The organism is Afipia clevelandensis ATCC 49720 (assembly GCF_000336555.1).
Lineage (GTDB): Bacteria > Pseudomonadota > Alphaproteobacteria > Rhizobiales > Xanthobacteraceae > Afipia > Afipia clevelandensis.
Genome location: NZ_KB375281.1, coordinates 398117 through 455787 on the forward strand (window position 1 = coordinate 398117; position 57671 = coordinate 455787).

At 61.3% G+C, this 57671-nt stretch carries 41 protein-coding genes and 1 pseudogene (2 of these 42 running past the window's edge); 27 read left to right on the top strand and 15 right to left on the bottom strand.

Annotated elements, in window-relative coordinates; genetic code table 11:
• The 5 genes and pseudogenes from HMPREF9696_RS01755 to HMPREF9696_RS21110 form a co-directional block, all read left to right on the top strand.
• Window positions 1-288, top strand: partial view of a cytochrome c-type biogenesis protein gene (locus HMPREF9696_RS01755; RefSeq protein WP_002711221.1) — the 3' portion only. Its footprint begins 213 nt before the window's first position; the window shows 288 of its 501 coding nt (coding positions 214-501); its start codon lies beyond the left edge, outside the window; its stop codon occupies window positions 286-288.
• 198 nt (window positions 289-486) lie between these two features.
• Window positions 487-2076, top strand: a complete 1590-nt coding sequence (locus tag HMPREF9696_RS01760; RefSeq protein WP_002711222.1) for a Do family serine endopeptidase — start codon at window positions 487-489, stop codon at window positions 2074-2076.
• Between the two features lie 340 nt (window positions 2077-2416).
• A complete protein-coding gene (locus HMPREF9696_RS01765) occupies window positions 2417-3142 on the top strand; it encodes a response regulator transcription factor (RefSeq protein WP_002711223.1) in 726 nt (241 codons plus the stop codon).
• A complete protein-coding gene (locus HMPREF9696_RS01770) occupies window positions 3126-4544 on the top strand; it encodes a sensor histidine kinase (RefSeq protein WP_002711224.1) in 1419 nt (472 codons plus the stop codon). The genes HMPREF9696_RS01765 and HMPREF9696_RS01770 overlap by 17 nt, the downstream gene beginning before the upstream one ends.
• Before the next feature lie 11 nt (window positions 4545-4555).
• A pseudogene (locus HMPREF9696_RS21110) lies at window positions 4556-7438 on the top strand (bifunctional [glutamine synthetase] adenylyltransferase/[glutamine synthetase]-adenylyl-L-tyrosine phosphorylase); the annotation flags it as partial.
• Here HMPREF9696_RS21110 and HMPREF9696_RS01775 read toward each other — a convergent pair.
• The 3 genes from HMPREF9696_RS01775 to HMPREF9696_RS01785 form a co-directional block, all read right to left on the bottom strand.
• Complete coding sequence (locus HMPREF9696_RS01775) at window positions 7359-9815, bottom strand: PAS domain-containing sensor histidine kinase (RefSeq protein ID WP_002711226.1); 2457 nt, start codon at window positions 9813-9815, stop codon at window positions 7359-7361. The pseudogene HMPREF9696_RS21110 and the gene HMPREF9696_RS01775 sit on opposite strands and share 80 nt — an antisense overlap.
• 377 nt (window positions 9816-10192) lie before the next feature.
• A complete protein-coding gene (locus HMPREF9696_RS01780) occupies window positions 10193-11560 on the bottom strand; it encodes a cation diffusion facilitator family transporter (RefSeq protein WP_002711227.1) in 1368 nt (455 codons plus the stop codon).
• Window positions 11561-11658: 98 nt separating this feature from the next.
• Complete coding sequence (locus HMPREF9696_RS01785; protein ID WP_002711228.1) at window positions 11659-12627, bottom strand: zinc-binding dehydrogenase; 969 nt, start codon at window positions 12625-12627, stop codon at window positions 11659-11661.
• Window positions 12628-12854: 227 nt separating this feature from the next.
• Between HMPREF9696_RS01785 and HMPREF9696_RS01790 the strand changes: the two genes are divergently transcribed.
• The 3 genes from HMPREF9696_RS01790 (at window position 12855) to HMPREF9696_RS01800 (ending at window position 16315) form a co-directional block, all read left to right on the top strand.
• Window positions 12855-13955 carry a transporter substrate-binding domain-containing protein gene (locus tag HMPREF9696_RS01790; RefSeq protein ID WP_002711229.1) on the top strand — a complete coding sequence of 367 codons (1101 nt, stop codon included), beginning with the start codon at window positions 12855-12857 and terminating at the stop codon, window positions 13953-13955.
• 140 nt (window positions 13956-14095) lie between these two features.
• Window positions 14096-15469, top strand: coding sequence for an MFS transporter (locus HMPREF9696_RS01795; protein ID WP_002711230.1), 1374 nt, complete (start codon window positions 14096-14098; stop codon window positions 15467-15469).
• A gap of 57 nt (window positions 15470-15526) precedes the next feature.
• Entirely contained in the window at window positions 15527-16315 is a 789-nt protein-coding gene (locus tag HMPREF9696_RS01800) for an enoyl-CoA hydratase/isomerase family protein (protein WP_002711231.1), read from the top strand.
• Window positions 16316-16338: 23 nt separating this feature from the next.
• Here HMPREF9696_RS01800 and HMPREF9696_RS01805 read toward each other — a convergent pair whose 3' ends face one another.
• Together HMPREF9696_RS01805 and HMPREF9696_RS01810 are read right to left on the bottom strand one after the other, a co-directional pair.
• On the bottom strand, window positions 16339-17463 hold the full coding sequence (locus HMPREF9696_RS01805; protein WP_002711232.1) for an acyltransferase family protein: 1125 nt from the start codon (window positions 17461-17463) through the stop codon (window positions 16339-16341).
• 79 nt (window positions 17464-17542) lie between these two features.
• Window positions 17543-18337, bottom strand: a complete 795-nt coding sequence (locus tag HMPREF9696_RS01810) for a GntR family transcriptional regulator (RefSeq protein ID WP_040301079.1) — start codon at window positions 18335-18337, stop codon at window positions 17543-17545.
• 323 nt (window positions 18338-18660) lie between these two features.
• Here HMPREF9696_RS01810 and HMPREF9696_RS01815 point away from each other — a divergent pair, with 323 nt between their 5' ends.
• From HMPREF9696_RS01815 to HMPREF9696_RS01845, 7 genes are all read left to right on the top strand, one after another.
• Entirely contained in the window at window positions 18661-19698 is a 1038-nt protein-coding gene (locus tag HMPREF9696_RS01815; RefSeq protein ID WP_002711234.1) for an ABC transporter ATP-binding protein, read from the top strand.
• The gene (locus HMPREF9696_RS01820) at window positions 19698-20753 is read left to right on the top strand and encodes an ABC transporter ATP-binding protein (RefSeq protein WP_002711235.1); all 1056 of its coding nucleotides are present in this window, start codon (window positions 19698-19700) and stop codon (window positions 20751-20753) included. The genes HMPREF9696_RS01815 and HMPREF9696_RS01820 overlap by 1 nt, the downstream gene beginning before the upstream one ends.
• The gene (locus HMPREF9696_RS01825; RefSeq protein ID WP_002711236.1) at window positions 20740-22293 is read left to right on the top strand and encodes an ABC transporter substrate-binding protein; all 1554 of its coding nucleotides are present in this window, start codon (window positions 20740-20742) and stop codon (window positions 22291-22293) included. The genes HMPREF9696_RS01820 and HMPREF9696_RS01825 overlap by 14 nt, the downstream gene beginning before the upstream one ends.
• A gap of 67 nt (window positions 22294-22360) precedes the next feature.
• Window positions 22361-23314, top strand: a complete 954-nt coding sequence (locus HMPREF9696_RS01830) for an ABC transporter permease (RefSeq protein WP_002711237.1) — start codon at window positions 22361-22363, stop codon at window positions 23312-23314.
• Between the two features lie 2 nt (window positions 23315-23316).
• Window positions 23317-24192 carry an ABC transporter permease gene (locus HMPREF9696_RS01835; protein ID WP_002711238.1) on the top strand — a complete coding sequence of 292 codons (876 nt, stop codon included), beginning with the start codon at window positions 23317-23319 and terminating at the stop codon, window positions 24190-24192.
• 32 nt (window positions 24193-24224) lie between these two features.
• The gene (locus HMPREF9696_RS01840; RefSeq protein ID WP_002711239.1) at window positions 24225-25931 is read left to right on the top strand and encodes an AMP-binding protein; all 1707 of its coding nucleotides are present in this window, start codon (window positions 24225-24227) and stop codon (window positions 25929-25931) included.
• Between the two features lie 77 nt (window positions 25932-26008).
• A complete protein-coding gene (locus tag HMPREF9696_RS01845) occupies window positions 26009-29326 on the top strand; it encodes a carboxyl transferase domain-containing protein (protein ID WP_002711240.1) in 3318 nt (1105 codons plus the stop codon).
• A 24-nt stretch (window positions 29327-29350) separates the two neighbouring features.
• On the opposite strand, the gene HMPREF9696_RS01850 is transcribed toward HMPREF9696_RS01845, so the two are convergent.
• Together HMPREF9696_RS01850 and HMPREF9696_RS01855 are read right to left on the bottom strand one after the other, a co-directional pair.
• Entirely contained in the window at window positions 29351-30370 is a 1020-nt protein-coding gene (locus HMPREF9696_RS01850) for a LuxR C-terminal-related transcriptional regulator (RefSeq protein ID WP_002711241.1), read from the bottom strand.
• Between the two features lie 185 nt (window positions 30371-30555).
• Entirely contained in the window at window positions 30556-31074 is a 519-nt protein-coding gene (locus HMPREF9696_RS01855; RefSeq protein WP_002711242.1) for a hypothetical protein, read from the bottom strand.
• Window positions 31075-31202: 128 nt separating this feature from the next.
• Here HMPREF9696_RS01855 and HMPREF9696_RS01860 point away from each other — a divergent pair, with 128 nt between their 5' ends.
• The 8 genes from HMPREF9696_RS01860 to HMPREF9696_RS01895 all read left to right on the top strand — a co-directional run bounded on the left by HMPREF9696_RS01860 (window position 31203) and on the right by HMPREF9696_RS01895 (window position 44671).
• The gene (locus HMPREF9696_RS01860) at window positions 31203-31781 is read left to right on the top strand and encodes a hypothetical protein (protein WP_002711243.1); all 579 of its coding nucleotides are present in this window, start codon (window positions 31203-31205) and stop codon (window positions 31779-31781) included.
• 443 nt (window positions 31782-32224) lie between these two features.
• Window positions 32225-33034: a hypothetical protein gene (locus HMPREF9696_RS01865; RefSeq protein WP_002711244.1), complete on the top strand. Its 810-nt coding sequence runs from the start codon at window positions 32225-32227 to the stop codon at window positions 33032-33034.
• A 129-nt stretch (window positions 33035-33163) separates the two neighbouring features.
• Entirely contained in the window at window positions 33164-35122 is a 1959-nt protein-coding gene (locus HMPREF9696_RS01870; RefSeq protein WP_002711245.1) for a hypothetical protein, read from the top strand.
• Between the two features lie 58 nt (window positions 35123-35180).
• Window positions 35181-37328, top strand: coding sequence for a type I secretion system permease/ATPase (locus HMPREF9696_RS01875; protein ID WP_002711246.1), 2148 nt, complete (start codon window positions 35181-35183; stop codon window positions 37326-37328).
• Window positions 37329-37376: 48 nt separating this feature from the next.
• Window positions 37377-38738 (top strand): HlyD family type I secretion periplasmic adaptor subunit, encoded by a 1362-nt coding sequence (locus HMPREF9696_RS01880; RefSeq protein ID WP_002711247.1) that lies wholly within the window; start codon window positions 37377-37379, stop codon window positions 38736-38738.
• A gap of 75 nt (window positions 38739-38813) precedes the next feature.
• On the top strand, window positions 38814-40379 hold the full coding sequence (locus HMPREF9696_RS01885; protein WP_002711248.1) for a GNAT family N-acetyltransferase: 1566 nt from the start codon (window positions 38814-38816) through the stop codon (window positions 40377-40379).
• A 24-nt stretch (window positions 40380-40403) separates the two neighbouring features.
• Window positions 40404-42947, top strand: coding sequence for a putative Ig domain-containing protein (locus HMPREF9696_RS01890; RefSeq protein WP_002711249.1), 2544 nt, complete (start codon window positions 40404-40406; stop codon window positions 42945-42947).
• Between the two features lie 101 nt (window positions 42948-43048).
• Window positions 43049-44671, top strand: coding sequence for an ABC-F family ATP-binding cassette domain-containing protein (locus HMPREF9696_RS01895; RefSeq protein WP_002711250.1), 1623 nt, complete (start codon window positions 43049-43051; stop codon window positions 44669-44671).
• Window positions 44672-44690: 19 nt separating this feature from the next.
• Here the strand turns inward: HMPREF9696_RS01895 and HMPREF9696_RS01900 are convergent, their stop codons facing one another.
• Window positions 44691-45926 (bottom strand): MFS transporter, encoded by a 1236-nt coding sequence (locus tag HMPREF9696_RS01900; protein ID WP_002711251.1) that lies wholly within the window; start codon window positions 45924-45926, stop codon window positions 44691-44693.
• 274 nt (window positions 45927-46200) lie between these two features.
• Between HMPREF9696_RS01900 and dusA the strand changes: the two genes are divergently transcribed.
• Entirely contained in the window at window positions 46201-47193 is a 993-nt protein-coding gene (gene dusA / locus HMPREF9696_RS01905; RefSeq protein ID WP_081602377.1) for a tRNA dihydrouridine(20/20a) synthase DusA, read from the top strand.
• A gap of 6 nt (window positions 47194-47199) precedes the next feature.
• On the opposite strand, the gene HMPREF9696_RS01910 is transcribed toward dusA, so the two are convergent.
• The 4 genes from HMPREF9696_RS01910 to HMPREF9696_RS01925 all read right to left on the bottom strand — a co-directional run bounded on the left by HMPREF9696_RS01910 (window position 47200) and on the right by HMPREF9696_RS01925 (window position 50712).
• Window positions 47200-47715, bottom strand: a complete 516-nt coding sequence (locus tag HMPREF9696_RS01910) for a TIGR02281 family clan AA aspartic protease (RefSeq protein ID WP_002711253.1) — start codon at window positions 47713-47715, stop codon at window positions 47200-47202.
• Between the two features lie 34 nt (window positions 47716-47749).
• Window positions 47750-47968: a DUF1289 domain-containing protein gene (locus HMPREF9696_RS01915; RefSeq protein WP_002711254.1), complete on the bottom strand. Its 219-nt coding sequence runs from the start codon at window positions 47966-47968 to the stop codon at window positions 47750-47752.
• 42 nt (window positions 47969-48010) lie between these two features.
• Complete coding sequence (locus tag HMPREF9696_RS01920; protein WP_002711255.1) at window positions 48011-49606, bottom strand: sensor histidine kinase; 1596 nt, start codon at window positions 49604-49606, stop codon at window positions 48011-48013.
• A gap of 236 nt (window positions 49607-49842) precedes the next feature.
• A complete protein-coding gene (locus tag HMPREF9696_RS01925; protein ID WP_002711256.1) occupies window positions 49843-50712 on the bottom strand; it encodes an NAD(P)-dependent oxidoreductase in 870 nt (289 codons plus the stop codon).
• Between the two features lie 168 nt (window positions 50713-50880).
• On the opposite strand from HMPREF9696_RS01925, the gene apbC reads away from it, so the two are divergent.
• The 3 genes from apbC (at window position 50881) to HMPREF9696_RS01940 (ending at window position 54519) form a co-directional block, all read left to right on the top strand.
• Window positions 50881-52008, top strand: coding sequence for an iron-sulfur cluster carrier protein ApbC (gene apbC, locus HMPREF9696_RS01930; protein ID WP_002711257.1), 1128 nt, complete (start codon window positions 50881-50883; stop codon window positions 52006-52008).
• A gap of 161 nt (window positions 52009-52169) precedes the next feature.
• A complete protein-coding gene (locus tag HMPREF9696_RS01935; RefSeq protein ID WP_002711258.1) occupies window positions 52170-53258 on the top strand; it encodes a TRAP transporter substrate-binding protein in 1089 nt (362 codons plus the stop codon).
• Window positions 53259-53430: 172 nt separating this feature from the next.
• Window positions 53431-54519 carry a TRAP transporter substrate-binding protein gene (locus HMPREF9696_RS01940; protein WP_002711259.1) on the top strand — a complete coding sequence of 363 codons (1089 nt, stop codon included), beginning with the start codon at window positions 53431-53433 and terminating at the stop codon, window positions 54517-54519.
• Between the two features lie 72 nt (window positions 54520-54591).
• Here the strand turns inward: HMPREF9696_RS01940 and HMPREF9696_RS01945 are convergent, their stop codons facing one another.
• From HMPREF9696_RS01945 to moaA, 3 genes are all read right to left on the bottom strand, one after another.
• On the bottom strand, window positions 54592-56439 hold the full coding sequence (locus HMPREF9696_RS01945; RefSeq protein ID WP_002711261.1) for a TRAP transporter large permease: 1848 nt from the start codon (window positions 56437-56439) through the stop codon (window positions 54592-54594).
• Between the two features lie 43 nt (window positions 56440-56482).
• Window positions 56483-57079, bottom strand: a complete 597-nt coding sequence (locus tag HMPREF9696_RS01950) for a TRAP transporter small permease subunit (protein WP_002711262.1) — start codon at window positions 57077-57079, stop codon at window positions 56483-56485.
• A gap of 222 nt (window positions 57080-57301) precedes the next feature.
• Window positions 57302-57671 carry the 3' end of a GTP 3',8-cyclase MoaA gene (gene moaA, locus HMPREF9696_RS01955; RefSeq protein ID WP_002711263.1) on the bottom strand. It continues 668 nt past the right edge of the window, so only the last 370 of its 1038 coding nucleotides appear in the window; its start codon lies off the right edge, out of view — the gene reads right to left on this strand; the stop codon is at window positions 57302-57304.

The window sequence follows — 57671 nt, forward strand, 5'->3', positions numbered from 1 at the left end:
GAGCGGATCGCGGCCGGCAACACCGACGCGCAGGTGATGGATTTTCTCGTCGCGCGCTACGGTGAGTTCGTGCTGCTCAAGCCGCGCGTGGAAGGTCATACGCTGTTGCTCTGGCTCGTCCCGCCGCTGGTATTGGCTGGCGGCGCGCTGGCCTTGTGGCTCGGCAATCGCCGCCGCAACCGCGCGGGAGCAGGCGAGGAGGGTGCGTCATTCCAACTCACCCCCGAGGAAGAAGCGCGGCTGGAAAAGCTGATCGCGAACGAGGAATCTGCGGAAAAGCAGGTTTAACGGGCTCTTTTTTGAACCGATTCCGGCGGACTGCCAGGCGCGGGGCAAAACCGTTTTTGAGCCTTGTTTTTATTACAAAACATTAATTCCTCCGTCAGTGCGCGGTAAGGCTGCGCGCCCCATCTTCCAGAACACAGGTGCACACACGCACCGCGAGATTCAAAACCGCTTCGCTTCTTCCTTTCCTGGAGATTGTCTATGACCGACCGCCCCACCGATCTTTCCAAACTGCCGTCCTACGTCGCCCCGCGCCATTCCATTTTTTCCGCGCGCAAGTTTGCGCTGATGGCGTCGGTCGTCGCGGGCCTTGGCGTTGCCGCCTACGGCCTCAGCCCGGCGAACAACTTCGACGTTCTGACCACGACCGCGCATGCGCAGGTCAACAAGGATGTCCGTCAGGTTCAGCAGCCTGTCGGCTTCGCCGATATCGTCGAGCGCGTGAAGCCTTCCGTGATTTCGGTTCGCGTCCGGATCGGCGAGAAGGCGACCACCGGCGAAAACGTCAGCCCTGAAGATAACCCGTTCCCGCCGAACTCGCCGATGGAGCGCTTCTTCCGTCGCTTCGGCGGTCCGGATGGATTCCCCGGCGGCCGTGGCCGCGGCGGCCGCGGTGGCGGCCAGATGACCGGGCAAGGCTCCGGCTTCTTCATCTCGGCTGACGGTTATGCCGTGACCAACAACCATGTCGTCGATGGCGCCGACAAGGTCGAGGTGACGACTGACGATGGCAAGGTTCACACCGCGAAGGTGATCGGCACCGATCCGCGTACCGACCTCGCGCTCATCAAGGTCGATGGCATCAGCAACTTCCCTTACGCAAAGCTCTCCGAAGGCACGCCGCGCATCGGCGACTGGGTGCTCGCGGTCGGCAATCCGTTCGGCCTCGGCGGCACCGTGACGGCGGGCATCGTCTCGGCGCGCGGCCGCGACATCGGCAACGGTCCGTATGACGACTTCATCCAGATTGACGCGCCGGTGAACAAGGGCAACTCCGGTGGCCCGACCTTCGACACCGAGGGCAATGTGGTCGGCGTGAACACCGCGATCTACTCGCCGTCGGGCGGAAGCGTCGGCATCGCCTTCGCGATCCCCGCATCGACCGTCAAGAGCGTTGTCCAGCAGCTCAAGGACAAGGGCTCGGTCAGCCGCGGCTGGATCGGTGTCCAGATCCAGCAGGTCACGCCTGAAATCGCCGACAGCCTCGGCCTGAAGAAGACGGAAGGCGCGCTGGTCGCCGAGCCGCAGCCCAATGGTCCGGCGGCAAAGGCGGGCGTGCAGTCCGGTGACGTGATTACCCGGGTGAACGACCAGCCGGTGAAGGATGCGCGCGAACTCGCCCGCACCATCGGCGGCATGGCGCCCGGTCAGACGGTCAAGCTGGTCGTGCTCCACAAGGGCCAGGACAAGATCCTCAGCATGACGCTGGGCGAGCTGCCGAACACCAAGGCTGCGAATGCCGATGGCGATCGCAATGACAGCGGCAAGTCCGGGCGCGGCAACGTCACCGTGCCGAACCTCGGCTTGACCCTGGCTCCGGCCAACAGCGTGGCCGGTGCGGGCAAGGAAGGCGTGGTCGTGACCGACGTCGATCCGAACAGCCCGTCGGCCGATCGCGGCTTCAAGGAAGGCGATGTCATTCTCGAAGTCGCGGGCAAGCTGGTGTCGAACCCGGCTGAAGTCCGCGAGGCGATCACCACCGCGCGCAACGAGAACAAGAACAGCGTTCTGGTTCGCGTGAAGTCCGGCGACTCGTCGCGCTTCGTGGCGCTGCCGGTGGCCAAGGGCTGAGGCATGGTCCCGAAAAGTGGGTACCCGGCTTTCGGATCGGATCATGCCCACTTTGAATCGGACGCCCGCACAAGCGGGTGAGGAATGGGGAGTTGTCGCCGGCTCGTAGCCCCCGCCGACGGCTCCTCCCCGGGGACGGGCCAAAAGCCCGTCCCTTGAATTGCCTTCGATGGAAAACGCCCCCCTCCGTCGAAGGTGGCGCGATCGCACTCCAGTCGGTCGTGCAATGGCGGGCGGCGAGGTCTCCCCAGCTTCGCCGCCCGTTTTCTTCCGTTCGATCGCAGGGGCTGGCGGCCGGGGCACGTCATTCGCTGCCTTGCAAGAGGACGATCATCGCGCCATGGTGACACAAAGCGCCGCTGCCCAGACCCAGACTGAATCGAAAATGCGACTGCTCATCGTTGAAGACGACCGCGAGTCGGCGGACTATCTTGTGAAAGCGTTTCGCGAGGTCGGACATGTTGCCGACCATGCGAGCGACGGCGAGGAGGGCCTCGCGCTGGCGGAGTCCGGCGAATACGACGTGCTCGTGATCGACCGCATGCTGCCCAAGCGCGACGGGCTGTCGATCATCGGTACCCTGCGGGCCAAGGGTAATCACACCCCGGCGCTGATCCTGTCCGCGCTCGGGCAGGTCGATGACCGCATCAAGGGGCTGCGCGCGGGCGGCGACGATTATCTGCCGAAACCCTATTCCTTCGCCGAACTGCTGGCGCGCGTCGAGGTGCTGTCGCGCCGGCACGGCGGCCCGTCCGAGGAAACGACCTATCGCGTCGGCGATCTCGAACTCGACCGGCTCTCGCATCAGGTCAAGCGCGGCGCGACGGAGATTACCCTGCAGCCGCGCGAATTCCGGCTGCTCGAATACCTGATGAAGCATGCCGGGCAGGTTGTGACGCGCACGATGCTGCTCGAGAATGTGTGGGACTATCACTTCGATCCGCAGACCAACGTGATCGACGTGCATATTTCGCGCCTGCGCTCCAAGATCGACAAGGGGCAGGACAGGCCGCTGCTGCACACCATTCGCGGCGCCGGATACATGATTCGTGACGGCATTCGGTAAACTGATCCGCACCACGGCGTTCCGGTTGACGCTGGTCTACCTGTTCCTGTTTGCGCTGTTTGCTGCATCGCTGCTTGGTTATTTCGCGTGGAATACCCGGCGGATGATTACCGAGCAGATCACCGAAACAGTCAATTCCGAACTCGGTGAACTGTCCGGGCAATATGCCAAGACCGGCCTGCGCGGACTTGTCGCCACGATCGAGGGACGTGCGCTGCGTCCGGGCGCTAATCTTTACCTTGTCACCACACCGCAGGGGCAGGGTGTCGCCGGCAATGTCGCGTCCCTTGAACCCGGCGTGATGGATCATCCCGGCTGGGCCGAGACATTCTACAAGCGGCTTGAGGAAACCGACACCAAGAGCCACTACGCGCTGGTAAAGGTCGCGCAACTGTCCGGCGGTTTCCGGATTCTGGTCGGCCGCGATCTTGAAGAGCGGCGGCGGATATTCGGCATCGTCGCCAAGGCGGCGCAATGGTCGGTGATCATCGTGGTCGTGCTCGGTCTCGGCGGCGGCGTGTTCGTGGCGCGGCGCGTGCTGCGCCGGATCGACGCCATGACCGGTACCACACAGCGGATCATGGCGGGCGATCTGTCCGGGCGATTGCCGGTGGGCCGCAGCGGTGACGAGATCGACCGGCTGGCGGAAAATCTCAACGCCATGCTGGAGCGCATCGAGGCGCTGATGGCGGGCCTGAAGGAAGTGTCCGACAACATCGCCCACGACCTCAAGACGCCGCTGACGCGGTTGCGCAACCGCGCCGAAGAGGCGCTGGCAAAGTCCAGCAACGAGGGCGAATACCGCGCGGCGCTGGAGCGGACCATCGACGAATCCGACGGGCTGATCCGGACCTTCAATGCGCTGCTGATGATCGCGCGCGCGGAATCCGGTCAGGCCCGCGACAACATGACCGACTTCGATGCTGCCGAAGTGGCCCACGGCATCCATGAACTTTATGAGCCGCTGGCCGAGGACAAGGGCCTGACGCTGGAGGTGGCGGCAGATGCTGCGACTGTTCACGGCAACCGCGAACTGATCAGCCAGGCGCTGGCCAATCTGGTTGAGAACGCCATCAAATATGGCCAGCCGGTGGTTCCCAGCCCGGATGGTGCGGCAAAATCCGCCGATATTCTGATCGAAGCCCATCGGGATGGGGACAGCGTTCTTCTCAGTGTCACGGATCATGGACCCGGCATCCCTGAGGCGGATCGCCAGCGCGCGGTCGAACGCTTTGTCCGCCTGGAGGCCAGCCGGACGCAGCCAGGGTCCGGACTCGGTTTGAGTCTGGCATCGGCCGTCGCGACGTTGCATGGTGGCAGCCTGCGACTCGCGGACAGCCAGCCGGGGCTGCGCGTGACGCTTGTGATCCCGAGCCGGGGCGTGGAACAAAAGGCAGTATGAGTTTAGCTGAGATGGGCGGTGCGGACCGGCCCACCCTGGCGGCCCGTTTCGTGGCCGGACCGAAGCTGTTTGCGCCCGAAGACGCGCAGCGGCGTCTCGCGGACTGGCTGGGCGATATCGCGCCCGAAGATGCCGCCGCGCTCAAGGCCGTTTCCGATTCCTCGCCACAGGCGAAAGCGATCCTCGAAGGAATCGCGGAGGCTTCTCCCTATCTGTTCGACCTGATGCGCGCGGACGCAGGCCGCGCCGTGCGCCTGCTGCAGTCCGATCCTGACAGCCATCTCGCAGCGCTGATCGACAAGACGGTCGCCGACGTTGCCGCCGCATCCGACGAATCCGAAGTCATGTCGGCGCTGCGGCGCATGAAATCCGAAGCGGCGCTTCTGATCGCCCTGTGCGACATCGGCGGCGTCTGGCCGGTGATGAGGGTGACGCGCGGTCTGACCGATATTGCGGTCACCTCCGTTCAGTGCGCCATCCGTTTCCTGCTCAAGCAGGAAGCGGCGCGTGGACGGCTATTGCCGCCGGATGCGGAACATCCCGAAGTCGGCAGCGGTCTCGTCGTGCTGGCCATGGGCAAGATGGGCGCGGGCGAACTGAACTATTCCAGCGATATCGACCTGATCGTCTTTTATGAGCTGGAGGCGCCGACACTGGCGGAGGGCATCGAGCCATCGCCGTTCTTCGTCAAGATCGCGCAGGGCCTGTCGCGGCTGCTGCAGTCGCGCACGGTCGATGGCTATGTGTTCCGCGTCGACCTGCGGCTGCGGCCCGATCCGGCGTCCACGCCGGTGGCGATCTCGATCGCGGCAGCTCTGCATTACTATGAGCGCGAGGGCCGGACCTGGGAACGCGCCGCCATGATCAAGGCCTTGCCGTGCGCAGGCGATTTAAAGGCAGGCGAGGGACTGCTTGCCGAGATCGCGCCCTTCGTCTGGCGCAAGCATCTGGATTTCGCTGCGCTCACCGACGTCCATGACATGAAGCGGCAGATGCAGACCTACCGAGGCCAGAACGAGATTTCCGTCGAAGGCCATAACGTCAAGGTCGGCCGCGGCGGTATTCGCGAAATCGAGTTCTTCGCACAAACCCAGCAGTTGATCGCGGGCGGGCGGCATCCCGAACTGCGCGTGCGGCCGACGCTCGAAGCTCTCAACATTCTGGCGAGCAACAACTGGATCACGTTCGAGGCGCGCGACGAACTGACATCGGCTTACGAATTCCTGCGCAGGGTGGAGCACCGGCTGCAGATGGTCGCCGACGAGCAGACCCATGCGCTGCCGGACGATATCGAGGCTGTCGAGCGTTTCGCGCGCTTCTTCGGATATGATGACCGTGCCTCGTTCGCCAAGGATCTGCTGGCGCATCTCAACTGCGTGCAGAATCACTACGGCCGCCTGTTCGAGGGCGATCCGACCGGCACCGAGAAACTTCCCGACATTGATTATGGCAAGGGGCCGGACGACAACCGGCTGCTGGAGCACCTTCTGACGCTCGGCTTCAAGAAGCCGAAAATGGTGGCGGAGACCGTCCAGCGCTGGTTGAGCGGCGAGTACCGTGTGTTCCGCGTGGAGGCGACCCATCAGGCATTCAAGGAGTTCGTGCCGGACCTGATCCGGGGTCTGTCACGCGCGGAGGAGCCGGATGACGCCGTGATGGCGTTCGACCGCTTCCTGCAGGCGCTGCAGCGGGGCGGGCGGCTGATCTCGCTTCTCAGCCAGAACAAGGATCTGGTGGCGCTGGTCGCGCTCGTCCTCGGCGCGGCACCGCGCCTGAGTGACATGCTTGCACGGCAGCCGCAGATCATGGACGGCCTGATCGATCCGCGTTTCTTCGGCGCGATGCCCGATCAGGACGAGTTGTCCGCACGCCTTGCGGCGACTTTGGCGGATGCAAACTCATATGAAGAGTTTCTCGATCGCCTGCGGCTGTTCGGACAGGAGAGCCTGTTTTTGATCGGCACGCGCATCCTGTCCGGCACGGTATCGGCACAGCATGCAAGCGTCGCGTTCGCGGATGTGGCGGAGGGCATCGCGCACACCGTGCATGGCCTGGTGATGGACCAGTTCGCGGAGCAGCACGGCCGGATCAAGGATCAGGAAACCGCCATCGTCGCGATGGGCAAGCTCGGCAGCCGCGAGATGACGGCGTCGTCCGATCTGGATCTGATCCTGATTTATGATTTCGATCACGACGCGCCGGACTCCGATGGCGAACGCTCGCTCCATGGCTCGCAGTATTTCGCGCGGCTGACCCAGCGGCTCATCAGCGCCTTTACCACCCGCACCAACTACGGCGTGCTCTATGACGTCGATATGCGGCTGCGCCCGTCGGGACGCGCGGGTCCGCTGGCCTCGCGCATCGATTCCTTTGCCGAATACCAGGAACACGAGGCGTGGACCTGGGAACACATGGCGCTGACCCGCGCGCGCGTGATTTCAGCGTCTCCCGCCTTCAAGGCGCGGATCGAAGCGGTCGTCCGCGAGGTTCTGACGCGCAGGCGCGAAACCACGATCATTGCCAACGATGTGCTCGAAATGCGCCGCGCCATCGCAGAGGAAAAGGGCGAGAGCGATATCTGGGACATCAAGAACGCCGCCGGCGGCATGGTCGATATCGAGTTCGTCGCGCAGTATCTGCAACTCATTTACGCTGCGGAGAAGCCGGACATTCTCGATGTCAGCACAGGGCAGGTGCTGGATAATGCCGCGCGGCTCGGGGTGTTGTCGCAGTCCGACGCGGACATTCTTCGCGCGGCGTCACGCCTCTATCACGACCTGACCCAGATTATCCGGCTGTGCGTGACCGAGAAGTTCAAGCCGGAAACAGCCGGGGAGGATCTGCTGCGGGTGCTGACGCGGGCTGGCGACGCGCCCGATTTCTCGTCGCTTGAGGCGCGTGTCCGGGAGACGCAGAACGACGTGCGCGAGGTTTTCCTGCGGCTGCTTGAAGGGGCAGCTCGGCAATAATGCTGGGCGCGGGCTGCTCGCTGTGTCCGCACGGCAGCGTCACGCAGACAATGGTGCCGACGCCGAGCTTCGAGCGCAGTTTCATCGAGCCCCCATGCAGGTTGGCCAGCGATTTGGCGATAGCGAGGCCGAGCCCCGATCCGTGATAGCTCTTGGTCAACTGGCTTTCGACCTGCTCGAACGGCCTCCCGAGTTTCGCCAGCGATTGCGGCGCGATGCCGATGCCGCTGTCCACGATGGTGAGCATCACCGAGCCGTTCAGTACGCGGCTGCGCACGGTGATCCTGCCGCCATCGGGCGTGAACTTCACCGCGTTCGAGAGCAAGTTCACAGCGATCTGCTTCATCGCGCGGCGGTCCGCGACGATCGGGATCGCGCCGCGAATGTCCGCGATGACGGTTAGAGCCTTGTTCTCGGCGCGGCCTGACACGACGCGCAGGGATTCGGTGAGGGTCTGGGACAGATCGAGCGGCTCATAGTCGAGCTTCATGCGCCCGGCCTCGATCTTCGACATGTCGAGGATGTCGTTGATGACGTCCAGCAGGTAATTCCCGCTGGTCATGATGTCGTGGCAATACTCTTGGTACTTTTCGGAGCCGAGTGCGCCGAACATTCCGCTGCCCATCACCTCGGAGAATCCGATGATTGCGTTGAGCGGGGTGCGCAGCTCGTGGCTCATGTTGGCGAGGAACTTCGACTTGGTCTGGTTGGCTTCCTCGGCGCGATTTTTCTCGTCTGCGTACTTTTGAGCAAGTTCGGCGAGCAGTTGCGCCTGACGTTCGAGTTCGGCCTGTGAGCGCTTGAGGTCGATAACGTTGGCGGTGAGACGCAGGTCGTTATCGACCAGCTTCTGTTCGTGCAGCTTGATCTGGGTGATGTCGGTGCCGACCGACACATAGCCGCCGTCCTTGGTGCGGCGTTCGCTGATATTGAGCCAGCTTCCGTCCTCGAGTTGCGCCTCAAAGGTGCGGGCGCCGGGCTCTTCCGAGTTCGGGAGCCGGGTGCGGATTTCCGGCATGCTGCCGACCTTGATGACAGTCTCATACGGGGTGCCGGGTTTGACGGCGGTGTCGGGGAGCTTGTGCAGGCGTTTGAAGTGCGAATTGCAGAGCACCAGCCGGTTGTCGGCATCCCACAGCACAAAGGCTTCCGGGATGGTCTCGATGGCGTCGCGCAGCCGCAGATCGGCTTCGGCGCTGCGCTCGGCGAGATTCTTCTGTTCGGTCATGTCCACCGCAATGCCGATCAGATGCGCGCCGCCGCCTTTCTGGCCCTGGCTGAGTTCGCAGCGCACCCGTAGCCAGATCCAGTGGCCGTTGGCGTGACGCATCCGGAACGTCTGGTCGATATGATCGAGTTTCCCGGAGACGAGATGGTCCGCGATGGCAAACAGGTCGATATCGTCCGACATCACCAGCGCGTTGACCTCGCCGAAGGTCAGAAGGTCGCTGCGGCTTTCCAGCCCCAGCAGTTCAAACATCGACTGCGACCAGAAAATGCGGCCGCGCGAAAGGTCCCAATCCCACAGTCCGCAGCGGCCGCGATTGAGCGCCGTGTCGATCCGCGCGCGAACCGCATCGTTGATGAGATCGCCTTCGCGGGCGCGGGTGGATTGCCAATGAAATGCGAAACCGAGAATCAGCACCACAAATCCGGTGGTGGCTGACAGCGTGATCTGCAGTGCTGCGTCGGATCGCCAGGGCGATTCCGTCTGCTCCTGAACCACGATGACCTGGCCCGGCAAGGATTTCAGCGAGCGCTGGGTGGCGAGCGCGCGCGGGCCGCCCGGCAGATCGACCTCGATGACATTGGTCTGGCCGAGAGAGCCCAGTTGCGTCGTCGCGCTGAGGACGTCGAGGATGCGGCTTGCATGATCGACCGGCGCGTCGATGGGGGCGTGCGCGATGATGCGCTGTTCGGGGTTGGTCACGATGATATGGCGGCCGGCGGCGGCGCCCCAGGCGGGGACCAAGCCGGGCAACAGGCTCTGAAGCCGCTCGGCCGACGCCGCGCGATCCTGACGGGCAGGGGGAGCGCGGTCGAGACGTTCCGCCAGCAGGTCAGCCAGCGCTGAAAGGTCGCGTTTCATCGAGGCGTGCTTCTGCCGGGTCTGGTCGATGACCTGAACGAAAGCGCCGATGCAGATGGTAATCAGGAAGGCGATGATCAGGGTGGGAACGGCGCGCCGCAACGCTGGCTCCGCAATCAGCAGCCGGTGATAAGCCGGCTTCGCGATCGACTGTGCCATTCCTTTGATAGAATCGGATTGGACACACGTGGTCGCTGCGTGCGAACGCGCCATTCCTTGCCCCTCGAACTTTATTATCTGCACCCCGTTCGGGAGGTTTTCCCCAACCCTCCGAATCAATGTGATTTGAATCCACTTTTCGCAGCGTGTCGAGAGTCAACGAATCGTTAATGCGAAATAAATGTTGTCCCAAGGAAGTTTTGACTCGTTTTTGTGCGCGACGCTGAGTCCGAAACGAGAACGATGTGCGCTTGGTGAGTTGCGAACGAATTTTCTCGTCGTTCCCGCGAAAGCGGGACCCATAACCACCACGGTGTATATGGTGAAGTTGTTGGTCTGCTATTTTCGTCGAAACATTCACGTCAGGGAGTATGGGTCCCCGCTTTCGCGGGGACGACGTCCGATGTTTGGACGCCGATTATGCCCAGTACTTAACGCTCAGGTTCGGCGTGGCTGATCACGCGCTTGACGGTCGGAAACGCGCGGCGCAGGGCGCGCTCGATCTCGTCCACCTTGTGATGAACCTCGATCACGCTCATCGACGGCATGGCACGGCAGTGGAAATTGACGATTTCGCCGGCCTCGGTGTCGCGGACGCGCACATTGTGGACGTCGTGAATCGCCCCGCCATTCGCTGCATATTGCGCCAGCGCCTGCTGGATCGCCTCGACGCGCGCCGGAGCGGCGTCGGTGCCTTGCGGCAATTCCGGTTCGAGCGGTTCGATATGGGTATCGACTTCGACGTCCGCGCCGAATTCGTCGCGAATGGCGTGTTCGAGGCCGTGCGCGATGTCATGGGCTTGGTTCAACTGCATATCGCCATCGACCTCAAGATCAATGCTCACGGTCAGCTTGTCGCCAAGATCGTGAACCGTCACATGATGGATGGCGAGGGCGGAGTTGCGGGCGATCACCATGATCCGGTCGCGCACGCTCTCGTTGCTCCGTGCCACGGGCACCGCCGTGAAGGTCAGATCAGCGTCGTGAAGCACATTCAGCACGGCGTCCTGCGCCTTTCGCTTGATGCCGTCGATCCGGTCGATGGGGTAGGTGCGGGGCACCTGTACCGTGGCGTCGACGAAATGCCGCGCACCGACCATGCGCACCCGCAGCCGTTCGACATCGACCACGCCGGGAATGGCGCGGATCGCGTCCTCGGCCTTCTCGGCTGCGCCGTCCGGCGCGCGGTCCAGCAACGTTTCGATGGTCGACTTGCCGAGCCGCAATCCCAGAATTGAAATCAGCACAGCGACGGCGATGGCCGCCGCGGAATCGCCCCAGGTATAGCCGAACGCCGCAAGCCCGAGGCCGATGATGACGGCGAACGAGCCCAGCACGTCGGATGCGAAATGCAAGGCATCGGCTTCCAGCGCCTGGCTCCTGGTTTCCATCGCGGTTTTATGGAGCGCCCGTGCGCGCCAGAAATTCACCGCGATGTCCACGATCAGCACCACGAAGGGCAATGCGGTCAGCGTCGGCGGAGCGGCGCCTTCGCGCAGCCGGCTGTAGGATTCGACGACGATGCCTCCGGCGAGGATATAGAGCAGGGCGATGACGCCGAGCGCCGACAGGCTTTCGAGCTTGCCGTGACCATAGTGGTGTTCGGCGTCGGCGGGCTTGTCGGACACGCGCACCACGATCCATGTGACGATGGTGGCAATCAGGTCAATTGACGAGTGCAGCGCTTCGGAGATCAGCGCGATACTGCCGATGGCCACGCCCACGGCGAACTTGACCGCAGCCATGCTTGCGCTGGCGGCAATCGAAATGGCGGCGACCTGTTGCTTGACTGCGCTCATGGATCCTCGATGCGCGGGTCTTGTCATGGCCGTGCCGCGAACGTCAATGGATGAGTTCGCGACTTAAAATGCGTGTCATTCGCAAGATGCGAGTAACATTATAATTTGAGGACAATCTTGCCGAAGTGGCTGTTCGCGGTCATGTGGTCCACAGCCTGCGCGATGTCGTCGAACGCAAATACGCGATCAATCGGCAGCTTCAGCTTCCCGGCTTCCACCGCCGGCCAGAGATCCTGACGGACCTTCGCGAAGATGTCGCGGATTTCCTCGATCGAGCGGGTGCGGAACGTGACCCCGATATACTGGATGCGCCGCGCCGCATGCAGGTCGAAATCGAAATCGCCATGGGTGCCGCCGAGGCGGCCGACATTGACGATGCGGCCAAGCACTTTGGTTGCAGCCAGGTTCTGGCTGGCGAGCTTTCCCGATACCTGATCAATGATGACATCTGCGCCAGCGCCACCGGTTGCCTGCAGGACTTCATCGACCCATGCTGGATTGTTGGAATCTATCGCCAGGTCCGCGCCATAGGCCGTGAGTTGTGCACGGCGCTTCGGATTGGTTGACGATCCGATGACCAGTTTCGCTCCCTTCAGCTTGGCGATTTGCTGGGCCATCAGCCCGACGCCGGAACTTGCTCCCTGCACGAGAAGGCTTTGTCCGGATTGCAGGCCGCCGACGGTAACGACAGCGTTGTGCATGGTCGTGAGCGCCAGCGTCAGCGATGCAGCCTGCTCGTAGTCCATGGAAGCGGGAATTGGCAGCGCTCGGCCGTAGTCGGTCACCGCATATTCGGCGTAGCCCCCGCCGCCCGAACCCATCACGCGGTCGCCGATGGACCAGCCTTTCGCATCCGGGCCCAGTTCGACGATCTCACCGGCCCATTCCATGCCAAGCACGGTGCCGATCCCGCCCGCCGCCCCGTGAACGTGGCCCTTGATCATGCCGAGGTCCGCACGGTTCATTCCGCACGCGTGAACCTTCACCAGAATCTGCGTGCCCTTCGGGGACGGCTTCGGCACGTCCGTAATCGCTGCACCGCTTTTGCCGTACACATAGGCCTTCATGCAATCGACTCCCGGTTCATGGGATTGCCTTTATACCGATGGGATTGCCTTTATACCGATATCGCTTGTCGTGTGAAACAGCGGCCCCGACACCATCCGGAGGATGATACGACAATATCTCCCGTGACGCGCCGCATTTTGATAAAGCATGCGTCAAATTCTGTCACAGCTTGAGTCGCGCGATTCGCAGATGCAGCTTGTGGATCGTTCCACCATGCGGAGAAACGATGGTTCTGCGGATCGCTTTTCTGTTGATCGTCTGGCTGTCGGCAGTGCCGATCGCGCAGGCACAGGACCCTAAAGCCGCCGTTCCTGCCCGTGAGCTGGTGGTAGGGGTGAAGGACGCGCCGCCCTTTGCGCTGAAGGGTGCCGACGGCACTTGGTTGGGTCTCAGCATCGAGCTTTGGCGTCAGATTGCGAAGTCGCAGAACCTGCAATACCGTTTCGTCGAAGCGAAGGACATGCCCGATCTGATCGAGCAGACGGCCGCGGGCAAGTTCGACGTTGCCGTTGGCGCGATCACCATGACGGTCGACCGCGAGAAGATACTCGATTTCACGCAGCCCTATTATGCGACCGGGACGGGCATCGCCGTTCCGGTCGTCAGCGTGATGAACTGGGGCACGCTGCGGCGGGCATTGACCTCGTTCAATTTCCTGCAGGCAATCGTTGCCCTGATCGGGTTGACCCTCGGCGCAGGGATTCTGGTCTGGCTGCTGGAACGTCGACAGAACGAATATTTCGGCGGCAGCATCACCAAGGGGATCAGTTCAAGCGTTTGGTGGTCGACCCTGGCGATGACGCAGCGCTCGTCGGCGGAGAAGGGGCCGCAAACCATTCTCGGCCGCCTGGTGGCGACGGTCTGGCTGGTCGTGTCGGTGATTACAATCGCGGTATTCACCGCGGGCGTCACATCGGTGCTCACAACATCGCAGATTCAGGGGACGATTTCCGGTGTTTCCGATCTGACATCCGTGCGTGTGGGCACGGTCAAGGGAACGTCGTCCGAAGGCGATCTGATCAGGCGCAAACTCAAGTTCACCTCCTACGAGACGCTAGGTGAGGGCCTGAAGGCGCTGCGCGGCGGACGGCTGGATGCGTTTGTCTACGACAAGCCGCTGCTGACATGGGCCATCCGTCAGGGTTTCGCATCGCGCCTGAAGGTGCTCGATGTTTTGATCGAGCAGCAAAGCTACGCCTTTGCGCTGCCCTCCGACAGCCCGTTGCGAAAGCCGCTTTCGATCGAAATCCTGAACACCCTTCAGAGTGACGAGTGGACCGACGCGCGGGTGCGCTATCTGGGTGAGGAGTCGATGGGCTTGCGCTGATCTGAGCCGTTCACGCGGTTGTGTAGGTTTTTGCCGCGCCGCGCATATGCCGCATGCAGCGCCGCCAGTGCAGGCAAGTGGTTTGTCGGGTTAGATAGGGCAAATCGACCCCGCGAACAGCCGTCAGGACACTTCGCGAAATGGATGCAATTTCTGCGAAGCTGCCGCCCGTGACCGACGGGCTCCCCCCGGAGCGCAGGCGATGGGCCGTTCTGGCGATCTTTACGGCGCTGGCGATGGCGGCGCTCGATACCGCGATCGCCAATATCGCGCTTCCGGCCATTGCCGCGGATCTCAACACGACGCCGGCGGACGTGATCTGGGTCGTGAATGTCTATCAGATCGCGATGGTCGCGACCTTGCTGCCATTGGCTGCACTCGGTGAAATTATCGGACATCAGCGCATCTATCTGTGGGGGCTGCTGCTGTTCACCGTTGCATCGCTGGCCTGTGCGCTGGCGTGGTCGTTGCCATCGTTGCTGATCGCCCGCGTTCTGCAGGGACTCGGAGGGGCGGCGGTGATGAGCGTCAATACGGCGCTGGTCCGGTTTGTCTATCCGTCGAAACTGCACGGTCGCGGATTTGGCAATAATGCGCTCGTTGTTGCGACGGCCTATACGCTCGGCCCGGCGCTTGCCTCCGGCATTCTCGCGGTGGCGTCCTGGCAGTGGCTGTTTGCGATCAATATCCCGTTCGGGGTGGCCGCCATTCTGGTTGGGATGAAGACGCTGCCGGCGACGCCGCGCGCAGCGCACGCTTTCGATATTCCGGGCGCATTGCTGACGTCGATCAGCCTCTGTCTTTTTATTGTCGGAATCGGTAGCGCCGCGCACAAAGCGCCCGCTGCGCTGGTTGCTCTCGAACTCGCGGGTGCAGTGGTCTTCGGCGCGTTGCTGATCCGCCGGCAGGCGGGACATCCCGCGCCGATGTTGCCGATCGACCTGTTTCGCAGGCCGATGTTTTCCCTGTCGGTCGCGACGGCCGTGTGTTCGTTCGCCGTGCAGGGACTCGCGTTTGTCTCGCTGCCCTTCTATTTCGAGGACGTGCTGCACCGGACTCAAGTTGAGACCGGCTTTTTCATGACACCGTGGTCGATCGTGGTGGCGATCATGGCTCCGATCGCGGGACGGCTGTCCGACCGTCATCCCGTCGGGATACTCGGCGGTCTCGGCCTGCTGCTGCTCGGTATCGGCATGGCGCTGCTGGCGATGCTGCCGCCGTCGCCGAGCGTGCTCGATATCGTCTGGCGCATGGCGATCTGTGGCTGCGGGTTCGGTTTCTTCCAGTCGCCCAACATGAAAGCCATCATGAGCAGCGCGCCGGCCGGGCGCAGCGGCGGCGCGAGCGGCATTGTCGCAACAGCACGCCTGATCGGGCAGACCATAGGCGCGGCGCTGGCGGCGTTGTGTTTCACCATTGCCGATCGGGAAGGCGCCACGCTGGCGCTCGCGCTCGGCGCAGGCTTCGGCGCGCTTGGCTGCATCATGAGTTTCCTGCGCCTCAGGGTGCGTTGACGCTCCGGTTTTTCCGTCCTACCGATTGTTCAAAGAAACAATCGCCAGGGGAGAGTCATGTCGGATCAGCCGGTGCTTCTGCAAGTCGATGGGCCGATTGCCCGCATCGTTTTCAACCGTCCGAAAGTCCTGAACGCCTTGAGCGTTGCCGCAGCGGATGCGTTCCTCGCAGCCTGCAAGAGCGTCGCCGCCGATTCCGGCAATCGCGTTGTCGTCATCGCCGGTGAGGGCCGTGCCTTCATGGCGGGTGGCGATATTTCCGCATTCGAGGGGCCGGCTGAGGAAGTGCGGATGCGTGTGCCCACGATCATGGAGCCGCTGCATGAAGGCCTCGAAATTCTGGCCGGGCTGCCGCAGCCGGTGATTGCAAGCCTGCAGGGCGCGGTCGCAGGAGCGGGGATGAGCATCGCGCTGTCGACCGATCTTGCCATTGCTGCGGACAACGCGATCTTCACGCTGGCCTATTCCAAACTCGGCACCAGCCCCGACGGATCGTCGTCGTGGACGCTGCCGCGGCTGGTGGGTTTGCGCAAGGCGATGGAGATCGCGTTGTTGTCGGACGTCTACGACGCGCACGAGGCGCTTCGTCTCGGCCTGGTCAACCGCGTGGTGCCCGCCGCCGATCTTGCGAGTGAAACCGACATGCTGGCGCGCCGCCTCGCCGAGGGGCCGACATTCGCCTTCGGTCAGACCAAGAGGCTGTTGCGCGGATCGCTGGACAACTCTCTGCACGATCAGCTCGCGGCTGAAGCGCGTGGTTTCGGCGCGTGCATCGGCACCGCTGATTTTGCGGAAGGTGTCGGGGCGTTCCTCGGCAAGCGCCAGCCCACATTCAAGGGCAAATAGAGCTTTTGCAGAGTGCCCGGTTTCTATGCGGCCGGGGAGGCCGCTGCGGCAGGCTTCTGCGGCGGCCCGATCAATATCTTTGTCAGCCAGCGGCGGGCCGGATTCTCAACGGCGGTGTAGGAGATCCGGCCGACCATCAGCACGAACAAGGAAGCCGCCGCAACCAGCAGGAGCTGCGGTCCAAGGCCGATGGTCTTGGAAATCTGCGAGATCAGGATCATCCCCACCGCGTAGTGATAGAGATAGACCGAATAGCTGCACTCGCCGATCCAGACGAGAGGGCGAATTTCGAGGAAGCCAACCGCTGCCGGTCTTGTCGACAGCAGCCAGAACAGCGCCAGAAAGAACAACGCCGCGGTGCTGGCGATGACGGGATCGCGTCCAATTACCGCGTAGTTGGTACTGATCCTCGCGATCAAGATATACATGACGGCCAGCATGACAAGGGCAACGCCCTTGGTGAGGCGCTCCTTGTACAGTTCATAGAACACAGCGCCAGCCGCAAACCACGGCATGTAGTCCGGAATGAACAGCGCGTCGAACACACCGTTATATCCCGGCATCACACGCCGGAGCAGGGCGCGGGCGATATAGATTGCGACGGTGAAGATGACGAGGTTGCGCGCAAGCCTGTCCCGCGCGAACAGCCAGAACAGGATCGCTGCGATCATGTAGAACCTGATTTCGACGACCAGCGACCAGTAGACGTTGGTGACGAAATCGACTTTCGGAAACAGGCCCGACCAGAGCGATGTCGGCGTCAGCGTCAGCGAGGGGAGGAAGTTCGGCCAGAACTGGCGGCGGTGGAGGGCGAAGGGCGCGTCCGACCAGTTGAGAAGGAAGAATGTGAGGACGGCCGAGACGATCAGCGCCGGCCAGATGCGGACGAACCTGCGGATCACGAAATCAAGGACGGACCGCGAGGATTCAAGAGTCATCGCGATGACGAAGCCGGAGATGATGAAGAAGAGCTCGACTCCCATATATCCATACTTGAAGATCAACGTGTTGCTGAACGTCTCGCCATAGGGATAGAGGGTCGATTTATAGTAGAACGACTCAAGGTGATAGAAATAGTGAAAGCCCATCACCAGGAGGATGGCGACGCCGCGTAAGCCGTCCAGAGCGTGAAGGCGGTGACTGGCCATGATGACGTTTTCCGGTCGGGGGCGCGATATCCTTCACCCCCGATTTTCGTCAAGCGTCCCGCTTTGTCAATTTGCGCAGTCAGCTCGCGCGCGCAACCGTTTCCGGCGGCGTTCGCGTTTCCGATTGTGACAATGCGCGAAGGTTCAGGGATTCGCCGCGCATCTGCGAGAGCGTTTCCTGCGCTCGGTCCCGGTCTTCTTCGAGCAGCCTTCCAAGGCTTGCAACCGCTGCGTCGGGATCCCGCCGCCTGATGGCTTCAAGCGTCGATGTCATCAGGTCTGTTGCCAGCCGCCGCAGGTCGCGGGTCTGGTAATCGAGCGGGTTTTGCCAGATCGTAGTCCAGACGGTCTGGTTGGCGAGGTCGGTGAGCAGTTCGACAAGAAGCTCGTTGCCCGAGCCGCGTGCGACCGTTTTCACGGCGCGCGTCGTGACCCGCGCGAACGCCATCGGGTCCCCGGTTTCGACCATCGCCTCCAGTTCAGCGCAGCGCCGCGCCAGTGTTTCGACATAGCTTTCGACAGGGGATGTCGCCATCGCGCGCGCGGCGAGCAACGACAGCGCCATGCGCACATTGAAAAGGTCGGCGATTGATTTCAGCGAAAGAGGGCGCACATACGCGCCGCGGCGCGGCAGGAGTTCGATAAGACGTCGTCGTTCGAGAATCCGGATCGCCTCGCGGATCGGGCCGCGGCTGACGCCAAAATCTCGCGCGAGGTCGAGTTCGACCAAGCGTTCTCCGGCCTTGCGGCGGCCGGCGACAATTTCGGCGCCGAGTTCTTCGGCGACCTGGTCGGAGATTGTTCGCGCTGCGAACGTCCGCTCGGTGGCCTCGTCATCCCCGGCGGACATCGGCTTCCGAAAAGCTGCTGCCATGGCTTCATTCTCTATCAAATGGTTCGCGTATCGAACCGGACGCAGCACAGTATGACAAAAGTCAATTGTTGACAATCGACAAATGATGCTCTTTGATCCCCTCAGCCACGGAGCACTTCTGGTGCTTTCGTTGGGAAATCGCGGGTTCAAGGCTCGAAGCGCGGGTCAGGGGCAAAAAGCGAGTGATCAATACCCGGCAGAAGACCGGGAGAGGCAGGGAAGGGAACGAGTGATGACTTCGCCATGTGTGACATGCACCTTTGTGCTTCCGGTGACGGCTTGTCGCGGCGGCCTTCTGGCAGCCATGCGGACTTGACCGCGCAATGGCGAGTGCGACGGACCTGTCCTTGACCGCAGCAGCGCGTGCGCCCTCTGCGTCGCGTCTGCTCGACGTGCGTGGCCTTTCTCTGTCTTTCGCGACAGCGGAGGGCGAACTGCCGATCACCAAAAATGTAAGCTTCTCGATCAAGCCGGGTGAGCGTGTCGGAATTGTCGGTGAGAGCGGTTGCGGCAAGACAGTGACCGGTCTCTCGCTGTTGCGGCTTTTGCCGCCGCAATCCGCACGGGTGAAAGGTGAGATCCTTTTCGAGGGCACCGATCTCGCAGGCCTGTCGCCACGGCAGATGCGCGCAGTGCGCGGCCGCGACATCGCGATGATCTTTCAGGAGCCGATGAGCGCGCTCGATCCGGTCTTCACGGTCGGCGACCAGATCAGCGAAGCGTATCGGGCGCACTTCCCCGCCAGCCGCGCGGAAGGACGTCAGCGCGCCATCGCCGCCCTTGCTGAAGTAGGCATTCCCGCGCCGGAGCGGCGCTGCGACGAATATCCGCATCAATTGTCCGGCGGCATGCGTCAGCGTGTGATGATCGCGATGGCGCTCATTTGTAAACCCAAACTCCTGATCGCGGACGAGCCGACGACGGCGCTCGATGTCACGGTACAAGCACAGATCACCGACTTGTTGCGCTCCCTGAGCGAGCGGACCGGGACTGCGCTCATCTTCATCACCCATGATCTTGGCGTGGTGGCCGAAGTCTGCACCCGCATGATCACGATGTATGCGGGCGAAGTCGTGGAAGATGCGCCGGTGGACGATGCGCTGCTGCGGCCGCGTCATCCCTACACATCTGGTCTGCTGCGCTCCTTGCCGGGTCTCAGCCAGCGCCGTGGTGTATTGCCGTCGATTCCGGGCCGCGTGCCTTCGCCGAGCGGCATGCCGGCCGGTTGCCGGTTCCGTCCTCGCTGCTCGCATGCAGCGGCGGGCTGTGAGCGCGAACAGCCGATGATCGAGGTCGAGACAGGCCGCATGGCGCGCTGCTGGCGCGCACCGGAGCTTGTTCTGCCGGGAGCTGTGAACTGATGGCTGATCTCAATCGCAATCCGGCAAAAAGCATTCTTTCAGTGCGCGATCTGCGCATCCTTTTCCCGACGCGCGATGGCCGCGACACAGTCAAGGCCATCGACGGCATGAACTTTACGGTTCGCGCCGGCGAAACCTTCGGGGTGATCGGCGAATCCGGCTCAGGCAAGACAACGCTCGGTCGCGCGCTGGTGTCTCTGATCGCGCCGACGGACGGCGAGATTCTGCATGATGGAACCAACCCGGGTTCACTCAGCACCGGGGAATTCAGGAAGCATCGGCGCGACTACCAGATCATTTTCCAGGACCCCAACGCGGCGCTCAACCCGCGCATGACCATTATCGACAGCGTGATCGAACCGCTGGAGGTCATGCGCGAAGGCAACGATTCATCGCGTCGCAAACGTGGGGTCGAGGCGCTGGAGCGGGTCGGGCTCTCGCCGGAGACTGCCGGGCGTTATCCGCACCAGCTTTCCGGTGGCCAGAAACAACGCGTCAACATCGCGCGCGTGCTGACATTGCGCCCCAAGGTCATCGTCTGCGACGAGGTCGTGGCTGCGCTCGACGTCTCGATCCGCGGCGATGTGCTCAATCTTTTCACCGACCTGCAGCGCGAGTTCGGGCTGACTTACGTTTTCATCACCCACGATATCTCCGTCGTTTCCCACGTCTCCGATCGCGTTGCCGTCACCTATCTCGGCAAGCTGATGGAGCTTGGCCCAACCGAAGACGTGATCGAGCATCCGCTACATCCCTACACACGGGCGCTGCTGTCGGCGGAGCCGATCCCGCTGCCCTCAAGCATGCGTGTCGACAAGCGCATCATTCTCGAAGGCGAAATTCCAAGTCCCGTGGCTCCGCCATCAGGCTGCCGTTTCCGCACCCGCTGTCCGTCGGTCCAACAGCGATGTGCCGCTGAAGTACCGGCGTGGCGCGAACTGAAACCCGGACACATGGTCGCCTGTCACTTCGCGTCGGCGGAAGGGCCGCCGCCGGACAATCAAGATGCGCCTGTCGCGCAACAACAACAGGAGGAAGCGAATGAAGAAGTCTGATCACATGATTGGCGCCCTGCACCGCCGTGAAATGCTCGCGCTGATGGGCGGCGCGGCAGCAGCCGGCGCATTCGGCGGGCCGGCGTTTGCCGAGGCTCAGAAGAAGGGCGGCATCCTGAAAGTTGCCGCACCCGCCAATCCGTCATCGCTCGATCCGGCGACCGGTGGCGCCGGCTCCGACCACAGCATTCTCTGGACCATGTACGATACGCTGGTCGAATGGGACTATGACACGCTCAAGCCGAAGCCCGGCCTTGCCAAATGGAAATACCCGGACCCCAAGACGCTGGTGTTCGACATCCAGAGCGGCATCAAGTTTCACGACGGCACGCCGCTCGATGCGGAGGCCGTAAAATTCAATATCGACCGCAACCGGCAGGATCAGCGCTCGAACGTCAAGGCCGACCTCACCAGCGTCGAGAGCGCCGAAGTGACCGGCCCGCTACAGGTGACTCTGAAGCTCAAGAATCCGGACAGCGCACTGCCGGCAATCTTCTCCGATCGCGCCGGCATGATGGTCTCGCCGACCAACATCAAGGCGCTGGGCAACGACACCGACCGCAAGCCGGTCGGGGCAGGGCCCTGGAAATTCGTACGCTGGGCCGACAACGAGGCCATCGTCGTCACGCGCAACGACAGCTACTGGCGTCCGGGCCGGCCGTATCTCGACGGCATCGAGTTCAACATCATTCCCGAACTCGCAACCGCGCTGCGGTCGGTGGTCGCCGGGCAAAACGACATGTCCTTCGCGCTGCCTGCGCGCCTCAAGCCGGTCATCGACCGCGCCAAGAATCTCACCACGGTGACGTCGCCGACGCTGTACTGCGTGCAGGTGTATATCAACACCGCCCGCGCTCCGCTCGACAACGTCAAGGTCCGGCAGGCGATCAACTTCGCGCTGGATCGCGATGCATTCGTCAAGGCCACCATGAACGGTCTTGGCGAGCCTGCGCGGATGACACTGCCCAGCACGCACTGGGCCTACGATAAGTCGATTGCCGGTCTTTATCCCCACGATCCGGACAAGGCGCGAAAACTCCTGGCTGAAGCCGGCTTCAAGGATGGTCTTGAACTGACCATCGGCGGCTACATGGATCAGGACTCGGTTCGCCGCGGCGAAGTGATTCAGGATCAACTCGGCAAGGCCGGCATCCGGCTCAAGTTCACGCGCGGAACCATCGCGGAAATCAGCGCGCAGTTCTTCGGGACGGAGAAGAAATTCGATCTCCTCGTCTCGGCCTGGACCGGGCGTCCCGATCCGAGCATGACCTACGCGCTCGGTTTCGATAAGGGCGCTTACTACAATGCAGGCCGCCTCGCTGCGCCTGAACTGTCTGCCCTGATTCAGGAAAGCCGCGAAAGCGAGGACCTCGCCAAGCGTGCTGCGGTGTTCGCGAAGATCCAGCGCTTCACGATGGAAAACGCGCTGTCCGCTCCGCTTGCATTCCAGTTCGAGATCGACGCGCTGTCAGAGAAGGTGAAGGGCTTCAAGCCGAACCTGCTCGGTAAGCCGAAGTTCGAGAACATCTCGCTGGGATAACGCTCGCGACCGGCGCCGTTGCGAAACGCGCGGCGCCGGTCATTCGACACTCGTAAACCGGTTTGTCATGATCACCGCCGCAAAGCTCAGTATTATCGGCCGCCGTCTCCTGCAGACGTTGCCGGTGGTCGTGCTCTCGACCTTCATTGTTTTCGGCCTGCTCAAGCTGGTGCCCGGCGATGTCGCCGTGACGCTGGCAGGTGACAATGCCTCCGAGCAGCGGATCACGGAAATCCGGGAGATCTACGGTCTCGACCGGCCATTCTTCGTTCAATACGGCGCGTGGCTCTGGAAGGCCGCGCACGGCGATCTTTCAAATTCGCTGATTTCAAGCGAGGCGGTCCTCACTTCGATCCAGCGATGCCTGCCGCACACCTTGCTGATTGTTGCGCTTGCTCTTGTCCTTGCGCTGCTGATCGGAATCCCGCTCGGGATCGCGGCGGCAAGCAGGCCCGGTTCGTGGATCGACAGCTTTGTCATGGCTGTCGCGTCGCTCGGCGTCGCGGTGCCGAATTTCTGGCTCGGTATGCTGCTGGTGGCGTTCTTCGCGCTCGACTTGAACTGGCTCCCGGCCACGGGCGCCGTGGCCCTGTCGCAAGACCCGTTGGGGGCGTTGCGTCATGCGCTTCTGCCGGCGCTGGCGCTGGCGTCCGGCGGCATCGCGGAAGTCGCGCGGCAACTGCGCTCGTCGCTGGTCGAAATCCTCTCGTCCCAGCAGGTGCGCACGCTCCATGCCAAGGGCCTGCCGCCATCCTCGATCCTGTGGCGGCACGGTTTGAAGAACGTCAGCGTCAATCTTTTGACGGTGGTCAGCCTTCTGGCAAACCGCTTACTGGCGGCGACGGTCGTGGTCGAAGCCGTGTTTGCGATTCCCGGCATGGGGAGCCTGATCGTCAACGCCGCGATGAACCGTGACTTTCCGGTGGTGCAGGGCGTGGTCTTCGTGATGGTGCTGATCGTGGTCACGCTCAATCTGCTCACGGACATTCTCTACAGCGTTCTCGATCCGAGGATTTCCTGAAGATGACGGATACGGTCGTCGTAGCTGAACGCAAACCGAGCTGGTTCGCAGGTTTCTGGCGCTGGTTCCGGTACGACCTGCGCGGCGCGTTGAGCATGTCTTTCCTCGTGGCGCTCATCGTGATCTCGATCCTCGGTCCATGGATATCGCCTTACTCGCCAACAATGCAGGATCTCGACGCCGCCTTGTCGCCGATGACAGCGCAACACTGGCTGGGCGCTGACGATCTCGGGCGCGACACGTTAAGCCGCCTGATCTATGGCGGCATGGCGTCGCTCTATGCGAGTTTCCTTGCTGTCGCGATCGCGGTGGCGATCGGCGTGCCGATCGGCGTGCTGGCGGGTTATCTCGGCGGCTGGGTCGACGAAGTGATCAGCCGCGTGGTCGACAGCTTTCTGTCGTTTCCGGCCATCGTGCTGGCGATTGCGGTCACGGGCGCGCTCGGCATCGGTCTCACCAACGGCATGATTTCGGTCGGTATCGTATTCGCGCCGCAACTGGCGCGGCTGGTGCGCGCCCGTACGCTGGTGGTGCGCAACGAGCTTTATGTGGATGCCGCGCGCTGCTTCGGCGTGTCCACGGGCCGCATCCTGTGGCGGCATGTTCTGCCGAATGCGATCCAGCCGGTAATCGTGCAGGTGACACTGCTGCTCGCCGCGGCGCTGCTTGCGGAAGCAAGCCTCAGCTTTCTCGGCCTCGGCATTCAGCCGCCGGATCCGAGCTGGGGCGCGATGCTGGCGCGGGCCTATCAGAACATGGAGATCGCGCCCGAGCAGATGTACCCGCCGGGACTGGCGATCCTGTTCACCGCGCTGGCGTTCAACACGCTCGGCGAGTCGATGCGCGTGGCGCTCGATCCGACCATGAAGCGCCGCTGAGATTTGATTCAAGACCAAGAAGGACGACGGACATGGCCACGGGCCTCACTGAAAAGGACTACCTGAAGCAGCTTCATGCCCTGTGGGACAAGAACTGGCCGAAGAACATATCGCGCAAGCCGCATTACCCGCATGGCGAAGTGGCTCTGACCGAATACTTGCGCGCCTGGGCGAAGGATCGGCCGCAGCGGCCTGCGGTGATCTTCTACGGCCATGTGACAACCTACGCCGATCTCGACCAGCAGAGCGATCGCTTCGCGGCGCTGCTGCAATCCAAGGGCGTGCGCAAGGGTGATCGCGTTGCGGTGTTCCTGCCGAACTGCCCGCAGTTCCACATTGTATTCTTCGGCATTCTCAAGCTCGGCGCGGTCCATGTGCCGGTCAGCCCGCTTTCGCGCGCATTTGAACTCGCCTATGAACTGAACGATACCGATGCCGAAGTCATCGTCGCGCTCGATCAGTTGGCGGCGACGGTCGAGCAGGTGAGGGGCGAGACCAAGCTACGCGAGGTGATCGTGACCAGCTTTGCGGATGTTGTGCCGGCAAATCCCACAATTCCTGTCCCGGATTCGATCATGGGCGCGCGCGTCACGGTTCCGGGTGCGACCGACCTGCTGCCTGCGCTCGCCGCGATGGCGGCACCCACGCCGCTGCCACCCGCGGCTCTCGATGATGTCGCCGCGCTGAACTACACCGGCGGTACGACCGGCATGCCGAAAGGTTGCGTTCATACGCAACGGGATATGGTCTACACCGCAGCCGCCAATCAGGGCATTTCGGTGGTGTCCAATGAGGACAGCATCTTCCTGTCGTTCTTCCCGGAATTCTGGATCGCCGGTGAGAACTTCGGTCTGATCTTCCCGCTGTTCACCGGCGCGACGCTGGTTCTTCTCGCGCGCTGGGACGCGGTGAGTACGCTTGCGGCCATCGACAAGTACAAGGTGAACATCACCGCGATGCCGGTGGATGGCGCGGTCGAGCTGATGGATCACCCGCGCTTTAAGGAATTCGACCTGTCATCGCTGACGCAGGTGCGCGTGGTGTCATTCGTCAAAAAGCTCAATCCGGATTATCGCAAGCGCTGGAAGGATCTCACGGGAACGATTCTGACAGAAGCGGCCTACGGCATGACCGAAACCCACACGTCCAACACCTTCACCGCCGGTTTTCAGGATGGTGACTTCGATCTGATCTCCCAGCCGATCTTTGTCGGGCTGCCGGTGCCGGGTGCTGAATTCAAGATCACCGACTTCCAGACCGGTGAACTTGTGCCGCTCGGCGGTGAGGGCGAAATCCGCGTGCGCACGCCGTCGCTGCTCAAGAGCTATTGGAACAAGCCGGAAGCGACAGCGGAGTCGCTGGTCGACGGCTGGCTGCGCACCGGCGACATCGGGTGCATCGACACCGACGGTTTCATTCACTTCCTTGGCCGCCGCAAGGAGATGCTGAAGGTGAAAGGCATGAGCGTGTTTCCGCCGGAAATCGAGGCGCTGCTCGGCCAGCATCCTGCCGTGCTTGGCTCCGGTGTTGTCGGGCGCGACGATCCGGACAAGGGACAGGTGCCGGTGGCGTTCATCCAGCTCAAGCCCGAAGTGATCGGCAAGATCAAGCCGGAAGACATTCGCGCATGGTGCGCGGAGCGGATGGCTGTCTACAAGGTACCGGAGGTGCGGATCATCGACGCGCTGCCGATGACCGCGACCGGCAAGGTCAAGAAGCAGGAACTGAACGCATCCTGAAGTGATCGCTGAAATTCAATCCGGCGCGGCGATCCCGCATCGCGCCGGACCGATATTGTTTCCTGACGGAGAGTGTTATGTCGTTTCGCAAGCTGCTGATCGCCAACCGCGGCGAGATCGCCATTCGCATTGCGCGCGCTGCCGCGGATGCAGGCATCGCCACGGTCGCGATCTATCCCGCGGATGATGCGCTGTCGCTGCATGTGCGCGCCGCTGACAAGGCCTGCGAAATCCCGGGACGCGGCGCGCGCGCCTATCTCGATATCGAAGGCGTGGTCACTGCCGCGAAGTCCAGTGGATGCGATGCGCTGCATCCTGGTTACGGTTTTCTCAGCGAGAACGCCGTGCTGGCGCGGCGCTGCGCCGAGGAAGGCATCGTCTTTGTCGGGCCATCACCCGCTGCGCTTGAGCTGTTCGGCGACAAGGTCGCGGCGAAGGCGCTGGCGAAACGCTGCAATGTTCCGGTGATCGAAGGCACGGTCGGCCCGACCACGCTGGACGAAGCCAAGGCGTTCTTTGCCTCACTTGGCAAGGGCGGCGCGGTCATGGTCAAGGCCATGGCTGGCGGCGGCGGGCGCGGTATGCGCGCGGTCGAGAAGGCTGAGGATCTTGAAGCGGCCTATGCGCGCTGCCAATCGGAAGCGAAGGCCGCGTTCGGCAGCGACGGCGTTTATGTCGAACGGCTGATCCGCAAGGCACGCCATATCGAGGTGCAGATCATCGGCGACCGCCACGGCGCGATCAGCCATCTGTGGGAGCGTGAATGCACCATCCAGCGCCGTAACCAGAAGCTGATCGAGGTCGCGCCAAGCCCGTCCCTGAGTGACAGCCTGCGTGCCCGCATTGTCGAAGCGGCGCGACAGCTCGCGGGCGCTGCCAATTATGACAGTCTCGGGACGTTTGAGTTTCTGGTCGATGGCGAGGCCGGCGAGGGCGACGGTGCATTTGCCTTCATCGAAGCCAATCCGCGTCTGCAGGTCGAACACACGGTCACGGAAGAAGTGCTTGGCGTTGATCTGGTGAAATCGCAGCTTGCGGTCGCCGAGGGGGCGACGCTGGGTTCGCTCGGGCTTGCGCAATCCTCCGTGCCATCGCCACGCGGCTTTGCGATGCAATTGCGCATCAATATGGAAGTGATGGACGCAAGCGGAGCAACCAAGCCGACGGGGGGTGTGCTTGGCGTGTTCGAGCCGCCGTCCGGGCCGGGCGTGCGCGTCGATACATTTGGTTATGCCGGCTACAAGACAAGCGCGGCATTTGACTCGCTGCTTGCGAAGGTGATTGTCCACACCCCGTCTGGGCGCTGGCAGGATGTGGTAACGAAAGCCGCGCGCACACTGCGCGAATTCCGCATCGAGGGTGTTGCGACCAATATCCCTTTCATTCAGGCGATGCTGGCGAATCCGGATTTCATTGCCAACGAGATCAGCACGAACTTTGTTGATACGAATGTCGCCGCACTGGTTGCGGCGGCGAGCGAGCCATCGGCACCTTTGTTCTTTACCTCGGCGAGCGCAGACGCAGGTGCTGCCGCCGCGCGGAACGAGAGTGCGGGCGTTGCTCCCGCCGGGTCCGTGCCGGTTGCCGCGCCCTTGCAGGGCACGGTGGTTGCGATTCCGGTCGCGGAAGGCGACATCGTGCATCCCGGCCAGCAACTCGCGATCATTGAATCCATGAAGATGGAGCATCTGGTCACAGCGCAGCAGGGCGGCAAGGTCACCCGTATCGCGGTCAGCGATGGCACCACCCTGATGCAGGGCGAGCCCATTCTCTACATCGAGCCGGTGGAGATGGATCAGCAGGTGGTGACCGAGGAGGCGGAGATCGACCTCGACTACATCCGTCCCGATCTTGCCGAGATGCTGGCGCGTCAGGGCAATACGCTGGATGAAAACCGGCCGCAGTCGGTCGATCGCCGCCGCAAGACCAATCAGCGGACGGCGCGAGAGAACATCGCCCAACTGGTCGATGAGGGATCGTTCATGGAATACGGCTCACTGGCGATTGCCGCCCAGCGCCGCCGCCGTCCTGTCGATGACCTCATCAAGAACACGCCCGCGGACGGCCTCGTTGCGGGCGTCGCGACAGTCAACGCCGCCAAGGTCGGCGAAGACAACGCGCGCTGCATGGTGATCTCATATGACTACACCGTGCTGGCCGGCACACAGGGCCATATGAACCACAAGAAGATCGACCGCATGCTGACGCTCGCCGAGCAATGGCGCATGCCGCTGGTGTTCTACGCCGAGGGTGGCGGCGGGCGGCCCGGCGACACCGATCGGCTCGGCATGACGGGTCTTGACGGCCCGTCCTTCGTGCAGTTCGCGCGGCTGTCCGGACATGTGCCCGTGGTCGGTGTCGTCTCGGGCTATTGCTTTGCGGGCAACGCGGCGATGCTCGGTTGCTGCGATGTCATCATCGCGACAGAAAATGCCTCCATCGGCATGGGCGGTCCCGCGATGATCGAGGGCGGCGGCCTTGGCGTCTATCATCCAGCCGAAGTCGGGCCGGTATCGTTCCAATCGCCGAACGGCGTCGTCGACATTCTGGTCAAGGACGAGGAAGAGGCGACCACCGCCGCCCAAAAGTATCTTTCCTATTTCCAGGGCCCGATTGCGAACTGGAAGGCCCCGGACCAGCGCCTGCTGCGCCGCGCGATTCCGGAAAACCGGTTGCGCGTCTATGACATCCGTTCGGTGATCGAACTGATCGCCGATGAAGATTCCGTCCTCGAAATCCGGCGCGATTTCGGCGTCGGCATGATCACTGCGTTTATCCGGATTGAGGGCAAGCCGTTCGGCCTGATCGCGAACAATCCCAAGCATCTCGGCGGCGCCATCGACGCCAATGCGGGCGACAAGGCCGCGCGCTTCATGCAGCTTTGCGATGCCTATGATATTCCGATTGTGTCCCTGTGTGACACGCCGGGCTTCATGGTTGGACCCGAGGCGGAGAAGACTGCGATCGTCCGCCATGTCGCACGCATGTTCGTGACCGGTGCAAGCATGACGGTGCCACTGTTCGGCATCGTGCTGCGCAAGGGTTACGGCCTTGGGGCGCAGTCGATGATCGGCGGCGGATTCCACGCCTCGTTCTTCACGGCGGCCTGGCCGACTGGCGAGTTCGGCGGGATGGGGCTTGAGGGATACGTGCGGCTCGGCTTCCGCAAGGAAATGGAAGCGATTGCCGATCCGGCAGAGCGGGAGACCTATTACAAGAACAAGGTCGCGGAGCTTTACGCCAATGGCAAGGCGGTCTCGATCGCGTCGGTGTTTGAGATCGACAATGTGATTGATCCGGCGGAAACCCGAACCTGGATCATGGCGGGCCTTCGTTCGGTGCCCAAGCCTGCGCCGCGCGAGCATCGCAAGCGTCCGTGTATCGACACTTGGTAAAGCGCGCTCCGAAGGGCAGATCCTCTAGACGGGTCCGTCCTCGGTATTGGAGCGCTTCTGCTCATGGGGTCGCTCGAAGAAGTCCTTCGTGAGGACGGCAACTTCGGTTCTGTTTCTGGCCCGGAGCTTGCGCATGATATGGCGAAGGTGAACCTTGACGGTGTGTTCGCTCATCCCGAGTTCGTAAGCGATCTGCTTGTTCGCCATTCCCTGACAAAGCGCTTCCACCACCATCATTTGCCGCTCGGTCAGGATATCTCCGGTCTTGACCGATGTTTCCTTGCTGCGGTCCATTGCGAGACTACTCACGGGGACAAATGTGCCGCCGGCTTCAACCAGCCGAACAGCTTCGACCGCGACATTGAACGACAGGCTCGTCGGGATATAGCCGCGCGCGCCACCCTTGAGTGCACGAACGACATAGTTCACATCGTCGATATCCGAGACAATGATGACCGGTGTATTTGTCGCGGCCGTTTCGAGGTATTGGAGATCGTTTGCGCTCGATGCGTCAGTCCCGTCAACGAAGAACACGATGATCGAGGGGTTCAACGCGGTGCCGTCCTGCGAAGCCCTCCATGCATAGATATTCGCAAAGGCGATGATGTCGTGGCTCTTGTAGGAGATTTCGAGACAGCGAACGAAACAATCCCTGAAGAATGTGCGCGGATGAATAACGACAATGCCGGGCTTGTCTACAATATCAGATTTGTCGGCGCCGTTGACGCGCGTGACTTCATTCGGTCTGGCGGCGCTGTGGCTGTTCGCGGGGAGGCGCGGAGGTGAGCCGGAGTTGTCTGCGCCAGTTATCCGCCCTTGCTTTCCTTTGGCGAGATTCGTTTCATCGGATAGAAGATGCGAATGATGGCGGGGTTTCTTCAATCCGGGTTGCGCAGAAGTATGTGGTTGGATTGATAACTCGGGTATCTCGTCAGTTCGCTCGAGAAAACTGGAAGCAAAATTGCGGAGAGATGCTCGCTCAGAAAAGAAATTCGAGGCTGGCCGCTTCTTGTGCAATGAAAGCAAATGGCCGGTGATACTCATAACTCACCCCTACTGAAAATTGTCTCTTTGGCATTTCTCCGTTCGTGTGCATTCCAATTTCATGTTCAAATTTTTTTAGAACTTTAGGATACTCTGCGCTTATTGCAAGTCTGGGATGATCGAAGCTGTTTCTGCGTTGCGGGATGCGGGTTCCCGCGAAAGAACTGGCTTCGGGAATAGTCCAGCTATTCCGGTGTTCCTGCTGTGACAGCGTCACTGTGATCGAACACATGTGCGTCGAACAGCCTTTCCCAAAGGGAAGAGAGGTCGTCTCGCTCCGACCAGGAAATGGCAGCATTGATGCCCAAATCGAACTGTCGCTGTCGCCATCCAAACGCCGAGCCATCCATCAGCAGAGACGCAAATCCCGCGGCGTTATGGCAGCCGTTTTCAAAATCGCGATTGTGCGAAGCGTTGAGGAGCAGGATATCCTCGCCAATCAGGCGATAGCTGATCCCCGTGATGTCCTCCCAGGCTCTTGTCTGCACAAGGCAGAGAGCTTGACCCTCGATGTTTCCGGTCTCCATCTTGGCGATGATCGTGGTCAGCATGACAATGAAGCCGATGAGGTAGGGGCTCTCCCAGGCAGCATCGGGTATCGCGCCGAGGCGGTGGCGGCTTTTAGCGACCATAGGGGAGATAACTGCGCAAGCGGCCTTTCGCGCTCTGCGAGTTTTGGAAAGATCGAGAACCCAGCGCAGCATGGTGCCGCTCCCTGTGGCCGATCCTGCGAAGGAAATCCGCGCGGCGCCCTTGTGTTAGTCGGGAACCTGCCCGATCTTACATCGAGGAGGCGCATTGCTCCAGATCAGCTTGGGAGACAGCCGGACACATGGCCGCAAGTCAGCTTCCGCCAAAACCGGATTTTGAGGCGCTGGCCGCGTCTGCGCCCGCGACGGCCGATCGCCGCACCATGATCCTGGCCCTGATCGGAAACCTGGTCTCGAGCTGGTCGAATAACGAGAGCCTTTTCATCTATGTACTGATGATCCTGCTGAAGACGGATCAGGCTTCTGCGGCGCTCACATTCGCGACACTCAATACCACCAGGGCACGGCTGGATCTGATCCAGCGGCTGGCGAAAATCATGATCAAGGACAAGGCCCTCGATCGTTCATTGTCGAAAATCATCGACAGATTCAATGAGACAACGCACGTCCGTAACGAGTTCAACCATTGCATGTATATCGTGGATTCCGGCGGGCAGATCACTCATACGCAGTCGATGCGGATTGTGCAGACAAAGAGCAGCCTTCAGTTCGGTGACATGAAGCCGATGGACGAAGCCCGGCTGAAAGGCATGGTCAAGACCATCAAGGAAATGACCCGCATCAACCGCGACATCTGGGATATTTTGCCGCGGCTTGAGAGCCATCTGAGGCCGGCGGCGGACCGGGTCGACGACCGCTGATCTCAAGTTCACGACAACGGTGGATAACGCACGAAGGTGCTTTCCTTGTCGTGGGCTTCGCGGCGGGACATGCTATCATCCGGGCTCGTGGTAAATGCATCCCGTGTCGGGGACCCGCCATTTATCCGGTTGTAAATCTCAAATCGCTGTCGCTTTCTGCGAGTCAAGTTACTCGATAGCATTATCGCGTCTCTCGCATGACGTATGTCCGTTTCCGAAAGAGGTGGAAAGCGGTTCGCGGGCTAACGCCTTATGGCTACGCGCGATGCTCGAATGTGCGGCTATTCCCCGACTGCGACATGGACAAGGCTGACGATGCGGAGTTTCGCAAATCATTGCGGAAGGTTCGCGTCAACCGCATCGTGGCGCATTGATCATCGCAGACGCAGAAGATCAGCGATTTTCGAGGCGACGAGATGCTCCTTACTCAACGGGAGTCCGTCATGGGTCATCATTATCAACCCAAGCCGAAGAAGCCAGATCCAAGTTCTGACCAGAAGCAGGATCAGGATCAAGACCAGAAGCAGGCCAACTTGCAGGCGCAGCTTCAGGGTCAGGGCCAGCTTCAGGGCCAAGGCCAGGCGCAAGCCCAGCTTGCTGTTCAGTCGCTTGATTCCAAGAGCGAGAACGACAACGAGAATGATAACGACAACAAGAACAGCAACAGCAACGACAACAAGCTCGACAACGATGTCGACAACAAGGTCAGCAACAAGACCGAGAACAGCGTCGACAACAGCCTCGACAACAAGGTCGAGAACAAGGTCGAGAATACGATCGACAACAAGGTCAACGTCGATGTGGACGTCAAGGTCGACCTCGACCTCAGCGCCGACGGCCTCAGCAGCCCGGTGATCGATCTGTCATGCCTGAGCGACGTGCATGGCTCGGTCATTATGCCGGACGTGGTGAACCAGAAGCTCGACGGCGATGGCAACCAGTTCAACCTCGATCAGGTCAACAATCTGGTCGACAATGACTCGGTATGCGATGCGAAGGTGTCCTTCAAGGGTGGCGAAGACGGCCACGGCTTCTCGATGGATGCCAAGATCGAAGGCGGCGACGTCAAGATGGATTCGAAGATCGAAGACATCGCGGGCAACAGCGCGACGGGTGCGATTGCAAGTGCCGATGCGGCCCTGACGCAGGACGCCTTCACCCAGACGATTACGCAGGGTGCGAACATTCAGTTCAACAGCGTCACGATGAATGTCGCCGGCGACGACTGGTCCGACGAACACAATCTGGGCTGATCCCGAGCATTCCCCCGCGCGGCGCTCGCCGCGCGGGTTTTTCCTTGACGTTCCTCGCAATGAAACGATGTCCCGCCGCAGACAGTCCGCGGAGCCGTCGTTTGCGTGAGCCTGACACAGGAGGCTCTCATGGTGCCCGGCGGCGTAACCGAAGTGGTTTGGCATTTCGCGGGATACCTGCAGATCATCAACGATACCGCGCGGGATCGTATTGACTACGACCCTTACCGGCTCAAAAGCGCACAAGACGATTACACGACCCCCCGTCCGAATTATGAAGCAAATCCGGATTTCGATCCCCTCGAGACGCAGGGTCTGAAGGTTCCAGCCCTGTTGCCCTTTGAAGACTTTCAGAATCCTCATCTCTTTCCCCTGAGGTCCCTGAGCAAGGCCCTGCCGGAGGCAGACTCCGATTACGGAGATCCGGATGCGTTGCCGAGACTCCTGGCGCCGCGTGGTGTCGGGGGAGGCGGAGGAGGAACCGAGTTCAAGATCACGGTCCAATATCAGGAGGGCGGCCAGCAGACCGAGCTGGACATCAAGCAGCACAATTTCATGATGGACGACGACATCGTGCTGGTGACGCCGAATGGCGATTGCGTCGTTTGCGATGCCGCGCCTGTCGTAGCTCATGTCGAGCAGATCGCGGACCATAGCCAGGCTATCGTTGAAGAGATGGCGAACGAGGCCAATGGCCAGATTCCGAGCGAGTGGTGGATTCCGCAGAATGGAAGCGGCGTCACAGAGTTCATCAAAGTTTATAATGAAAATCAGGTATCTCAGGAGGGCCTGCCGGGACCGCATTCCGTCGAGGCCGGTTATTATCTGAACGGAGAACTCCAGACGCCGGCACCTGAATCGCCGGCCGAGACGCCACTCCCCGAACCCGCGCCTGAGCCTGATTTCGGCAATGGTCTGGGGCAGTGGGCGGAGACGGGAGCCAACGATAGCTGGAACGCCACTTTGGTCGTCGACCTGAGCGAGTCCGGCCGCTCGATGATCGTGATGGGTGATTACTTTAAGACAAACGCAATCTTCCAGACCAATTCGCTCATAGACCGTGACCATATCACCATGAGCGGCGGCGACGCGCTTCCGGTTTCGGATGGCAGCAATGTGACGGACAACATTGCCGATTTTATCCAACAGCCGGGAATCTACACTGATCTGAAAGTATCCTTCGCCGGGCCGCACTGGAGCGTCGATGTCGTGGAAGGAAACTACTACAGCGTCAACACCATCGTGCAGATGAACTACCTGTCGGACAACGACATCATTGTTCAGAAGAGTGCCGATACGCACTATGAGCTCTATTCCGGCGGAAATGAAGAGGGAAATCTGACAGAACTGTTCGACGGGTCCATTCACTATGACCTGATCATTGTCGCCGGCGCATATCACGGCATGAACGTGATTTTCCAGAACAACATCCTGCTGAACGACGATTTCATCAAGATGTTTGGAAACGGACTCGACACATCTCAATCCGCAGCGTCAGGACTGAATGAGCTCACCAACAAAGCGACCATCGAGAACATCGGCGACGACAACTTTCAGCCGATGGATACAGGTCTCGAGAGTGTGGTGAGTGCGATCAGCGGCGGCGCCACGACTCTCGATCCGTCCTACGGGAGGTTCGTAGACGGGTCCGGCGGCGAGTTCAACGTGCTTTATGTCAAAGGGGACTACTACGATATCAACGCGGTCTGGCAGACCAACGTCATCACCGACGTCAACATCGTCATGCAATTTCTCGACCCGCCGTCGGCTGCGGCCCTTGCCCGGGATGCCGATGGTGCCGAGACGCAGTCGGTCATGGCGGGAAAAAACCTTCTGACCAACGATGCCGCGATTGTCGATGTGGGCGCCACCAATACGTATGTGAACGGCCAGATCTACGGCGACACCATTCTCGTTCAGGCCAATCTTTTACCGACCGATAAAGACCAGGCGCTGACGCACGATGCGCAGGCGCTGGTTCCAGAACTGGTGGCATTTGTAGCGGAAAGTCAAAACGAAGCGTTGCCGGTTCAACCGGTGGTGATCGCGCCGCCACATGACGATGCGATCGCAAACGTGCTGCACTGACATGAACGAATGGAAACGCGTACTGGATTGAACCGGGACGCAGGTGGAGGCCGGGGGAATGACGCGCGACAACGACAGCGAGTTCGGCGACGAAGATCCCGGATCTTCAGAGTTGTCCGATGGTGACGGAGCTAGGTTGCAGAGTGCCGAGGTTGTTCCGTTTCCGCCGCGGGCCGGTGAAAGTCATAACACTGATCCTGTCCCGTCGAGCCCGGCAGAGCCGGCGAAAAGTCAGGCCAATGTTGCTCACGCGGTCCAGCAGGTTCTGCGCTCCGCCGAAAGCTCGGTCAGACAGTCCGAAACATCCCTGTTGCAGGAAACGTCCAAGGATACGCCGCATCATCAGGGCGAGGAGCGGAGTGTCACCGGCGCTGCGGCGACCGGGAAACCTGATGTTCCTGCGGTCGCGACGGGAGGCGGAGGCGGTGATCCCCCGCAGCGTGGAGGAGGAGGTGGCGGCGGTGGCGGCTCTCCTCCTTTGCACAAGCGATCAAGCGAGAGCGAATTTCGCGACGTACTGGGCAAAGGGCTATCCAACGCGCGGCGCAACCTTGTAACGGTCGGAATCTTCTCGGTTGCCGTCAATCTTCTTGTGCTCGCGATCCCGGTCTACCTGTTCAACATGTCGGACCGGGTCATGACCAGCCGGAGTACCGACACCCTTGTCATGTTGTCGATGATTGTCATCGTCGCAATCGCCGCACATGTCCTGATGGACATGATGCGGCGCATTATTCTTATGCGTATCGCTGTCGAGGTCGAGGCCAAGCTGGGTGGTCCTGTCCTGAGTGCCGCGGCAAAAGCCGCGCAGAACGGATCGAGCCGCGAGTTTCAGACTCTGGCCGATCTGCAGCATCTGCGCTCCTTCATCACCGGCCCCGTGCTTCTGACAATGTTCGATGCGCCGGTCGCTCCGGTGTATTTCGCAGTTGTTTTTCTGATCCATCCGCAACTCGGATTAATCGTGCTGTCGGCGGGCCTGGGCTTGATGACGGTCGCGTTGATCAACCAGCGGATCACCGCGGTTCCGTTCACGCGAGCCAACGCATTCGGAACCCGCGCCAACCTTCAGGCGGAGTCGATGGCGCGCAATGCGCAGGTCATCAACGCGATGGGAATGATTCCCGAAGGCGTGCGCGTCTGGGGGCATGAGACAGTCGAATCCCTGAAGGCGCAGGTCGCCGGGCAGGATCTCAACATCATGATGACGGGCGTTTCCAAGTTTTTGCGCCTGTGCACACAGATCGCAATCCTTGGCTGGGGGGCCTGGCTGGCTCTCGAAAGCCAGTTGACCAGCGGCATGATCATTGCCGCGTCGATCGTCGCAAGCCGGGCGCTCGCGCCTATGGAAGGCACGATCGAAGGCTGGCGCGGATTCGTTCAGGCGCGGTCGGCCTACGGACGGGTCAAGAGCCTACTGCAGAACTCGCCGCTCAATCTCGACAGGCTGCGCCTGCCAAGACCGCAGGGCCACCTGAGCGTGGAGCGGATTCTTTACGTTCCGCCGCCAACCAAGAAGGTCATTCTCAACGGCATCAGCTTTCAGCTCGAGCCCGGGGAGTCGCTGGCCATTGTCGGAGACTCCGGCACGGGAAAAACCATGCTCGCGCGCATGCTGGTCGGCTCGATCATTCCGACTGCGGGCAATGTGCGTCTCGACATGATGGATCTTCGCAACTGGGATACGCGGCAGTTTGGCGAGAGCGTCGGCTATCTGCCCCAGGACGTTCAACTGTTTCCGGCGTCGATCAAGGCGAACATCGCGCGAATGCGCGAAGATGCAATCGACGAAGATATTTTCGACGCGGCAGAGACCGCCGACGTGCACGAGATGATATCGAGCTTCGCTCAGGGCTATGAGACCATCGTCGGCATGGACGGAAGTCCGCTGTCGGGAGGACAGCGGCAGCGGATCGGGCTGGCTCGTGCCTTTTACGGCAATCCACGCCTGATGGTTCTCGATGAACCGAATTCCAATCTCGACGCAAATGGAGAACGGGCGCTTGCCAAGGCTCTGGTTCGCGCAAAGGAAAAGCGCATTACCGTTGTGACCATCACCCAGCGGGCAGCGCTGCTGATGAGCGTCGACAAGATCATGATCCTGCACAACGGCGCCATCAAGGCATTCGGCAGCCGCGAAGAGATCATCCCGATGATTACCGGGCGAAAGCCGAGCGGAGACGGACCACCCGTGCTGAACGCGTGACAGGAGACGCCGGCACCGGCCGGCGCCCGCCGATATTTGAGGTGCAGGATGACTGAGAAAGACACCAAAGCGCAGCCACCGGCCGGTCAGGGCGTCTGGTACGAGTCCTTGCCCCGGTCGACCCGGTTTCCAACGATTGCCGGTGCGCTGGTCATGGCCACCATGGTGATGGGATTTGGCGTGTGGGGTAACACAGCCCCGATCGCGGGTGCTGTGGTTGCCTCGGGCGTGTTTGTCGCGACGGGACAGAACAAGATCATCCAGCATCTCGAAGGCGGCGTTATCCGCAACATCTATGTGCGTGAGGGAGACAAGGTCGAGCAGGGACAGACTCTCGTGGAGCTGGACAGCACGACGGCGAGCGCGGAGCTGCGCCGGCTATTTTTGCGCCGGACGAGGTTGATTGCGATTGACTCGAGATTGCAATCCGAGATGCGCGAGGATGCCGAAATCAACTTTCCGGAGGAACTGCTGAAGGACGCCGATAAGCAGGAGGTGCGTGAAATCATCGAGAGCCAGAAGCTCACCTTCACCGCGCGCCGCAACAACATGAACAGCGATATCGCGGGAATCAAAGAAGGGATCAATGCGCTTAATGAGAGAATTCAGGGATCGCAGGTGCAACTTGAAGGTGTCCGCCGTCAGATCACGTTCATTCAGGAGGAGGTCGAGACAAAGCAGTATCTGCTTCAGACCGGTCTGGTCCGTAAGCCGGAGCTCTTGGTGCTTCAGCGCACGCAGGCCAATCTGGAGGGCGAGGTCGGCCGGATCATGGGCGATATCGGCGACGCGAAAGAGCGCATTGCCAAGGCCGTCGAACAGATCAACGGCGTGCGGAAAACCGCGATCAAGACAGCAGTCGAGCAGATGCACGAGGTTCGCGGAGAGTTGGTCGATGTGCGCGAGCGGATGCTCACGGCCAAGGGCGTGCTGGATCGCATTCACATTACGGCGCCGGTCAGCGGGGTTGTTGTCAAGCTGAGATACCACACGCAAGGCGGTGTCATCGAGGCCGGCAAGAACATCATGGAAATCCTGCCCCTCAAGGATGAACTGATTATTGAGGCGCGCGTTCGCCCGCAGGACATCGACAGCGTCAAGCATGGACAGCATGCCACCGTGCGCCTGACGGCGCTCAATCAGCGCATCACGCCAATGGTCTCGGGCGAGGTGATCTATCTTTCGGCCGATACCCTGGCGGACGAGCGGAAGTCTCAGCAGGTCGGTCCCACGGACATCTACATCATCCGCGTGAAGCTAAACAATGCGGAAGCCGCGGCCATTCATGGCTTTAGCCCGACGCCCGGCATGCCAGCGGAGGTCTACGTCAAGACTTCAGAGCGGACGTTCTTTCAGTATGTCGTCAAGCCGATCCACGACAGCATGTTGCGCGCCTTCCGGGAGCGTTGAGGTTGCTCGAGGAAATGTTTTGAGAGGTGCGTTTTAGCGCGATGTAGAGGTCTAGTTCGCAAGCGAGGCCATATTATGCGTGTTGATGTCATCAGTAACTTAACCGATTTCGGAAAACTCGAAAGTAACTGGAATGCGCTCTATGACGCGGATCCGGATGCCCAGTTGTTTATATCGTGGAAATGGCTTTCCGGTTGGCTGACGCAGATTTCGAGTCCGTGGTTCGTCCTCGCCGCGAAACCGGAAGGCAAGCCGGATGCGCCTTATGTCGCCTTTCTGCCGATGCGGATTCAGACCAAGTCAGACAATGGGCGTATTCACAATGAGCTGAATATGGCGGGCAACTTCACGGCGGATTATACGGGCTTCTTGTGTGAGCCGGGGGCCGAGCATCTCGCCATTCCGGCATTCGTTCGTCATTTGAAGCAGCTCAACTGGTCCCGCCTGAATTTTGAGAACTTCCGCATTTCAGAGCCGCGCATGCGGCTTTTCCTCGCGCATTTTCCCAAAGCGAACTTTCAGACAAGCGAGACCAGCCGCATCGGAAAGACGGACGGAATTGATAATGCCCTGTGTCCCTTTGCGGTGCTGCCGCCAAGCTGGGATGGCTATCTCGAAGGATTGAGCACCAATACGCGGCAGAAGATCAGGCGATTGCTCCGGATGGTGGATGCGTCCGAGGAGTATCGCATCACCGTTTCGACGACCGAGACCATTGAGCGCGATCTCAATACGCTGTTGCAATTCTGGGAGATCAAGTGGAAGCCGAGAAAGGGCGACCTTGTTCATACGCTGGTGCGGTCGAACCGGGCGATGCTGACCCGAAGTTTCCGGTCGGGCTTGCTCTACCTTCCGACACTCTGGCAGGGCGAGCGTCCGCTCGCGGCGCTCGCCACGCTCATGGACATGCGCAAGCGCTCCTTTTTGTTCTACATCACCGGGCGGGATGAAACCTTCGATGGCCCGCCGCCGGGCGTTATTCTCCATGCGCACAGCATTCGTCATGCCATCGCCAACGGGATCACCGAGTATGACTTTCTCCGCGGTAACGAGACCTACAAGTATTCGTTCGGCGTGAAGGAGCGGCGGATCCGCTGCACCGTGGTCTCGACAAGGAACGGGTTGAATCTCGGCGGCAAGGTCGATCCGCGCACAATTCCCGATGTGCTGGATGAGGCGACCAAGTTCCATCAGCAGGGCAAATTGATCGAGGCTGAACGCGGATACCGCGACGTCCTGCAAGTTCAGCCCAAGAATGCGGATGCCATTCATCGGCTCGGCCAGCTTTCCACGACAAGGGGCGATCATGCCGGCGCGAAGCGCCATTACAAGACTCTGACGACAATCAGGCCGGATGCCTACAAGGCATGGCTGTGTCTGGCGCAATCGTGCAAGGCCCTGGATCAGCACCTCGAGGCAGCGAATGCCTACCGCGAGGTCCTTCGGCTGAAGCCGGATTTGCCGGAAGTCTTCAGCGATCTCGCAGGAGTTCTGATCAAGCTGAACCGCATGGCCGAGGTCAACGCGGCGCTGGTCGCGGCCCTCGGGACACAGGAACGCGCTCCGCAGAAGAACGGCAAGGTGCAGGCGAAACAGGTCATGCGCCATGCAATGACGCAAGACGAGGCCGTCACGATGTAGTTCGGGAGCAGTGGAGTTATCGGCATGACCAGCGTCAGCGCTCAGGCTGTAAACGCGGATAGCTTTGTCTTTGCAGACAGCAGCGCGCCAGACGTTTCCGGCGCGGACGCCGTAGCCATTGTCAGTCCGGAATTACTGTTTTCCGGCCACTATGCCCGCAACGGCCTCGATCTTGTTCTTTCCTCGCAGGAAGAAGTCCTCGTCGTGCCAGGGTATTTCAAGGGCGAAACGCGCGGGGTGCTGATGTCGCCCGAAGGCGCGACCATCTCGGGCCGTATCGTCGAAGCCATGACTGCCCGAGTTCAGTATGCGCAGGCCGATCAGATCGCAGGCGCGGTTCCGGCCGTCGGCAATGTCGCCAAGATCAGCGGGATGGCCGTCGTTACGCGGAACGGCGTGCCCGTCGAGTTGAAGCAGGGCGACAGGCTGCTCAAGGGCGACGTTGTGCAGACCGGGGCCGAGACCACGCTCGGCATCAGTTTCGTCGACGGGACGGCGCTTGGCCTCGCGTCCAATGCGCGCATCGTTCTCGATGAGATGACTTACGATCCCAACGGATCGTCGAATTCATCGCTGATGAGTCTGATCCAGGGAACCATCACGCTGGTCGCCGGTCATACGGCGAAGTACGGCAACATGCGGGTCGAAACGCCGGTCGCCACCATGGGCATCCGGGGGACCGCCATTATGGTGGAAATCGCGGCGGACAACGGGCCGAGCAAATTTTCCGTGCTGAGGGAGCCGGATGGCAAGATCGGCGCGTTTCATCTTTACGACAAGGAAACCGGCGACCTTCTTAAAATCGTATCGCAGGCAGGACTTGTCACCGTCGTCACGCCTCTTGGCGTCGGCCAGCCGGTGTCGGCTGTCGATCAACTGAAGACGCTTGCCGAGGTTCAAGCCGAGAAGGGCCTTATTCAGCAGGTCTTTCAGATTTTCTATCCCAACTATCATCCGGATGCCGGTGGCGGTGACCGCACCGGGTCCAGCGTGAACCCGCTGGCGAACCCGGCGCGAGGTTTCGCCGCGCTGGGAAGCGACTCCGGTGTGCCCGCGCTGATGGCACTTGCTGCGGGCGCGACGCTCGCTCCGGCGGCCGCGGCAGCGCCCGAGACGATATTTTATCCGCAGGAAACGCCTGTAGTGCGGGCCGTTGCGGTGGCCAATGTGGTGGATGTTCAGGCCTCACAGGGACCGGTGGCGCGAAATTTCGCCATCAGCGATCAGGTCACGGTCACGCTCGACGGGCAGGTGATCGGAGAGTCAGCCGGACGTTACGTGCCGGGAACGGGTGCCTTGCGAGGAGTGGAAAGTACAGTGCCGGCGCCTCAGGGCGTCAATCTCGCGAGTCTCGTGCATGTCGATCCGGCAACCGGCGTCGTGACCTACGACGCAAGCCAGTTCGCGTTCCTCGGCGTGGGTGAGGCCGCGATCTATACCATCGGCTTCGAGAGCCAGCCCGGGTCGTCGGCGATTCCGGAAACACTCACGCTGACCATCAACGGTCTGAATGACAGCCCCACGGTCGAGCATGCCATTCCGGACCAGCGTGCCAAAGAGGGATGCCGGTTCGAGTATGTCATTCCGGCCTGTGTGTTTGCCGACCTCGACGCCAACGACACGCTGACGTATCGCGCGGTCCTGGCGAACGGCGATCCGCTTCCGAACTGGCTGACATTCGATCCCGCGACGATGATGTTTTCGGGAACGCCGCCGAAGGGCGAGGAATGCGTGATTCATATCAAGATCATCGCAACCGACGAGCATAACGCCACGGCGGTCGACCAATTCGACCTCGTGATCGCGGACAGTCATCCTCACCATCACCACCATCATGACCACTGGTTCGATGACGATGGTCATGGCTTTGCGTTCAGCCTGGATGATCAAGAAACCACCACCGTCACCGACAGCCATGTCACGGAAAAGGCGAACGTGATCGTCGCCGAAGATCATGACCGTCATTGGGACGCGCGAAAAACGGAGGTCTCTGATTGCGGAGACAGTTGTTCACGCGACCGGGATGTTTCGGGCGATGACCGCTGGTCGAGCTCGAAAACAGGCCGATCATCGTCCGGCGAACACGTTGTCGTGTCGAACAAGACCTATGACAGCGGTTCAAGCGATGTCCGAACGACAAGCTCCGTTCATGTATCCGCTTCGCCCGAATTCGATAGCGGGCGTTCCTCCGCGACTGATGTGCAAATGCTTCCGAGGGACTTGGTCGATTATTCAAGCCAGACCAGCACGTCGCATCACAGTCATGGTTTCTTCGCAAAAGGAGGCATGTCGTTCTCATGGAGCCATAGCTTCGAGCACCAGCACGATGGCTCTGGTGCCGAGAATTTCACCTTCCGCCTCGATATCGGAAATGCCTTGGTCAACCAGAGTCACAGCCACAGTTTCGATCTGACCCCGGTCGAAAAACCATGGTCTGGAAGCACCGTGGATGTTGCGGCTTTGGTCCACGCGATGACAGCTTTTGACGCCCATGACGGGCAGGGAACCACGAGAGTCAGTTCGTCCGTGGAGATTCACACCCACCAGAGCGACTTTCATCTGATTTGACAGGATTTACAGGGTCAAAGCGACTCTGAATGCCCTTCCGTTGACGCGAAACATGCCTTAAAGCACGGCCGAAACTCGATAGTTCCGGACGCTGCATACCCATGATTCGCCTCGACAATATCAGCAAGCAGAATGGCCATCAGATTCTCTTTATTGAAGCGTCCGCCGCGCTTCAGAAGGGCGAAAAGGTCGGATTGGTCGGCCCCAATGGAGCGGGCAAGACGACCCTGTTCCGAATGATCACTGGCCGTGAACTGCCAGACGAGGGGCAGGTGGCTGTCGATCGCGGCGTAACCATCGGCTATTTCAGCCAGGATGTCGGCGAGATGTCCGGCCGTAGCGCGGTGTCCGAAGTGATGGACGGTGCGGGGCCGGTGAGCGCGGTCGCGGCCGAACTGAAGGAACTGGAAGCGGCGATGGCCGATCCGGATCGCGCCGACGAGATGGACGCGATCATCGAGCAGTATGGCGAAGTGCAGCATCGGTTCGAGGAACTCGACGGCTATGCGCTTGAGGGCCGGGCGCGTGAGGTTCTTTCCGGTCTGAGCTTCAGTCAGGAGATGATGGAAGGTGACGTCGGCGCGCTGTCGGGCGGCTGGAAGATGCGCGTGGCGCTGGCCCGCATTCTTCTGATGCGGCCCGATGTGATGCTGCTCGACGAACCGAGCAACCATCTCGATCTTGAAAGCCTCATCTGGCTTGAGGAATTTCTGAAGGGCTATGAAGGCGTGCTGCTGATGACCTCGCATGACCGCGAGTTCATGAACCGTATCGTCACCAAAATCGTCGAGATCGACGGCGGCGGACTGACGACCTACTCCGGAAATTACGAGTTCTACGAGCAGCAGCGCGCGATCAGCGAGAAACAGCAGCAGGCGCAGTTTGAGCGCCAGCAGGCAATGCTCGCCAAGGAAATCAAGTTCATCGAGCGGTTCAAGGCGCGGGCGTCCCATGCGGCGCAGGTGCAGAGCCGCGTAAAGAAGCTGGACAAGATCGAGCGGGTCGAGCCGCCGAAGCGCCGCCAGACGGTCGCGTTCGATTTTCTGCCTGCGCCGCGCTCCGGCGAGGATGTTGTCAGCCTCAAGAATGTTCACAAGGGCTATGGGAGCCGCAGCATCTATGAGGGGCTGGATTTCCAGATCCGCCGTCGCGAGCGCTGGTGTGTGATGGGAATCAACGGCGCCGGAAAATCCACACTGTTGAAGCTGATCGCGGGATCGGCGGAGCCGGATGATGGCTCGGTCGCGCTGGGAAGCAGCGTGAAGATGGGATACTTCGCCCAGCACGCGATGGATCTGCTCGATGGCGAACGCACGGTGTTCGAGGAACTGGAATACTCATTTCCTCAGGCGGGGCAGGGCTCGCTGCGCGCGCTCGCCGGTTGCTTTGGCTTCTCCGGCGATGATGTGGAAAAGAGGTGCCGCGTGCTGTCGGGCGGCGAGAAGGCGCGGCTGGTGATGGCGAAGATGCTGTTCGATCCGCCGAATTTCCTGGTGCTCGATGAGCCGACCAACCACCTCGACATGGCGACCAAGGAAATGCTGATTACCGCGCTGTCGGAGTTTGAAGGCACCATGCTGTTCGTGTCGCATGACCGGCACTTTCTGGCCGCGCTGTCGAACCGGGTGCTCGAGCTGACGCCGGACGGCATCCATCAGTATGGCGGCGGCTATACGGAGTATGTGGCGCGGACCGGCCACGAAGCTCCGGGCTTGCGGAGCTGATTGCGGATCTCGCTGATGACTACTGCGTTCGCAGCGCCAGTGGCGGCTCGGGCGGACGCAGCAGCGCAAAGGCGATCTGAACGATGCCGGCGGTCAGGCCGATGCTGACGCCCGCCTGCCATGCCAGCGTGTATGAGCCGAGCGAGTCATAGATCAGGCCGCCCCCGAGCGCGCCGAGGAAGCTGCCAAGCTGATGGCTCATGAAGGCGAGGCCGGCGATCATCGCCTGCCACTTCAAGCCGAACATCTCGACGATCGCACCCGCAACCAGCGGTCCGACGCCAAGCCACAGAAAGCCCATCAATGCGGCGAAGATCAGCGTGGTCGTAGGCGTCGGCGCCTGCATGAAGTACCACGCGAGGATGAGCGAGCGCGAGAAGTAGATTCCACCCAGCAGCGCGAGCTTGTTCCACCTGCCGCCGGCCCAGCCGAAGAACAGGCTTCCGATCACATTGAAGCCACCGATGACGCCGAGCGTTTGCGCGCTCAACATCGGATCCATGCCGCAGATGGCGAGATAGGTCGGCAGATGCGTCGTGAGAAAGACGAGCTGCATGCCGCAGACGAAATACGCCATCGTCATTACGATAAAGGATGGATTTCCAAGCGCGCGACCGATCACGGCTTTCGCGGGAACGCTGTCAATATCCATGGAAGGCGCCGGCGGAAGCGGGAGCCTGTCCACCTTTCCCGCGAACCATGTCGCAGGGATCAGCGCCAGCGATAACACGATGAATCCGACGATGCCGAAGCGCCAGCCATACCCCTGATTGAGCGCCTGACCGAGCGGCGCTGCGATCAGCGCGCCGAGCGAACCTGCGGCCGATACAATGCCGAGCACCAGACTGCGCGAAGACGCTGGAACGGAGCGGGCCGCGACGGCCATGCTGACCGATGAAGCGATGCAGGATAGCGACGTCCCGATCAGCAGGCCCGCGCCGATCATGATGCTGAGAAAGCCCTGGGCGAGTGCCATGAGGATTAGGCCGGCGATGTAAAGTCCGGCACCGGTCAACACCACGGGCCGGAATCCGTAGCGCGCAGCACACGCACCGGCGATCGGTTGCGTAAATCCCCAGGCCAGATTCTGGATCGCGATGGCCACCGTGAACTGGGAGATCGAGATGGCGATGTCCTGCGTCAACGGCTGCATGAAGATGCCGAGACTTTGTCTGATGCCCATGCTGAGGGTCAGCATCAGGGACGCGCCGATCAAAATAGGAAAAGCCGGGCGAAGCGCTCGCAGCGACGTCATGAGATGGCGTTTCCCTTGTTGCTTTGCTTTTTTGGCGCATCCGGTTGACAGGTTGCCTCCCTGGATTGGGGCCGGAATATGATACTGTCAACTGGCGTCGGGAGCAGGGCAGACATCGTCTCGTGCGGCATGAGCTGGCTGCGCGCGTTTTGAAATCCTGGCCGCGTGGCGTACAACGCCGATCACCGGCATAGCTTGTCGTAACTCACTCAGAGCGGGTAATTTGCGGCAGCGTCGGCGGTGTCGCACGCTTTCTGGATCGCGGTATAAGCCATTGAAATATAGTCACATTTTCTCCGTCGCGCCGATGATGGACTGGACTGACCGGCATTGCCGCGTCTTCCATCGTCTGCTGTCGCGGCGGGCCCGGCTCTACACCGAGATGCTGACGACCGGCGCCGTGATCCATGGCGACCGTCAGCGATTGCTTGGCTTCGATGCGAGCGAGCATCCCGTCGCGCTTCAGCTCGGCGGCTCGAATCCGTGCGATCTCGCTGAAAGCGCGCGGATTGGCGAAGGCTTCGGTTACGACGAAATCAATCTCAATGTCGGCTGTCCGTCGGATCGCGTGAAGGACGGCCGTTTCGGCGCGTGCCTGATGGCCGAGCCGCGCCTCGTCGCGGACTGCGTGGCCGCGATGAAGCAGGCCGTCAAAATTCCGGTCACCGTGAAGTGTCGCATCGGTATCGACGATCAGGACCCGGAAGTGGCGCTGGATACGTTAGGCCGGGCCGTGATCGCCGCAGGCTCCGACGCGCTGGTGGTTCACGCGCGCAAGGCGTGGCTCAACGGCCTGTCGCCGAAAGAGAACCGCGATATCCCGCCGCTCGACTATGATCGCGTCTATCGGCTCAAGGCTGCATTGCCTCATGTCCCGATCATCATCAACGGCGGTATTCCGACCGTCGCGGCGGCGAAGGAGCATCTGGCGCATGTCGATGGCGTGATGCTGGGGCGCGCGGCCTATCACGAGCCGTGGCGTCTGCTTAGTGTCGATCCCGAATTGTTTGGCGAGCCGTCGCCGCACGCGACCATGCACGAGGCCATCGAAGCGCTGATGCCTTACATCGAGCGCCAGCTTGCCGCCGGCGCGCGGCTGCATTCGATCACGCGGCATCTGGTCGGCGCGTTTCACGGTGTGCCGGGGGCGCGCGCGTTCCGCCGCCATCTCGCCGAGAATTGCGTCAAGGCGGGAGCAGGAACGGAATCGTTGCGTGCGGCGCTCGATCTCGTTGATCCGCTCACCTCAGCGTCGATCGCCGCCTGATCGCGTTTACGGATAGCCGCGCAGCATCAGCTTGTCGGGACGGACTTCCCAGCTCTCCAGCCGGTTGAGGAAGCTCATGCCGAGCAGGTTGGATTTCATCTGGCCGCGCGGCACCACAAGCGCGGGCACCGAGCGCTCCACCAGCTTGCCGACCGACAGCCGGTCCAGCGTCAGCCTGGCCGCGCGCACCCGTCCCCCGGCCGTTTCGACATCCACGCTGTAGTCGAGCAATTCCAGCGGCAGGCCCGCGGCCTTCGCGGTCTCATAGGTCAGCACCACGGAGGTCGCGCCGGTGTCGATCACCATCGGCGCGCTGACACCGTTGATTTTTGCCCGCAAGGAAAATTCGCCGCTGTCGCTGCGGGCGATTTCGACCGCACGCGCCGGTTTGGATTTCACGGCATGATCGGTGACGCGGATCAGCGCGCCCTTCACGCTGGCGAATGCAACCGGATTGGACATCGACAGCAGAATGGCGACAGCCGACACCACGAGGGCAACGATCATGAACCCGCGGATCATGCGGCACCTGTCGTATGGGCAGATATCGGTGACGTCAGGAGCGCGCGCGCGGCGCGGGGATCGGCAGACCGGCGTCCAGCATGCGCTGATGCAGCGTCGCCATCACCGCCAGGCGCTCGCTGTTGTCCATCTTGTGCCAGCGTGCGATTTCGGGAAGCGAGCGTCCGCAACCTAGACAGAGCTTGGCCTTCGGGTCGATAAAGCACACCGCGATGCAGGGCGTCTCTTGCTTCGATATCGTATCTTGAGTCATGGGCGGTAGTGATCGTCATTTTTATCGCTCGCGCAAGATGCTCTAGATGCCGGTTCCCGCATTCATGATCGGCTTGAAGCGGGGCCGGCTCTTGTCGCCGGTTATTCCTTCCGGCGGGCGATCCGGTTGCAACGGCGGGGAATCGTCCCGCATCGGGGCGAGGGCAGTCATCACGCGCTCGGGCGGATAGGTGACGATGACTTCGGTGCCGACGCGCAGGGTCGATTTGAGCGTGAATGTGCCGCCATGCATGTCGATCAGGCTCTTGGCGATCGGAAGGCCGAGGCCCGCGCCCTGTTCGGCGGACTTGATCGAGTTCGATCCCTGACCGAACGAGGCCAGCACCACCGGGATTTCATCCTCGGCGATGCCGGAGCCTGTGTCCTTGACGCTGAGATATTGCCCGCCGGATGCCGTCCAGCCGACCTTGAGCCAGATTTCGCCGCCGGGTGGCGTGAACTTGATCGAGTTCGACAGCAGATTGAGCACCACCTGCCGCGTGGCGCGCTCGTCGCCCCACAGCTTCGGCATGTCCTGCTCGAACACTTCGTGGATGGTGATGCCGCGGCTGGAGGCGCGCAGCTTCAGCAGGTGATGGCAGTCCGCCACGATATGAACCAGCGAGATGGGTTCCTCGTTCAGTTCGTAACGTCCGGCCTCGATGCGCGACAGATCGAGAATTTCGTTGATGAGGTTCAGCAGGTGTACGCCGGAATTGTGAATGTCCGACGAGTAGTCCTTATAAACCTCGACGGCGTGGGGGCCGAAAATTTCGCTCTTCATCACTTCGGAAAATCCGAGAATGGCGTTGAGCGGTGTCCGCAGTTCGTGACTCATCTGCGCGAGGAAGCGCGACTTCGAGACGTTGGCGGATTCCGCGCGATGGCGTGCTTCGTCCGAGATCGCCTTGGCCTGCTCGAGTTCGCCGATCAATGCGTCCTTTTCCGCGCGTGCCTCCAGCGTCGCGAGCGTCGTGGAATGGAGGCGGTGCGCGAGCAGGGCAAAGTAGCCTTCCGCGGTGATGGCAAGCGCGGCCAGGATGTAATCGTCAAACGTGCCGCGGAGAATGAAGTTGAGCGCAATCGCCGCCGAGACCGGCACCGTTGCCGCGAAAGCGGCGATCGGCAGGCTCGCCGCCAGCATGCTGGACACCGCGATGACCAGCAGCATCACGAACAGCATCAGCGTGTTGGAGACGACGTCGATGCCCGATGGATGAACCAGAACGACCGTCCACGCCAATCCGTAGAGCAGATCCAGCCCGACGAAGCGCAGCCGCCATTTGCGCGTCGTGGCCGGTGTTGAAGACGTGATCGCAAGAAACTTGGAGCAGAACCGGATGACCACGCCATGGATGGTCAGAATGACGGCTGTCCAGACAATGGCTGCGAGTGGCGGAATCCAGAAACTCGTCAGAATGCCGGTAGAGACCACCAGCAGCACGACCACAAGCGAGGCCGAGATGCGCGTTTGCGCGTACTGTCGCAGCAGTTCGTGATCGAAGGCCGGCCGCGTTCCGCTGGTCGAGGTCAGCCGATCGCGCGCTTCGCGCACGCGCTGCGAGGCCGCCCGGCGATTCCGCGCCGGCATTTCCGCCGATGGCGCGGAAAGCTCCTTCTTGTCGGCGGTTTCACTCATATTTACGCGACAAATCCCGAACAAATGCGAATGGCGCGCCTGAACGCGCGCAAGTTTCTGCCCGCTATTTTTGGCGCTAAATCATTAAGAGCTGGCTTAAAGGTCAATTTAATCGGGTTAAGAAAGTATGAATCGGGGTAGCCCTGTACAGCGCTGTCCACATCTGACGCAGCCGCAAACAAAAAGGCGGCACGGAATACCCGCACCGCCTTCGGACCCGTCCTGATGGGATGAATTTAGCGCTGCAGCCGTGCCAGCAGACTGGATGTATCCCAGCGCTTGCCGCCCATCTTTTCGACTTCTGAATAGAAGTTGTCGACCAGCGCGGTCACCGGCAGGCTCGCGCCGTTGCGCCGGGCTTCCGCCAGACAGATCGACAGGTCCTTGCGCATCCATTCGACGGCAAATCCGAAATCGAACTTGCCTTCGTTCATGGTCTTGTAGCGGTTCTCCATCTGCCAGGACTGCGCCGCGCCTTTCGAGATGGTGTCGATCACCGCTTCGACATCCAGTCCGGCGCGCTTGGCGAAGTGGATGCCCTCCGACAGGCCCTCGACAAGACCGGCGATACAAATCTGGTTGACCATCTTGGTGAGCTGGCCCGAACCCGCAGGGCCGAGCAGTTTGCACATCCGTGCATAGGACGCGATCACGGGCTCCGCTTTCTTGTAGGCGGCTTCATCGCCGCCGCACATCACGGTGAGCACCCCGTTCTCGGCGCCGGCCTGACCGCCCGAGACCGGTGCGTCGATGAACTGAAAACCGCGCTTGCCGGCGTCCGCGTCGAGCTGCCGCGCGACTTCTGCCGACGCGGTGGTGTGATCGACAAAAATCGCGCCGGACTTCATGGCGGCGAATGCGCCGTCAGCGCCGATGGTCACGGCGCGCAGGTCGTCGTCGTTGCCGACGCAGGCCATCACGAAATCCTGACCTTCAGCGGCTGCCTTCGGCGTCGCAGCGGCGCGGCCGCCGAACTTCTCGGCCCATGCCTTGGATTTGGCGGCGGTGCGATTGTAGACGGTGACTTCGTGGCCGCCCTTGGTGGCCAGATGTCCCGCCATCGGGAAACCCATGACGCCGAGGCCGAGAAATGCGACTTTTGCCATGTCTTGCTCTTCTGATTGGTGGAGAGTTTGGCCGGATTTCCGGCAGGTGGGATGGCAACAGCTATGCGAAGGAGGGATCGCCTTGCAAGGCCGTTGACGGGGTATGTGGCGCGCGTATGAAGGCCTCGCAGGCGGCGGCCCCCGGATCCGCATGCCGGGAGATATGTTGTGGCAGTCGATAAAACGCAGGTTCTTGCCGCCCTTCGCGCGATCTCATCGCCGCGCGGCGTTCCGCTCACCGAGGCGAAGGTGCTGTCCGAAATCACCGCCTCGGATGGCAAGGTGTTTTTTTCGATCAACGTCGACGCGGCCGAGGCGAGGACCTGGGAAGATATCCGTGCCCGGGCAGAGGCGGCGGTGCGGGCGATACCGGGTGTGACGACCGCGATGGTGGCGCTGACAGCCGAGCGCAAGCCCGGCGCGGCCCCGGCGGCGCATCAGCACTCTCACGGTGTGAAGCCAGTGGCCCAACACAGGCCTCACGGCGGCCCTGCGGATTCTCCGATGGGCCAGCAGGCGGCCATTCCGGGGATCGGCTCCATTATCGCGGTGGCATCCGGCAAGGGTGGCGTCGGCAAATCCACCACGGCGCTCAATCTGGCGCTCGCGCTGCGCGATCTCGGTCTTCGCGTGGGCCTGCTGGATGCGGACATTTACGGGCCGTCGGTCCCGCGCCTGACCGGTGTCCGCGAGAAGCCGACCGTCAATGACGCCAGGAAAATGATTCCGATCAAGCGGTTCGGCATGCCGCTGATGTCCATCGGATTTCTGGTCGAAGAACAGACCGCGATGGTCTGGCGCGGGCCGATGGTGATGTCGGCGATCCGGCAGATGCTGTGGGACGTCGCATGGGGCGAGCTGGACGTTCTGGTGGTGGACATGCCGCCGGGGACGGGGGACGCGCAATTGACGCTGGCCCAGCAGGTGCCGCTGAGAGGGGCTGTCATCGTGTCCACGCCTCAGGATCTGGCTCTGATTGATGCCCGGCGCGGGATCGCCATGTTCGAGAAGGTCAACGTGCCGACCCTCGGCATCATCGAGAACATGAGCTATTTCCAGTGCCCCGAATGCGGGACGCGCTCCGACATTTTCGGACATGGCGGCGCCCGGCATGAGGCTGAACGGCAGAAGGTGCCGTTTCTGGGCGAAATACCGCTCCACATGGCGATTCGCACGTCATCGGATGCCGGTACCCCGGTGGTCGAGAGCGAACCGGACGGCGTCCATGCCGGGATTTACCGGTCCATCGCTGCCGATATCAAAAAGCAACTCGCTGGCGTTTCAGCCTCCGCCTAGACCCTTCGCAGGCTGGTCGAGTATCAATCCAACACCCTATTCGACTTTGGTTTAATAGGCTTGGGAAGCCGCGTTACGGATTTTCCGCGGAACGACTTCCGTGCTAGAGACCGCCCCCAGAGGGATTTCAAAAAGAAACGCCCCCCACAAGGAGATGCCGCATGAAGCGTCGTGATTTTCTGAAAGTAACCGCAGCCGGAGCAGCCGCAACCGCCGTTGCCTCGCCGGCTATTGCCCAGTCGTCGCCCGAGGTGAAGTGGCGCCTGACCTCCAGCTTCCCGAAGTCGCTGGATACCATCTATGGCGGTGCCGAGCAGCTCTCGAAGTACGTCGCCGAAATGACCGACAACAAATTCCAGATTCAGGTGTTCGCCGCCGGTGAAGTCGTTCCCGGCCTGCAGGCGCTGGACGCGACCTCGAACGGCACGGTCGAAATGTGCCACACCGTTTCTTACTACTACGTCGGCAAGGACCCGACCTTCGCGGTGTTCGCGTCGGTGCCGTTCGGCCTCAACACCCGCATGCAGAATTCGTGGCTCGAACAGGGCGGCGGTAACGAGATCGCCAACGATTTCTACAAGAAGCATGGCGTGGTCGGCATGGCTTGCGGCAACACCGGCACCCAGATGGGCGGCTGGTTCCGTAAGGAGATCAAGACCGTCGCCGATCTTCAGGGCCTGAAGATGCGCATCGGCGGTATCGCTGGTCAGGTTCTGGCCAAGGTCGGCGTTGTGCCGCAGCAGCTCGCCGGCGGCGATATCTATCCGTCTCTGGAAAAGGGCACCATCGACGCTGCCGAGTGGGTCGGTCCGTACGACGACGAGAAGCTTGGCTTCAACAAGGTCGCGAAGTTCTACTACTATCCGGGCTTCTGGGAAGGCGGCCCGACGGTTCACGCATTCGCCAACCTCGAGAAGTTCAACGCTCTGCCGAAGAACTATCAGGCGATCCTGACCAACGCAGCGGCTCACACCAATGCCTGGATGCCTGCACGTTACGACATGCAGAACCCCGGCGCCCTGAAGCGCCTCGTGGCAAGCGGCACCCAGCTTCGTCCGTTCACCAACGAAGTGCTCGATGCTTGCCTCAAGGCGACCAACGAGCTGTGGGCCGAAATCTCCGCCAAGAACGCCGACTTCAAGAAGGCGATCGACGCGATGCAGGCCTATCGTTCGGATCAATACCTGTGGTGGCAGGTTGCCGAATACACCAACGACAGCTTCATGATCCGCTCGCGCACCCGCGGCTGATCAAATCAAGCCACATCTGACCGGGCCCGGCCTCCGCAAGGAGGCCGGGCTTTTCTTTTGCAGTGCGGTCAGGGAAATCGTCATGGATATTGGGAACAAGTTGTTCCATGCTCCCGCTCCAAAGCCCCGAAAAGAGGGTGAAAACGCACAAATCACATTCAGGGAGTTATTCATGAAACGTCGCGAGTTTATCAAGATTGCGGGTATCGGCGCAGCCGGCGCCGCGGTTGCTTCACCCGCCATCGCCCAGTCGATGCCCGAAATCAAATGGCGCCTGACATCCAGTTTTCCAAAATCTCTCGATACGATTTACGGCGCCGCTGAGGTGTTCTCAAAAGCCGTCGCCGAAGCCACCGACAACAGGTTTCAGATTCAGGTCTTTGCCGCCGGCGAAATCGTCCCCGGTCTTCAGGCGCTGGATGCAGCGTCGAATGGCACCGTGGAAATGGCTCACACAGCCACGTACTATTACATCGGCAAGGACCCGACATTTGCGATCGGAACGGCTGTGCCGTTCGGATTGAACAGCCGCATGCAGACCGCATGGCTGCAGGTGGGCGGTGGCGCCGAGCTCTTCAACGAGTTTCTGAAACCTCACAACGTCGTAGGGCTTCTGGCCGGCAATACCGGCTGTCAGATGGGTGGCTGGTACCGCAAGGAGCTGAAGGATCCAAAGGATCTCAGCGGCCTGAAAATGCGCATCGGCGGATTCGCCGGCCAGGTGCTCACCAAGCTCGGCGTCGTCCCGCAGCAGGTGGCCGGTGGCGACATCTATCCGTCTCTGGAAAAGGGCACCATCGACGCCGCCGAGTGGGTCGGTCCGTACGACGACGAGAAGCTCGGCTTCCAGAAGGTTGCGAAGTACTACTATTATCCAGGCTGGTGGGAAGGCGGCCCTTCGCTGCACAACCTCGTCAACCTGGCGAAATGGGAAGCGCTGCCGGCGGGATACAAGTCGATCCTCAAGACGGCATCCTCGCTCGCCAACGAAACCATGCAGGCTCGCTACGATGCGTATAATCCGCCCGCTCTCAAGCGGCTGGTCGCCGGTGGTACGCAACTGCGTCCGTTCCCGTCGTCGATCATGGAGGCATCGCTGAAAGCCGCCAACGAGGTCTACAAGGAGACCTCGGCGAAGAACGCGAACTTCAAGAAGCTCTACGAAGCGATGGCGGCATTCCGCAATGATCAGTACACCTGGTGGCAGGTGGCGGAATACAGCTTCGACAGCTTCCAGATCCGGTCGCGCACGCGAACCTGATCGGGTCGCTTCGGCGGAAAAACAAAACCCGGCCTCGCAAAGGCCGGGTTTTTTGTGAGCCGCATTCGCCGCCTATTTGCTGCCGGCGGGCGGGCCGAAGTCGAGAGCCGGCATTTCCTGCTGCTGAATCTGGATGTCGACCTTGTTGGGGTCGATCGTCGAGACCGCGCCCTTGTAGTGCATGACCATGGCCGGGAAGGCGATGACGAGGCCGACCATGATCACCTGAATGATCACGAACGGCACCGATCCCCAATAGATTTGCCCCGTTGTCACCGGCTCCATGCGCTTGCCGCTGACGCGATCGGTATAGGCTTCCTTCGGCGCAACTGAGCGCAGGTAGAACAGCGCGAAACCGAACGGCGGATGCATGAATGACGTCTGCATGTTCACGCCGAGGATCACGCCGAACCAGATCAGGTCGATCCCGAGTTTCTCGGCTGCCGGACCGAGCAGCGGTATGACGATGAACGCCAGCTCGAAGAAGTCGAGGAAGAAGGCGAGAACGAACACGAAGGCGTTGACGAAGATCAGGAAGCCGGTCTGGCCGCCCGGCAGCGAGACCAGCAGTTCTTCAACCCAGCGGTGGCCATCGACGCCGTAGAAGGTGAGGGAGAAAACGCGCGCGCCGACCAGGATGAAGATCACGAAGGCGGAGAGCTTGGCGGTGGATTCGGCGCCCTGCCGCGTCAGGTCGAAATTCAGCCGGCGCTTCATCATCGCCAGAATCATCGCGCCTGCCGCGCCCATCGCGCCGCCTTCCGTCGGCGTCGCGACGCCGATGAAGATCGTGCCGAGAACAAGGAAGATCAGGCCGAGCGGCGGCACCATCACGAACACGACCTGTTCGGCCAGCTTCGACAGCAGCTTGAGGCCTGTGATGCGGTTGATGACCGCGAGCACGAAGGACATCGCCACGACAATCGACATGGTGAGGACGACATAGTCCGCGCCGGCTTTCACTTCGGTGAAGCGCATGATCTCAAGGGCGATCGCCGTTGCCCCGATCAGCACGATGAACAGCGACAGCGTCATGGTGCGGATGATGCCGATGAACGGCTTGAAGAACAGTCCGGTGAGAATCACGAACCAGAAGCCGTGAAGGACCAGCGGGTTTTCGGAAATCTTGTTGAAGACGGGTGACGTCCAGTCAAACAGACCCAGCTTCACCACGAAGAAATAGGCCGTTGCCGCAGCCGAAATTGCCGCCAGCGGCAGGATGACCGGATGCTTGGCGGTTTCGGGCTCGCGAAGGGTCTGCGCTTCGAGCGGAAGTCCGGGCGTTGCACTCGGAAAGAACGTCGCGACCAGGAAAATATAGGTAGCGTAGAGGATCGACAGGACGATGCCGGGGATAAAGGCGCCTTCGTACATGTCACCGACCGAGCGGCCGAGCTGGTCAGCCATGACGATCAGCACAAGCGAGGGCGGAATGATTTGCGCCAGTGTGCCGGATGCCGCGATCACGCCGGTAGCGACGCGGCGGTCATAGCCGTAACGCAGCATGATCGGCAGCGAGATCAGGCCCATCGAGATCACCGATGCGGCGACCACGCCGGTGGTCGCGGCAAGCAGCGCGCCCACGAAGACGACAGCATAGGCAATGCCGCCGCGGATGCTGCCGAACAGTTGCCCGATGGTTTCGAGCAGATCCTCCGCCATGCCTGATCGTTCAAGGATCAGCCCCATGAACGTGAAAAACGGGATCGCGAGCAGCGTCTCGTTGTTCATGACGCCGTAGACACGTTCGGGCAACGCCTGCAGGAAGTCCGGCCGGAACAGACCAAGTTCGATGCCGATGAAGGCGAACAGCAGGCCGTTGGCGGCGAGTGAAAACGCGACCGGATATCCCAGAAGCAGGAACATCACCAGCGACGCGAACATGATCGGCGCCATGTAGTGGATGAACATAGCTTCCATTAGGAATCTCTCTTGTTGGAAGTCACTGTGGCCGCCGGGACGATCATGGTTTTTCAGGCGTGATCGCTTGCGCGAGCTTGAGGGCCTCAAGCTCGGCAATCTCGTGCGCGCTCATGGCATGCGCGTTCGGATCGGGCAGGAGGCCCTTCATCACCGCGGCGCGTTTGATGATCTCGGAGACGCCCTGAACGAGCAGGAGCGTGAGACCGATCATGATCAGCGATTTGGCAGGCCATTGCGGAAGGCCGCCTGCGCTGAACGACTGTTCGTTCTGCTGATAGGAGACGATGAAGAAGGGGATCGACGTCCAGATCAGGATCACGCAGAACGGCACGAGAAACAGGATATGCCCGATCATGTCGATCCAGCTTCGGACCTTCAGGGGCAGGGTGTGGTTGATGATGTCGATCTTGATGTGCTCGCCGTTCAGCAGTGTCCAGGGCGAGCAGAGCAGGAATACAACGCTGAATAGAACCCATTGCAATTCAAGGTAGGCGTTCGACGAGACGTCGAACACCTTCCGGACGACCGCGTTGACCGCCGAAATCATCACGGCGAGCACGATCAGCCACGACACCCATCGACCGACGAACGTATTGAATGCGTCGATCGCGCGGCTCAATTTGAGAAGCGATTGCAAACCCCATCCTCCCGAATGTGCCCCTGCGTTACTTGGCTTTGCCGGGACCGGGAAGGTGGCGGCATGCCGGCTTTTCCAGCCGAAGGGCGCATAAAGCTCGCTGACAAAATCAGCGTGTCACGCCGCCGTCAATTGGAAGTTTGTTGATTCCAAGGCAGATTTTTGGGGTCCCGGACATTTGTGCCAATCAAACCGGCAATGCGGGAAACAATCGTGTTTTACCTAGCCGCCGGTCACACTCATGTGCCGGCTGACGCTTGGCCGATTGTGGCGGCGGTCGATGACAAAGTCGTGCCCCTTCGGCTTGAGGCCGATCGCGCGGTCAATTGCGGCTGACAGGAGCGTATCCTCCTCGGAAGCGCGGAGCGGCTTGCGCAGATCGGAGGCATCCTCCTGGCCTAGGCAGGTGTGGAGTGTTCCCGTGCAGGTGATGCGGACCCGGTTGCAGGATTCGCAGAAGTTGTGGGTCATCGGTGTGATGAAGCCAAGCCGCCCGCCGGTCTCGCTGACGCGGACATAGCGCGCGGGGCCGCCGGTATTGTCGGGAAGATCGCTCAGGGTGTAACGCGCGGCAAGGCGGGCCCGGAGCAAC

Coding starts and splice junctions, on each gene's coding strand:
- HMPREF9696_RS01760 (WP_002711222.1), top strand. CDS start 487: ATGACCGACCGCCCCACCGATCTTTCCAAACTGCCGTCCTACGTCGCC.
- HMPREF9696_RS01765 (WP_002711223.1), top strand. CDS start 2,417: ATGGTGACACAAAGCGCCGCTGCCCAGACCCAGACTGAATCGAAAATG.
- HMPREF9696_RS01775 (WP_002711226.1), bottom strand. CDS start 9,815: ATGGCGCGTTCGCACGCAGCGACCACGTGTGTCCAATCCGATTCTATC.
- HMPREF9696_RS01780 (WP_002711227.1), bottom strand. CDS start 11,560: ATGAGCGCAGTCAAGCAACAGGTCGCCGCCATTTCGATTGCCGCCAGC.
- HMPREF9696_RS01785 (WP_002711228.1), bottom strand. CDS start 12,627: ATGAAGGCCTATGTGTACGGCAAAAGCGGTGCAGCGATTACGGACGTG.
- HMPREF9696_RS01790 (WP_002711229.1), top strand. CDS start 12,855: ATGGTTCTGCGGATCGCTTTTCTGTTGATCGTCTGGCTGTCGGCAGTG.
- HMPREF9696_RS01795 (WP_002711230.1), top strand. CDS start 14,096: ATGGATGCAATTTCTGCGAAGCTGCCGCCCGTGACCGACGGGCTCCCC.
- HMPREF9696_RS01800 (WP_002711231.1), top strand. CDS start 15,527: ATGTCGGATCAGCCGGTGCTTCTGCAAGTCGATGGGCCGATTGCCCGC.
- HMPREF9696_RS01805 (WP_002711232.1), bottom strand. CDS start 17,463: ATGGCCAGTCACCGCCTTCACGCTCTGGACGGCTTACGCGGCGTCGCC.
- HMPREF9696_RS01810 (WP_040301079.1), bottom strand. CDS start 18,337: ATGGCAGCAGCTTTTCGGAAGCCGATGTCCGCCGGGGATGACGAGGCC.
- HMPREF9696_RS01815 (WP_002711234.1), top strand. CDS start 18,661: ATGGCGAGTGCGACGGACCTGTCCTTGACCGCAGCAGCGCGTGCGCCC.
- HMPREF9696_RS01820 (WP_002711235.1), top strand. CDS start 19,698: ATGGCTGATCTCAATCGCAATCCGGCAAAAAGCATTCTTTCAGTGCGC.
- HMPREF9696_RS01825 (WP_002711236.1), top strand. CDS start 20,740: ATGAAGAAGTCTGATCACATGATTGGCGCCCTGCACCGCCGTGAAATG.
- HMPREF9696_RS01830 (WP_002711237.1), top strand. CDS start 22,361: ATGATCACCGCCGCAAAGCTCAGTATTATCGGCCGCCGTCTCCTGCAG.
- HMPREF9696_RS01835 (WP_002711238.1), top strand. CDS start 23,317: ATGACGGATACGGTCGTCGTAGCTGAACGCAAACCGAGCTGGTTCGCA.
- HMPREF9696_RS01840 (WP_002711239.1), top strand. CDS start 24,225: ATGGCCACGGGCCTCACTGAAAAGGACTACCTGAAGCAGCTTCATGCC.
- HMPREF9696_RS01845 (WP_002711240.1), top strand. CDS start 26,009: ATGTCGTTTCGCAAGCTGCTGATCGCCAACCGCGGCGAGATCGCCATT.
- HMPREF9696_RS01850 (WP_002711241.1), bottom strand. CDS start 30,370: ATGAGTATCACCGGCCATTTGCTTTCATTGCACAAGAAGCGGCCAGCC.
- HMPREF9696_RS01855 (WP_002711242.1), bottom strand. CDS start 31,074: ATGCTGCGCTGGGTTCTCGATCTTTCCAAAACTCGCAGAGCGCGAAAG.
- HMPREF9696_RS01860 (WP_002711243.1), top strand. CDS start 31,203: ATGGCCGCAAGTCAGCTTCCGCCAAAACCGGATTTTGAGGCGCTGGCC.
- HMPREF9696_RS01865 (WP_002711244.1), top strand. CDS start 32,225: ATGGGTCATCATTATCAACCCAAGCCGAAGAAGCCAGATCCAAGTTCT.
- HMPREF9696_RS01870 (WP_002711245.1), top strand. CDS start 33,164: ATGGTGCCCGGCGGCGTAACCGAAGTGGTTTGGCATTTCGCGGGATAC.
- HMPREF9696_RS01875 (WP_002711246.1), top strand. CDS start 35,181: ATGACGCGCGACAACGACAGCGAGTTCGGCGACGAAGATCCCGGATCT.
- HMPREF9696_RS01880 (WP_002711247.1), top strand. CDS start 37,377: ATGACTGAGAAAGACACCAAAGCGCAGCCACCGGCCGGTCAGGGCGTC.
- HMPREF9696_RS01885 (WP_002711248.1), top strand. CDS start 38,814: ATGCGTGTTGATGTCATCAGTAACTTAACCGATTTCGGAAAACTCGAA.
- HMPREF9696_RS01890 (WP_002711249.1), top strand. CDS start 40,404: ATGACCAGCGTCAGCGCTCAGGCTGTAAACGCGGATAGCTTTGTCTTT.
- HMPREF9696_RS01895 (WP_002711250.1), top strand. CDS start 43,049: ATGATTCGCCTCGACAATATCAGCAAGCAGAATGGCCATCAGATTCTC.
- HMPREF9696_RS01900 (WP_002711251.1), bottom strand. CDS start 45,926: ATGACGTCGCTGCGAGCGCTTCGCCCGGCTTTTCCTATTTTGATCGGC.
- HMPREF9696_RS01910 (WP_002711253.1), bottom strand. CDS start 47,715: ATGATCCGCGGGTTCATGATCGTTGCCCTCGTGGTGTCGGCTGTCGCC.
- HMPREF9696_RS01915 (WP_002711254.1), bottom strand. CDS start 47,968: ATGACTCAAGATACGATATCGAAGCAAGAGACGCCCTGCATCGCGGTG.
- HMPREF9696_RS01920 (WP_002711255.1), bottom strand. CDS start 49,606: ATGAGTGAAACCGCCGACAAGAAGGAGCTTTCCGCGCCATCGGCGGAA.
- HMPREF9696_RS01925 (WP_002711256.1), bottom strand. CDS start 50,712: ATGGCAAAAGTCGCATTTCTCGGCCTCGGCGTCATGGGTTTCCCGATG.
- HMPREF9696_RS01935 (WP_002711258.1), top strand. CDS start 52,170: ATGAAGCGTCGTGATTTTCTGAAAGTAACCGCAGCCGGAGCAGCCGCA.
- HMPREF9696_RS01940 (WP_002711259.1), top strand. CDS start 53,431: ATGAAACGTCGCGAGTTTATCAAGATTGCGGGTATCGGCGCAGCCGGC.
- HMPREF9696_RS01945 (WP_002711261.1), bottom strand. CDS start 56,439: ATGGAAGCTATGTTCATCCACTACATGGCGCCGATCATGTTCGCGTCG.